This is a genomic window from Pseudomonas sp. B20, from assembly GCF_020515755.1.
GTDB classification, from domain to species: Bacteria; Pseudomonadota; Gammaproteobacteria; order Pseudomonadales; family Pseudomonadaceae; genus Aquipseudomonas; species Aquipseudomonas syringae.
In genome coordinates this window covers 171,655-224,837 of sequence record NZ_JAHPJG010000010.1, presented here as the reverse complement: position 1 = coordinate 224,837, position 53,183 = coordinate 171,655, and the positions used below count along the sequence as shown (strand labels likewise).

General features: G+C 60.4%; 55 protein-coding genes and 1 pseudogene (1 of these 56 running past the window's edge). 30 read left to right on the top strand and 26 right to left on the bottom strand.

Translation table 11 applies throughout. The annotated features are described in order from the left end of the window. Window positions 1–59: 59 nt before the first annotated feature. The 5 genes from LIX91_RS13640 to LIX91_RS13620 all read right to left on the bottom strand — a co-directional run bounded on the left by LIX91_RS13640 (window position 60) and on the right by LIX91_RS13620 (window position 5,323). A complete protein-coding gene (locus tag LIX91_RS13640; RefSeq protein WP_226488633.1) occupies window positions 60–1,520 on the bottom strand; it encodes an aldehyde dehydrogenase family protein in 1,461 nt (486 codons plus the stop codon). Window positions 1,521–1,704: 184 nt separating this feature from the next. Further along, a complete protein-coding gene (locus LIX91_RS13635; RefSeq protein WP_226488632.1) occupies window positions 1,705–2,562 on the bottom strand; it encodes a GNAT family N-acetyltransferase in 858 nt (285 codons plus the stop codon). 38 nt (window positions 2,563–2,600) lie between these two features. Beyond that, window positions 2,601–3,785, bottom strand: coding sequence for an NAD(P)/FAD-dependent oxidoreductase (locus tag LIX91_RS13630; RefSeq protein WP_046237331.1), 1,185 nt, complete (start codon window positions 3,783–3,785; stop codon window positions 2,601–2,603). 13 nt (window positions 3,786–3,798) lie between these two features. Next, a complete protein-coding gene (locus LIX91_RS13625) occupies window positions 3,799–4,197 on the bottom strand; it encodes a RidA family protein (protein WP_226488631.1) in 399 nt (132 codons plus the stop codon). Next, on the bottom strand, window positions 4,187–5,323 hold the full coding sequence (locus tag LIX91_RS13620) for a DSD1 family PLP-dependent enzyme (RefSeq protein WP_226488630.1): 1,137 nt from the start codon (window positions 5,321–5,323) through the stop codon (window positions 4,187–4,189). Before LIX91_RS13620 ends, LIX91_RS13625 begins: the two co-directional genes overlap by 11 nt. Before the next feature lie 96 nt (window positions 5,324–5,419). On the opposite strand from LIX91_RS13620, the gene LIX91_RS13615 reads away from it, so the two are divergent. Beyond that, entirely contained in the window at window positions 5,420–6,304 is an 885-nt protein-coding gene (locus LIX91_RS13615) for a LysR family transcriptional regulator (RefSeq protein ID WP_226488629.1), read from the top strand. Between the two features lie 110 nt (window positions 6,305–6,414). Beyond that, on the top strand, window positions 6,415–7,017 hold the full coding sequence (gene recR, locus LIX91_RS13610; protein ID WP_003316874.1) for a recombination mediator RecR: 603 nt from the start codon (window positions 6,415–6,417) through the stop codon (window positions 7,015–7,017). Window positions 7,018–7,038: 21 nt separating this feature from the next. Here recR and LIX91_RS13605 read toward each other — a convergent pair whose 3' ends face one another. Further along, window positions 7,039–7,362 carry an EscU/YscU/HrcU family type III secretion system export apparatus switch protein gene (locus LIX91_RS13605; protein ID WP_003412308.1) on the bottom strand — a complete coding sequence of 108 codons (324 nt, stop codon included), beginning with the start codon at window positions 7,360–7,362 and terminating at the stop codon, window positions 7,039–7,041. Beyond that, entirely contained in the window at window positions 7,362–8,990 is a 1,629-nt protein-coding gene (locus LIX91_RS13600; protein WP_226488628.1) for a flagellar hook-length control protein FliK, read from the bottom strand. Before LIX91_RS13600 ends, LIX91_RS13605 begins: the two co-directional genes overlap by 1 nt. 189 nt (window positions 8,991–9,179) lie before the next feature. Here LIX91_RS13600 and ccmA point away from each other — a divergent pair, with 189 nt between their 5' ends. From ccmA to LIX91_RS13550, 10 genes are read left to right on the top strand one after another with little or no spacing between them, the layout of a single operon-like run. Further along, on the top strand, window positions 9,180–9,821 hold the full coding sequence (ccmA, locus tag LIX91_RS13595; RefSeq protein WP_032703043.1) for a cytochrome c biogenesis heme-transporting ATPase CcmA: 642 nt from the start codon (window positions 9,180–9,182) through the stop codon (window positions 9,819–9,821). After that, window positions 9,818–10,489, top strand: a complete 672-nt coding sequence (gene ccmB, locus LIX91_RS13590; protein ID WP_226488627.1) for a heme exporter protein CcmB — start codon at window positions 9,818–9,820, stop codon at window positions 10,487–10,489. Before ccmA ends, ccmB begins: the two co-directional genes overlap by 4 nt. A gap of 54 nt (window positions 10,490–10,543) precedes the next feature. Further along, on the top strand, window positions 10,544–11,347 hold the full coding sequence (locus LIX91_RS13585; RefSeq protein ID WP_226488626.1) for a heme ABC transporter permease: 804 nt from the start codon (window positions 10,544–10,546) through the stop codon (window positions 11,345–11,347). Then, complete coding sequence (gene ccmD / locus LIX91_RS13580; protein WP_226488625.1) at window positions 11,344–11,520, top strand: heme exporter protein CcmD; 177 nt, start codon at window positions 11,344–11,346, stop codon at window positions 11,518–11,520. The genes LIX91_RS13585 and ccmD overlap by 4 nt, the downstream gene beginning before the upstream one ends. After that, complete coding sequence (gene ccmE / locus LIX91_RS13575; protein WP_003417784.1) at window positions 11,517–11,984, top strand: cytochrome c maturation protein CcmE; 468 nt, start codon at window positions 11,517–11,519, stop codon at window positions 11,982–11,984. The genes ccmD and ccmE overlap by 4 nt, the downstream gene beginning before the upstream one ends. Before the next feature lie 3 nt (window positions 11,985–11,987). Further along, complete coding sequence (locus LIX91_RS13570; protein WP_226488624.1) at window positions 11,988–13,961, top strand: heme lyase CcmF/NrfE family subunit; 1,974 nt, start codon at window positions 11,988–11,990, stop codon at window positions 13,959–13,961. Beyond that, on the top strand, window positions 13,958–14,494 hold the full coding sequence (locus LIX91_RS13565; RefSeq protein ID WP_226488623.1) for a DsbE family thiol:disulfide interchange protein: 537 nt from the start codon (window positions 13,958–13,960) through the stop codon (window positions 14,492–14,494). Before LIX91_RS13570 ends, LIX91_RS13565 begins: the two co-directional genes overlap by 4 nt. Beyond that, entirely contained in the window at window positions 14,491–14,961 is a 471-nt protein-coding gene (locus LIX91_RS13560) for a cytochrome c-type biogenesis protein (RefSeq protein ID WP_226488622.1), read from the top strand. Before LIX91_RS13565 ends, LIX91_RS13560 begins: the two co-directional genes overlap by 4 nt. Then, a complete protein-coding gene (gene ccmI / locus LIX91_RS13555; RefSeq protein WP_226488621.1) occupies window positions 14,958–16,151 on the top strand; it encodes a c-type cytochrome biogenesis protein CcmI in 1,194 nt (397 codons plus the stop codon). Before LIX91_RS13560 ends, ccmI begins: the two co-directional genes overlap by 4 nt. A gap of 11 nt (window positions 16,152–16,162) precedes the next feature. Then, entirely contained in the window at window positions 16,163–16,570 is a 408-nt protein-coding gene (locus LIX91_RS13550) for a lipoprotein (protein ID WP_003316888.1), read from the top strand. A 58-nt stretch (window positions 16,571–16,628) separates the two neighbouring features. Here LIX91_RS13550 and LIX91_RS13545 read toward each other — a convergent pair whose 3' ends face one another. The 7 genes from LIX91_RS13545 to LIX91_RS13515 all read right to left on the bottom strand — a co-directional run bounded on the left by LIX91_RS13545 (window position 16,629) and on the right by LIX91_RS13515 (window position 23,978). After that, the gene (locus tag LIX91_RS13545; protein ID WP_003412272.1) at window positions 16,629–17,627 is read right to left on the bottom strand and encodes a sulfate ABC transporter substrate-binding protein; all 999 of its coding nucleotides are present in this window, start codon (window positions 17,625–17,627) and stop codon (window positions 16,629–16,631) included. A gap of 103 nt (window positions 17,628–17,730) precedes the next feature. Then, window positions 17,731–18,564, bottom strand: coding sequence for an ion transporter (locus LIX91_RS13540; RefSeq protein ID WP_003417779.1), 834 nt, complete (start codon window positions 18,562–18,564; stop codon window positions 17,731–17,733). Window positions 18,565–18,924: 360 nt separating this feature from the next. Continuing rightward, window positions 18,925–20,358, bottom strand: coding sequence for an efflux transporter outer membrane subunit (locus LIX91_RS13535; protein WP_046237338.1), 1,434 nt, complete (start codon window positions 20,356–20,358; stop codon window positions 18,925–18,927). Further along, window positions 20,355–21,239, bottom strand: a complete 885-nt coding sequence (locus LIX91_RS13530) for an HlyD family secretion protein (protein ID WP_003417775.1) — start codon at window positions 21,237–21,239, stop codon at window positions 20,355–20,357. Before LIX91_RS13530 ends, LIX91_RS13535 begins: the two co-directional genes overlap by 4 nt. Then, window positions 21,236–21,445: a DUF1656 domain-containing protein gene (locus LIX91_RS13525; protein WP_226488620.1), complete on the bottom strand. Its 210-nt coding sequence runs from the start codon at window positions 21,443–21,445 to the stop codon at window positions 21,236–21,238. The genes LIX91_RS13530 and LIX91_RS13525 overlap by 4 nt, the downstream gene beginning before the upstream one ends. Continuing rightward, complete coding sequence (locus tag LIX91_RS13520) at window positions 21,442–23,529, bottom strand: FUSC family protein (protein ID WP_226488619.1); 2,088 nt, start codon at window positions 23,527–23,529, stop codon at window positions 21,442–21,444. The genes LIX91_RS13525 and LIX91_RS13520 overlap by 4 nt, the downstream gene beginning before the upstream one ends. Further along, entirely contained in the window at window positions 23,526–23,978 is a 453-nt protein-coding gene (locus tag LIX91_RS13515) for a MarR family winged helix-turn-helix transcriptional regulator (RefSeq protein ID WP_226488618.1), read from the bottom strand. Before LIX91_RS13515 ends, LIX91_RS13520 begins: the two co-directional genes overlap by 4 nt. A gap of 535 nt (window positions 23,979–24,513) precedes the next feature. On the opposite strand from LIX91_RS13515, the gene LIX91_RS13510 reads away from it, so the two are divergent. Next, window positions 24,514–25,182 (top strand): polysaccharide lyase family 7 protein, encoded by a 669-nt coding sequence (locus tag LIX91_RS13510; RefSeq protein ID WP_011268396.1) that lies wholly within the window; start codon window positions 24,514–24,516, stop codon window positions 25,180–25,182. Window positions 25,183–25,201: 19 nt separating this feature from the next. Here the strand turns inward: LIX91_RS13510 and LIX91_RS13505 are convergent, their stop codons facing one another. Both LIX91_RS13505 and LIX91_RS13500 read right to left on the bottom strand, forming a co-directional pair. Further along, entirely contained in the window at window positions 25,202–26,590 is a 1,389-nt protein-coding gene (locus tag LIX91_RS13505; protein WP_226488617.1) for a heavy metal sensor histidine kinase, read from the bottom strand. Further along, complete coding sequence (locus LIX91_RS13500; RefSeq protein WP_002554192.1) at window positions 26,569–27,258, bottom strand: heavy metal response regulator transcription factor; 690 nt, start codon at window positions 27,256–27,258, stop codon at window positions 26,569–26,571. Before LIX91_RS13500 ends, LIX91_RS13505 begins: the two co-directional genes overlap by 22 nt. 170 nt (window positions 27,259–27,428) lie before the next feature. Between LIX91_RS13500 and LIX91_RS13495 the strand changes: the two genes are divergently transcribed. The 3 genes from LIX91_RS13495 to LIX91_RS13485 all read left to right on the top strand — a co-directional run bounded on the left by LIX91_RS13495 (window position 27,429) and on the right by LIX91_RS13485 (window position 29,497). Further along, a complete protein-coding gene (locus LIX91_RS13495) occupies window positions 27,429–28,034 on the top strand; it encodes a hypothetical protein (RefSeq protein ID WP_226488616.1) in 606 nt (201 codons plus the stop codon). A 75-nt stretch (window positions 28,035–28,109) separates the two neighbouring features. Next, complete coding sequence (locus LIX91_RS13490; RefSeq protein ID WP_226488615.1) at window positions 28,110–28,730, top strand: cytochrome b/b6 domain-containing protein; 621 nt, start codon at window positions 28,110–28,112, stop codon at window positions 28,728–28,730. Beyond that, the gene (locus LIX91_RS13485; RefSeq protein WP_003417766.1) at window positions 28,727–29,497 is read left to right on the top strand and encodes a molybdopterin-dependent oxidoreductase; all 771 of its coding nucleotides are present in this window, start codon (window positions 28,727–28,729) and stop codon (window positions 29,495–29,497) included. Before LIX91_RS13490 ends, LIX91_RS13485 begins: the two co-directional genes overlap by 4 nt. 182 nt (window positions 29,498–29,679) lie before the next feature. Here the strand turns inward: LIX91_RS13485 and efeO (LIX91_RS13480) are convergent, their stop codons facing one another. From efeO (LIX91_RS13480) to efeU, 4 genes are read right to left on the bottom strand one after another with little or no spacing between them, the layout of a single operon-like run. Next, complete coding sequence (gene efeO, locus LIX91_RS13480) at window positions 29,680–30,504, bottom strand: iron uptake system protein EfeO (RefSeq protein ID WP_003417764.1); 825 nt, start codon at window positions 30,502–30,504, stop codon at window positions 29,680–29,682. 29 nt (window positions 30,505–30,533) lie between these two features. Next, window positions 30,534–31,856 (bottom strand): iron uptake transporter deferrochelatase/peroxidase subunit, encoded by a 1,323-nt coding sequence (gene efeB, locus LIX91_RS13475; RefSeq protein WP_226488614.1) that lies wholly within the window; start codon window positions 31,854–31,856, stop codon window positions 30,534–30,536. A 19-nt stretch (window positions 31,857–31,875) separates the two neighbouring features. Beyond that, window positions 31,876–33,087, bottom strand: coding sequence for an iron uptake system protein EfeO (gene efeO / locus LIX91_RS13470; RefSeq protein WP_226488613.1), 1,212 nt, complete (start codon window positions 33,085–33,087; stop codon window positions 31,876–31,878). Window positions 33,088–33,095: 8 nt separating this feature from the next. Next, window positions 33,096–33,950 carry an iron uptake transporter permease EfeU gene (efeU, locus tag LIX91_RS13465; protein ID WP_003417759.1) on the bottom strand — a complete coding sequence of 285 codons (855 nt, stop codon included), beginning with the start codon at window positions 33,948–33,950 and terminating at the stop codon, window positions 33,096–33,098. Window positions 33,951–34,182: 232 nt separating this feature from the next. Here efeU and LIX91_RS13460 point away from each other — a divergent pair. The 12 genes and pseudogenes from LIX91_RS13460 (at window position 34,183) to LIX91_RS13405 (ending at window position 45,359) form a co-directional block, all read left to right on the top strand. Then, window positions 34,183–34,900 (top strand): annotated as a pseudogene (locus LIX91_RS13460) (2OG-Fe(II) oxygenase). A gap of 140 nt (window positions 34,901–35,040) precedes the next feature. Next, on the top strand, window positions 35,041–35,706 hold the full coding sequence (locus LIX91_RS13455) for a DNA-3-methyladenine glycosylase family protein (RefSeq protein ID WP_004411004.1): 666 nt from the start codon (window positions 35,041–35,043) through the stop codon (window positions 35,704–35,706). Window positions 35,707–35,776: 70 nt separating this feature from the next. After that, the gene (gene ada, locus LIX91_RS13450) at window positions 35,777–36,928 is read left to right on the top strand and encodes a bifunctional DNA-binding transcriptional regulator/O6-methylguanine-DNA methyltransferase Ada (RefSeq protein WP_226488612.1); all 1,152 of its coding nucleotides are present in this window, start codon (window positions 35,777–35,779) and stop codon (window positions 36,926–36,928) included. Between the two features lie 11 nt (window positions 36,929–36,939). After that, on the top strand, window positions 36,940–37,224 hold the full coding sequence (locus LIX91_RS13445; protein WP_080115806.1) for an Ada metal-binding domain-containing protein: 285 nt from the start codon (window positions 36,940–36,942) through the stop codon (window positions 37,222–37,224). 181 nt (window positions 37,225–37,405) lie between these two features. Further along, window positions 37,406–38,803: an iron-containing redox enzyme family protein gene (locus tag LIX91_RS13440; protein ID WP_226488611.1), complete on the top strand. Its 1,398-nt coding sequence runs from the start codon at window positions 37,406–37,408 to the stop codon at window positions 38,801–38,803. Beyond that, on the top strand, window positions 38,784–39,080 hold the full coding sequence (locus LIX91_RS25845) for a Rieske 2Fe-2S domain-containing protein (protein ID WP_032703040.1): 297 nt from the start codon (window positions 38,784–38,786) through the stop codon (window positions 39,078–39,080). Before LIX91_RS13440 ends, LIX91_RS25845 begins: the two co-directional genes overlap by 20 nt. 48 nt (window positions 39,081–39,128) lie before the next feature. Beyond that, window positions 39,129–40,097, top strand: coding sequence for a 50S ribosomal protein L11 methyltransferase (locus tag LIX91_RS13430; protein ID WP_226488610.1), 969 nt, complete (start codon window positions 39,129–39,131; stop codon window positions 40,095–40,097). 57 nt (window positions 40,098–40,154) lie between these two features. Continuing rightward, entirely contained in the window at window positions 40,155–41,438 is a 1,284-nt protein-coding gene (locus LIX91_RS13425) for an MFS transporter (RefSeq protein WP_004410992.1), read from the top strand. Between the two features lie 18 nt (window positions 41,439–41,456). Continuing rightward, window positions 41,457–42,272, top strand: coding sequence for an alpha/beta hydrolase (locus tag LIX91_RS13420; RefSeq protein ID WP_226488609.1), 816 nt, complete (start codon window positions 41,457–41,459; stop codon window positions 42,270–42,272). Beyond that, the gene (locus tag LIX91_RS13415; protein WP_226488608.1) at window positions 42,265–43,659 is read left to right on the top strand and encodes an ATP-grasp domain-containing protein; all 1,395 of its coding nucleotides are present in this window, start codon (window positions 42,265–42,267) and stop codon (window positions 43,657–43,659) included. The genes LIX91_RS13420 and LIX91_RS13415 overlap by 8 nt, the downstream gene beginning before the upstream one ends. Next, window positions 43,656–44,570 (top strand): alpha/beta fold hydrolase, encoded by a 915-nt coding sequence (locus LIX91_RS13410; RefSeq protein WP_226488607.1) that lies wholly within the window; start codon window positions 43,656–43,658, stop codon window positions 44,568–44,570. The genes LIX91_RS13415 and LIX91_RS13410 overlap by 4 nt, the downstream gene beginning before the upstream one ends. Before the next feature lie 72 nt (window positions 44,571–44,642). Next, entirely contained in the window at window positions 44,643–45,359 is a 717-nt protein-coding gene (locus LIX91_RS13405; protein WP_226488606.1) for a M24 family metallopeptidase, read from the top strand. Here LIX91_RS13405 and ampC read toward each other — a convergent pair. Next, entirely contained in the window at window positions 45,336–46,505 is a 1,170-nt protein-coding gene (gene ampC / locus LIX91_RS13400; protein ID WP_226488605.1) for a class C beta-lactamase, read from the bottom strand. The two genes, LIX91_RS13405 and ampC, sit on opposite strands and share 24 nt — an antisense overlap. 143 nt (window positions 46,506–46,648) lie before the next feature. On the opposite strand from ampC, the gene LIX91_RS13395 reads away from it, so the two are divergent. Beyond that, window positions 46,649–48,094 carry a SulP family inorganic anion transporter gene (locus LIX91_RS13395; RefSeq protein WP_226488604.1) on the top strand — a complete coding sequence of 482 codons (1,446 nt, stop codon included), beginning with the start codon at window positions 46,649–46,651 and terminating at the stop codon, window positions 48,092–48,094. An 82-nt stretch (window positions 48,095–48,176) separates the two neighbouring features. Further along, window positions 48,177–49,292, top strand: a complete 1,116-nt coding sequence (gene zapE, locus LIX91_RS13390; protein WP_226488603.1) for a cell division protein ZapE — start codon at window positions 48,177–48,179, stop codon at window positions 49,290–49,292. Window positions 49,293–49,295: 3 nt separating this feature from the next. Here the strand turns inward: zapE and rarD are convergent, their stop codons facing one another. The 5 genes from rarD to nudK form a co-directional block, all read right to left on the bottom strand. Further along, window positions 49,296–50,180, bottom strand: coding sequence for an EamA family transporter RarD (rarD, locus tag LIX91_RS13385; protein WP_003417740.1), 885 nt, complete (start codon window positions 50,178–50,180; stop codon window positions 49,296–49,298). 163 nt (window positions 50,181–50,343) lie between these two features. Continuing rightward, window positions 50,344–51,000, bottom strand: coding sequence for an HAD family hydrolase (locus LIX91_RS13380; RefSeq protein ID WP_003417737.1), 657 nt, complete (start codon window positions 50,998–51,000; stop codon window positions 50,344–50,346). Between the two features lie 6 nt (window positions 51,001–51,006). Then, on the bottom strand, window positions 51,007–52,227 hold the full coding sequence (locus LIX91_RS13375; protein ID WP_226488602.1) for an MFS transporter: 1,221 nt from the start codon (window positions 52,225–52,227) through the stop codon (window positions 51,007–51,009). Continuing rightward, complete coding sequence (locus LIX91_RS13370; protein ID WP_226488601.1) at window positions 52,224–53,138, bottom strand: ABC transporter substrate-binding protein; 915 nt, start codon at window positions 53,136–53,138, stop codon at window positions 52,224–52,226. The genes LIX91_RS13375 and LIX91_RS13370 overlap by 4 nt, the downstream gene beginning before the upstream one ends. Window positions 53,139–53,146: 8 nt before the next feature. Beyond that, window positions 53,147–53,183: the 3' portion of a GDP-mannose pyrophosphatase NudK gene (gene nudK, locus LIX91_RS13365; RefSeq protein ID WP_100073240.1), read on the bottom strand. Its footprint extends 560 nt past the window's final position; only the last 37 of its 597 coding nucleotides appear in the window; the start codon falls outside the window, past its right edge — the gene reads right to left on this strand; the stop codon is at window positions 53,147–53,149.

Sequence of the window (53,183 nt, the reverse complement as noted above, 5' to 3'; positions counted from 1 at the left end):
GGAACGATAGTCAACGATCCTCACAATCAGCAAGAATTAGCGCGCAGCACAAACCCCACTCAGCCAAACCCCACAATAGCCTTGGTCTCCAGATACTCTTCAAACCCCTGCACACCGTACTCGCGACCGTTGCCCGAGCGCTTGTAGCCGCCAAACGGGGCCATCGGGTTCCAGGCGGGGTAGTTCAGGTGCACCTGCCCGGCACGAATGCGCGAAGCCACCGCGCGTGCCTGCTCGAGGTCCTGCCCCTGGACATGCGCACCCAGGCCATAGACCGTATCGTTGGCAATTGCGATAGCCTCCTCGACCGTATCGTAGGCAATCAGGCACAGCACCGGGCCAAAAATCTCTTCCCGGGCGATACGCATCGACGAGTCCACATCGGAAAACACCGTTGGCCGGGTATAAAAGCCTCGCTCATGGCCCTGCACGCGTCCCGGCCCGCCGCAGATAAGCTTCGCGCCTTCGCTCAGCCCGGCATCGATCATCGCCTGGACACGATGAAACTGTGCCTCATTGGCGATAGGGCCCAATACCGTCTGCTCCAACTGCGGGTCACCCACAACGATTGCCGCGGCCGTTTCGGCAGCCAGCGCTTCAACTTCTGCCAGTCGGTTCCTGGGCACGATCATTCGCGTCGGCGCGCTGCATGACTGACCCACATTGCGGAACGCGGCCATCACGCCGGGCGGCACGGCTTTGGCGAAGTCGGCGTCGGGCAGCAGGATATTCGGTGATTTGCCGCCCAGTTCCTGAGTCACTCGTTTGACCGTCGGGGCGGCGGCCTGCGCCACCAATGCGCCTGCCCGGTTGGAGCCGGTGATCGAGATCATGTCGATATCAGGGTGGGCCGCCATCGCGCCACCAACCTCGGGGCCGCTGCCATTGACCAGATTGAACACCCCCGGCGGCAGACCGGCGTCATGCACCAGTTGCGCGAACAGCAGGGCGCTCAGGGGAGACAGTTCGCTGGGCTTGAGCACCACCGTGCAGCCGGCCGCGATGGCCGGGGCGACTTTGGCGGTGATTTGATACAGCGGCCAGTTCCACGGCGTGATCAGCCCGCACACACCGATGGGCTCGCGGTCGATCGCCGTGCCGCCTTCGACGGTGTGGAAGCGGTAGGTCGCCAGCAGGTCACGTGCAACACGTACGTGTTCTGCGGCCAGCGGCACCTGCATGGCCCGCGCCGAACTGATGGATGCGCCCATCTCCAGTGAGATCGCCTGCGCCAGTTGTTCCTTGCGCTCGATAATCAGCTCATGGATCCGGCCGATGACCTGGGCCCGGGCGTGTGGCGAGGTGCTGGACCAGCCGGCAAAAGCTGCCCGCGCTGCCGCAACTGCACGGTCCACATCGGCGGCCGAGCCACTGGCGACATGCGCTACTGCTTCTTCGGTCGCAGGGTTGATCACCGCGATACTGACCGGGTCGAGCGGGGCGGACCAACGACCATCAATATAGAGTTTCAGCGCGGTGTCCGGATCAACGTGATGGCTGTTCAAGGACTGTGAGGTCATCCAGCGGGCTCCCTGGAGCAATAATGGTCAAGGCCAGGCCCTTTGCTGTCAGGCCGTTCGATACCCATAAGCTAACAAAGCAGCCTGGATAAAAAGCGCCGATCTGCCGGGTTGCAAAGAATAATCTGCTGTATGCAACCCGCTAACATGGCGGACCTGTTTCGGCCGTTTATCCGCGCTGTTATCAGCCGATCGCCTGAGTCACCAGCGTGAATTGCTGCACATCCGGGTTGGAGGCGGGCGGCGTCCCGAGCACCATGCGCGGTGCCCTGTCGACACACGGCAGCCCCAGGCTTTCGAGCCACGCCGCCAGCCCGCAGTCAGCCAGAATGTCGAAGCGCACGAACAGGCCGGGTATCTGTTGCAACAGGTGTTCAATCAATCGTTGTGCCTGATTTACATCACCGGCAACCACCGGACCGATGATATGACCGCGTCCGAAACGGCGCAGCAGGGCGATACCTTGCAACTGACCTGCGTATTCAATGCCGACCGCCTGTTCTGCATCGTGCAACAGATCAGTCAGCACGGCAGTGCGATCCAGGCCGCTGCCCGCGTTGGCCAGGCGGATCAGTTCTGCGTGGTCGGTCGTGCCCAGCGTACGTATCGGCAGGTCGTCTTTCGCTGGCGCCAGCCCTGACAGGTCGGCAACGCCCTGATGCTGCTGGATGCGTGCGAAGTCAACGAAACCCAGGCTCTGGTAAAGCGGCGCGCCCAGTTCCGTAGCGTTGAGGATCGGCGTGCGCGGTGCCGTCGCGTAGAGGCACAGCTTCATCAAGTGGCGACCGATGCCTTTGCCCTGATGATCATCGCGGACGATCACCAGCCCGATCGAGGACCAGTCACCCTGATGGCAGGTAAACGCCACGCCAACCAGCTGGCCATCATGCTCGGCGACAAAACCCTCGGAAGTACGTTGCACCATCGCCCAGTCCTGTTCGCGGTGTGGCCACTTGAGGCTCACTGAAAGGGCATGGGCTGCCGGGATATCCGCCGCAGTCACCGGGCGATACTGGTAGTGAGCGTCTGAGGTTGCAGGCATGGCGCCTCCGTTGCGATGAGGTGGGTGAGTGGTTTGGCTCATACCAGCTTTCCAGTGCTCATCAGGCTGGACATGAGCGGTATTTCGATGGCCGTCGGATCGGTGAAGCGGCGAATATCGAACGGGCTGATCAGCGTGCGCGTGCTGCCGGTGCTGATCAGCTCGGCCATGACGTCACCGACGCCGGGACCAAGCTGAAAACCATGGCCGCAAAAGCCAAACGCGTAGAACAGGCCGTCGACTTTGCCGCTGCGACCCATGATCGGCAGCGAGTCCGGCGTGTAACTCTCGATGCCGCTCCAGACACGGATGATGTTCAGCTTCTCTGCACCCGGTAGCAGGCGTTTCATCTGTTTCATCTGGTTGATCAGGCTCTCCGGCTTGAAGTAGGCGCGGCGGTTGAGCATGTCCGGTTTATTGCGATTGCCGCCTCCGATGATGATGTTGCCGCGCGGGATCTGCCGGAAATAGATCACTTCCTCCTTGATCCTGGTAAACACCCCGATCACCGTCGGCAGCGCGTAAGGTATCGGTTCTGTCACCGACATCTGCGGTCCGTTGGGCTCAAGAGGGACAGACTCGCCGAACTGCTCGGCGAGCCTGGCGCCCCAGGCACCGGCAGTGATGAGCAACTGTTCGGCGACGAATAGCTGTCCATCGGCGGTGGTGACCTGAAACTCGCCGCCCACCTTTTGCACCTCGATCACTTCAGTGCGTTCTTCGATTCTTGCCCCCGCACGAATCGCCGCGCGGGCGAACGCGGGGGCTGCCAGCCTTGGGTTGGCGTGCCCGTCATGGGGCGCATAGGAACCGCCTTTGACTTGCGCACCGAGAAACGGAAAACGGTCGTGCAGCGCCTTGCCGGAAAGGATCTGCAAGTCCAGCTCGCGGGCTTCTGGGGCAGCGGCATAGGCCTCCAGTTCGGCGATTTCGTCCTCGCGATAGCACACGCGCATATGCCCGCTGGGAATGAATTCCAGGTCTTCACCGATCAGCTCCGGCAGGCGCTTCCACAGGGCCCAGGAGCGATTGGACAGTTCCAGCTGGCCGAGAAACCGTCCCTGACGGCGCACGTTGCCGAAATTCACGCCGCTGGCGTATTGGCCGATCTGGTCGCGCTCCAGCAGGGTGACCGAACGGCCGTGCTGGCGCAGAAAAAACGCGGAGGACGCGCCCATGAAGCCGCCGCCGATAATCAGGACATCGCTTTTTTGTGGGGTCATGAGGGGCTCCCGCTCATGTGGATTGGCTACAACGCGCCAGCGCTTCGATCTCGATCAGGTAGCCGTGGTGCAATTCCGGAACCGGCACCACCGCGCGCGCAGGACGATGTTCGCCCAGATAGCCCGCGTAGAGGCGGTCGAAGGCAGGCCAGTGCTGGACGCCGGCGATATAAATGGTCACTTTCAGCAGGTCATCCGTATTGCATCCCGCCGCGCCAAGGATGGCCAGCAGATTGTCCAGCGCGACCGCAGCCTGGACCTCGAACGGCTCGCCGACGCTGTGACTGCCATCGGCGCGCACCGGCAGTTGTCCGGAAACATGCAGCGTGCCTTGATGTAGCATCGCCTGCGAATAATGCCCGCCGGGTGCTGCGGCCTGGGACGTACTGATCGGTTTCATCTCACCAGCCATGCAGGCGACTCCAGGTATGGATTGCGCCTTCGCTGTCGCAGGCGTGGTAGTCCGGGAATTGCGCGCCGGTGGCACAGGCGTGGTTGGGCAGAATGCGCAGTCGGCTGCCGATGGGAAAACGCTCGCTGATGTCGGCCTCGCTGCCCGCAGCAAGTGTGATGATGCCGTGCTCCTGATTGGCACCGGTGACCCGTGCACCGTCGATCCACTCGCCAGTGTCGCTGCACACCTGGCCGTAGCCGAAATCCTTGCGCTGACGCTGAGTGCCGCGATCGCGGCTCATGGCCATCCAGCCCGCATCAACGATGATCCAGCCCTTGTCCTGCTGATGGCCGATGACCGTGGTCAATACGCTCAGAGCCAGCTCATCTGCCTGGCATACACCAATGTTGTGCATCACCAGATCGAAGAACACATACACCCCGGCGCGAACTTCGGTCACGCCGTGCAGGCTCTGCGCCGACAGTGCCGTCGGCGTCGAACCGATGCTGACGTCCGCACAGGGCAGTCCTGCCCGGCGAATCCGCTCGGCGGCGCTGACGCAGAGCCTGCGTTCCTGTTCGGCGAGGGCTTGCAGCGCTTCAGGGGTGTCGAGGTCATAGCTGGACCCGGCGTGGGTCATTACCCCGCGCAGTTGCATGCCACCGTCGACCAGCGTGCTCGCGACCTCGACGAGCGAGGGGTCGTCAACGGTCAGGCCGGAGCGATGACCGTCGCAATCGATTTCTATCCAGACGTCGAAACGTTCGTCATGCGCCTGGCCGAAGGCGACAATTGCCCGGGCAGCTGTCACGCTGTCGGTCAGGATGCTCAGGCGGCAACCCTTGCGCCGCAGTCTGAGTGCCTGCTCCAGCTTGCCGGGTGCAATGGCGACGGCATAGAACACGTCGTCGATGCCCTCGGCAAAGCAATGCTCAGCCTCCTTCAGCGTCGACACCGTGACACCGCTGGCACCCGCTGCAATCTGCGCCTGTATGACCGGCAGGCATTTGCTGGTCTTGACGTGCGGGCGCAAACGCACGCCCAGCTCGTTCATGCGTTGTTGCATACGCTGGATATTGTGCTGCATGCGCGACACATCGAGCAGCGCGACAGGCGTATCGAGAGAGGACAGGGAGGCTGACATGGAAAGCGCTCGTGTGGCTGGGTACGGCAACCACTCTACGCAGCGATGATGAAGCTGTGGTTCAATGTACGATCATCAATCCTTAAGCTGAAGTGAATGATTGCTATCGAAGACCTGCGTCTGGCCGTGACCCTGTCGCGCTGCGAATCGCTCAGTGCTGCCGCCAGAATCCTCAATGTCTCGCCGCCGGCGTTGTCGATGCGTTTGCGCAAACTGGAGACGCAACTGGGCATCACCTTGGCCAGTCGCGACGCCAGACGCCTGAGTCTGACCGCTGATGGTGAGCGTTTCGCCCGCGAAAGCGCACAGCTGCTGGAGCAACTGGAGGCACTCCCGGAGTCTTTCAGGCAGCGTGATGAACGGCTGGTGGGCACGCTGCGCCTGGCAGCGCCGTTCGGTTATGGACGCCAGCGCATTGCGCCGCTGCTGGCGCGCTTCGCCAGGCTGCACCCGCAGTTGTGTCTGCAACTGGACCTGCGCGAAACACCCTGGCCGGACCGTCACGACAGCGATGCGGTGATACACATCGGCAGCCTCAATGACAGCCAGTGGATCGCCAGGCCGTTGGCACAGAATCATCGCTGGCTGTGCGCCAGCCCGGCGTATATCGAACAGCATGGTGTGCCCTCGACGCCCGATCAACTGGCTGGCCATCGCTGCATCTGCATTCGCGAAAACGATGAAGACGTCACCCTCTGGCACCTGAGCAAGGGCCAGACCAAAAAGACCCTGCGCATCGAGCCCGCGCTGCTCAGCAACGACGGCTCGGTCGCCCGGCGCTGGGCCGAGCAGGGGCTGGGCATCGTGTTGCGCTCGCAGTGGGACGTCAGCGACGCCATTGCCAGCGGCAGGCTGGTGCGGGTGCTTGCCGATTGGCAACTGGCCAGTGCGCCGATCAACCTGCTGGTGCCTGTACGAAAGCATCGCAGCGCACGGGTACAGGCGTTGACCGAGTTTCTCGAGATAGCCCTGAAAGCCTGATTCGGCAAAGCACTGGCACGCTGTTGGTCGCTGTGTTGAACACCTTAATTGACGCTCACGGCAACGCGCGGGTATAAACCGCGTCTTGTGTTTTTGTCGGATTTTTCTCCATGAGCTTCAGCCCCCTGATTCGCCAGTTGATCGATGCCTTCCGCGTGCTGCCGGGCGTCGGTCAGAAAACCGCTCAGCGCATGGCGTTGCAGTTGCTGGAGCGCGACCGCAGCGGCGGTTCGCGGCTGGCGCAGGCATTGGGGCAGGCGATGGATGGCGTGGGTCACTGTCGCTCATGCCGCACGCTGACCGAAGAGGAACTCTGCCCGCAATGCGCAGACCCGCGTCGTGATGACACGCTGCTGTGCGTGGTCGAAGGCCCGACGGATGTCTATGCGGTGGAGCAGACCGGCTATCGCGGTCGTTACTTCGTGCTCAAGGGCCACCTGTCGCCGCTCGACGGCCTGGGACCGGAGGCCATCGGCATTCCGCAGTTGATGGAACGCGTCAGCCAGCAGGGCACCTTCACCGAGGTGATCCTCGCGACCAATCCGACGGTGGAAGGCGAAGCGACCGCGCATTACATCGCCCAGTTGCTGCATGACAAGGGCTTGGTCGCATCGCGCATTGCCCACGGCGTTCCTCTGGGTGGCGAGCTGGACCTGGTCGACGGCGGCACGCTGGCGCATTCGTTTGCAGGGCGCAAGCCGATTGCAATGTGATACCGGCCAGCGCTTCTGCAGTCAGTAGCGCGGCGTAATATCGCGCTCGACAGGTGGCGCGTTCGGGTCCTGACCAGCCGGAAACTTGCCTTTCAGGTGCCAGGCGAACGCGATGATTTCGGCAATCGTGCGGTACAGCGGCTCGGGAATACTGTCGCCCAGTTCCATGCGTGCCAACAGCTTGACCAGTTCGGCGTTCTCGTAGATGGGCACTTCGTATTCGCGGGCAATGGCCAGAATCGCCTCGGCCAACTGGTCGTCGCCCTTGGCGCTGAGCGTCGGGGCGTGCTGGCCGTCATAGCTGAGGGCGATAGCCTGGCGCGGAGTGTGATCGGGTAGGCTCATCAGGCGTTCTCGTCGATCCAGCGTTGTTCGAGCGCGGTACGCGGACCGCTTGGTGGTGCGCCGTGGCTGCAGGCCAGTTCGCCCACTGCCAGGCCGCAGGCTATCAGCCGTTCGCGCAGATACCCCAGCTCATGTTCGATCAATGCCGCGCTGTCGGGGCGCTCGGCCCACAGCTGGCTGGACAGCGTGCCGCGCAGTAACTGCGCATGCACCTGCAAGGGCCCCAACGGCTCGAGATCGAACGCCAGGTCGACTTTCCAGAGTTTTTCCCGGGTGTCCTTGATCTCGATATCATCACGGTCTTCGGCCGCGTCCTGATCGGGCGTGTCTTCACGCTGCACCTTGACCTGCAAGGGCACGATGTCGTGGGCGTTGCGCATCGGCACTTCCAGCTGCCAGGTGGTCACCTGGGTGCCGTCGGCGTTGGTGCGCGTTTGTTCCAGCCCGCCCAGTTGATGGCTTTGCAGGCGTGAGACAGCAGCCGCAGCGAGCTTGAGGAGGATTTCCAGATCATCCTCCTTCTCGCCACCGCTGACCGTGCGCGATGGCAGCGGAAAAATGCTTGGCTGAGTGCGTGCCGCGACCAGGCCCAGGGTGCCCAGCGCATTGCGGATTGCATTGGGCATCGTGCGCGCCAGGGTGTTGGACGCCGCCGCTGCGCCGTAAGACATATTGTCTGGCAGGCCGGGAAGGATCTGGGCGATCAGACGCATCAGGTTGGCTTTCATGTCCGGTAGCTGCTGCGCCTGGTTCAATCCGGCCAGCAGTCTGGCTTCCAGAAACACGCCGCTGGCGTTCAGCGCCTGGGCCACGCCCTTGGGGGTGGTCATCTGCTCGACGTCGGGCAGGTCGGCGAGCAACTGGTTGATACTGGCCTGCAGCGGGGCGCTGATGGCCGGGCCAGGACTGGTCGGGCTGCCGGACTGCAGGTTTTGCAGGGCGTTGATCAGGGTGTCCAGCGAGCCTTGGCGATTTTGCTGTGCGGACAGTTGCTGCGCCAAGGCCAGTTGATCGAAGCGACCGGGCAGGGCCACGAAGTTGAGTGCCTGATTGCCTTGTACCTGAGCGCTCAGGAGGCTGCCGACCGTCAGCGGCTGCGGGCTCTCGATGGTCAGGCTGGAACCCGCCAGCGCCGTGTTGAGCAGCATCACGATGGAGCGGTAGGTGGGCGTCGCAGCGGCCGGGTTCTGGGTGGCCAGTTGATTGACTGCCTGAGCGATCACCTGGCTGGTCATGACTTTGCCCTGCAGCAGCGTGCCGACCGGTAATTGTTGGGTATCGATGCTGGTCATCGAGTTTTTCAGCGCGCCGTTTAGCTGCTGCAGTGTCAAGGTCAGCTCGTTGGCCGATGCCTGCGCCACTTGCAGCAGACTGCCGGGCGTGAACGGGACGCTGCTGGTGACCGGTAAGTTGGTCAGGCTGCCGTTGGCGAGCACCAGCCGCAACAGCAACTGGAAGTTCTGGTTGACCTGCTTGAGGGTCAGCACTTCGGCGTTAGCGGTTTCGCCTTCGGGGATCAGATTTTCCGCCGATTGCAGCATGGTCAGCACTTGCGCGGGGGAGATGCCGGCGCGCAACAGTGTCAGGGTGGCGTTTGTTGCCGGAACGCTGGTGATGTCGCCTGTCATTGCACTATCGACCCGAGGAAATTGCCCCTTTGATAACAGGACTCGCATGTATAATACCGGCCGAAACCGGACCAGCCGCCATTAACTTCTCTTCATGTAACGGCCGTATCAACCCCGACTTGAACCGCGTTTTACTCCGTATGTGTCTGTTTTGGCACATTTCGCGACGCAAAGCACTGGAAACGCCCGATGATCGCAGCCACCCCATTTTTGCAAGCGACGGCTCTGGCGTGTGAGCGGGACGGGCGGATGCTGTTCGAAAACCTCGATCTTCATCTGCACGCGGGCGACATGCTGCAGATCAGCGGTCCCAACGGCTGCGGCAAGACCAGCCTGCTGCGCCTGCTGTGCGGGTTGATGCAGCCAACGGCCGGACAGGTGGTGCTCGACGCGCAGCCAGTGGATCGTGGGCCCGCGGCACCGGGCAGCAAGCTGTTGTGGATCGGTCATGCGCCAGCGCTCAAGGATGTGCTGACGCCACTGGAAAACCTGTCCTGGCTCAGCGCACTGCACCAGCCAGCCGATGCCGACGCCATAGCCACCGCGCTAGATGCGGTCGGCCTGGCAGGTTTCGAAGACGTGCCCTGTCACACTTTGTCGGCCGGGCAGCAGCGTCGCGTCGCGCTGGCACGTCTGTATCTGCCGGGCCCGCCACTCTGGCTGCTCGACGAGCCGTTTACCGCGCTCGACCGGCAAGGCATCGAGCAACTGGAAAACCACCTCGCCGGGCACTGTGAACACGGTGGCATGATTGTCATGACCACCCACCACAGCCTGAGCCGTCTGCCCGCGGGCTATCGGGACCTCGACCTGGGGCAGTGGTCAGCATGAGCAATGTGTTTGTTCTGCTGATGCTCCGTGAGGTGCGGCTGCTGGCGAGGCGTCCCGCAGAGCTGGCCAACCCGCTGGTGTTCTTCGCGATCGTTGTCGCCCTGTTCCCGCTGGCGCTGGGGCCGCAGACGCAATTGTTGCAAACCTTGTCGCCGGGGCTGGTCTGGGTGGCGGCACTGCTGGCCGTGCTGCTGTCGCTGGACGGGCTGTTGCGCAGTGATTTCGAGGACGGCTCGCTGGAGCAGTGGGTCCTTTCGCCGCACCCGCTGGCCCTTCTGGTGCTGATCAAAGTGCTGGCACACTGGGTTTTTTCCGGGCTGGCACTGGTACTGTTGTCACCTTTGCTGGCCTTGATGCTCGGTCTGCCGGTGCAGTGCCTGTCGGTGTTGATGGTTTCGCTGCTGCTGGGCACCCCGGTGCTCAGCCTGCTGGGGGCGTTGGGCGCGGCGTTGACCGTGGGTTTGAAGCGTGGCGGCCTGCTGCTGGCATTGTTGATTCTGCCGCTGTACATCCCGGTGCTGATTCTGGGCAGTGGCGCGTTGCAGGCCGCGCTGCAGGGCATGCCGGCGACCGGCTATCTGCTGTGGCTGGGCAGCCTGGCGGCGCTGGCGATCACCCTGACACCCTTTGCGATAGCCGCTGGCCTGAAAATCAGCATCGGCGAATAATTGAGGTTCCGGGATCGAGACTTCGATGCCGGTCAACACCCTGGATGCACCCTGATGAAAAGCAACGCCATGAAAAGCAGCATCGGTTGGGCCTGGCTGCACACGCTCGGCTCGCCGAAAGGGTTTTACCGCGTCAGCGCACGCCTGCTGCCCTGGCTGAGTGTTGCCGCTGTGCTGTTGCTGGTCATCGGCATGGTCTGGGGGCTGGCGTTCGCGCCGCCGGATTACCAGCAGGGCAACAGCTTCCGGATCATTTATATCCACGTACCCGCCGCGATGCTTGCCCAGTCCTGTTACGTCATGCTGGCCGTGTGCGGGGTGGTCGGGCTGGTCTGGAGAATCAAGCTGGCCGATGTCGCACTGCACTGCGCTGCACCGATTGGCGCGTGGATGACCGCGCTGGCGCTGGCGACCGGCGCGATCTGGGGCAAGCCCACCTGGGGGGCGTGGTGGGTCTGGGACGCGCGACTGACCTCGATGCTGATTCTACTATTCCTGTATTTCGGCCTGATCGCGCTGGGCAATGCCATCAGTAACCGTGACAGCGCCGCCAAGGCCTGCGCGGTGCTGGCCATCGTCGGTGTGGTGAATATCCCGATCATCAAGTATTCGGTCGAGTGGTGGAACACCCTGCACCAGGGTTCGACATTCAGCCTCACGGAGAAACCCGCCATGCCGGCTGAAATGTGGCTGCCGCTGCTGTTTACCACCCTCGGTTTCTACTGCTTCTTCGGCGTGCTGTTGATGATGCGCATGCGTCTTGAAGTGCTGCGTCGCGAAGCGCGCACGCAGTGGGTCAAGACCGAGATTCTGCGCAGCCTGGGGCACACAGCAGCGCAGTCGGAGAACACGCTTTGAGTTTTGCATCGTTCAGCGATTTTCTTGCCATGGGCCGCCACGGGTTGTTTGTCTGGTCGGCCTACGGTTTGTGCCTTGTGGTGCTGCTGATCAACGTGGTGTTGCCGCTATGGGCGCGGCAGCGGTTTCTGAAACAGCAGGCACGTCGCCTGAAGCGGGAGAATCGCCCGTGAACCCGCTGCGCAAAAAACGCTTGTTGATCATTGTCGCGCTGCTGGCCGGTGTCGGTCTGGCCGTGACCCTGGCCCTCAGCGCCTTGCAGGAAAACATCAACCTGTTCTACACCCCCAGCCAGATCGCCAGTGGCGAGGCACCCCTGAATACGCGCATTCGGGCTGGCGGCATGGTCGAGAAGGGCTCATTGCAGCGTTCGGCCGATTCGCTGGACGTGCGTTTTGTGGTCACCGATTTCAACAAGTCGGTAACCATCACTTATCGGGGCATTCTTCCCGATCTGTTTCGTGAAGGGCAGGGCATCGTGGCGCTGGGCAAACTCAATGCACAGGGCGTAGTGGTGGCCGACGAAGTACTGGCCAAGCATGACGAGAAATACATGCCCCCCGAGGTCACCAAGGCTTTGCGTGACAGCGGTCAGGCGGCACCGACTGCGTCTCCCACACCTGTCAAACAGGGTTGATCGATGATTCCCGAACTCGGCCATCTGGCCATGATTCTGGCTCTCGGCTTTGCGCTGGTGCAGGCCATCATTCCGCTGATCGGCGCATGGCGCGGCGATCGCTTGTGGATGAGCCTTGCCCGTCCGGCAGCCTGGGGCCAGTTCAGCTTTCTGATCTTCGCCTTCGGTTGCCTGACCTACGCGTTCATGGTCGACGACTTCTCCGTCGCCTACGTTGCACAGAACTCCAACACCGCGCTGCCTTGGTACTACAAGTTCAGTGCCGTGTGGGGCGCGCATGAGGGTTCGTTGTTGCTCTGGGCCTTGATTCTCGGTGGCTGGACCTTCGCCGTGTCGGTGTTTTCCCGGCAACTGCCTCAGGTGATGCTGGCGCGGGTCCTCGCCGTGATGGGCATGATCAGCCTGGGTTTCCTGTCGTTTCTGATCCTGACCTCCAACCCGTTCGCGCGTCTGTTGCCGCAGATGCCCGCGAATGGACGTGATCTGAACCCGTTGTTGCAGGATATTGGCCTCATCGTGCATCCGCCGATGCTGTACATGGGCTATGTCGGCTTCTCCGTGGCCTTTGCGTTCGCCATCGCGGCCTTGCTAGGCGGTCGACTCGACGCTGCCTGGGCGCGCTGGTCTCGTCCATGGACTCTGGTGGCCTGGGCTTTTCTCGGCATCGGCATCAGCCTGGGTTCGTGGTGGGCGTATTACGAGCTGGGCTGGGGCGGCTGGTGGTTCTGGGACCCGGTGGAAAACGCCTCGTTCATGCCCTGGCTGGTGGGCACCGCGCTGATTCACTCGCTGGCGGTCACGGAAAAACGTGGCGTGTTCAAGAGCTGGACGGTATTGCTGGCCATTGCTGCGTTTTCTTTGAGCCTGCTGGGCACCTTCCTGGTCCGCTCCGGGGTGCTGACCTCCGTGCACGCCTTTGCCTCGGACCCGGCGCGCGGTGTGTTCATCCTGATGTTTTTGCTGGTCGTGGTCGGCGGTTCGCTGACCCTGTTCGCGATTCGCGCACCGGTGGTCAAAAGCCAGGTCGGATTCGGCTTGTGGTCGCGGGAAACCCTGCTGCTGGGCAATAACCTGTTGCTGGTGGTTGCCGCGTCGATGATTCTGCTGGGCACCCTTTATCCGCTGGTGATCGATGCCATGAGTGGCGCCAAGATGTCTGTCGGCCCGCCGTACTTCAATACGCTGTTCGTGCCATTGATGGGCTTGCTGCTGGTGGTGATGGCGGTCGGCGTACTGGTGCGCTGGAAGGACACGCCGCTGAAATGGCTGCTCGGCATGCTGGCCCCGGTACTGGTCGGCAGCGTCGTTCTGGCAGTGCTGGCCGGTCTGCTGCTGGGCGATTTCCAGTGGGCGGTGCTGGCGACCCTGATGCTCGCCGCCTGGGTGCTGCTGGCCGGGGTTCGCGACCTGCTCGACAAGACCCGCCACAAGGGTCTGCTCAGCGGCGCCCGCAGTCTGACCCGCAGCTACTGGGGCATGCAGCTGGCGCACCTTGGCATTGTCGTGTGCGCGCTGGGGGTGGTGCTGTCGAGCCAGAACAGCGCCGAGCGCGATTTGCGCATGGCCCCTGGCGAGTCCACCGAACTGGGTGGGTATACCTTTGTCTTCGAGGGCGCCCGGCATTATGAAGGGCCGAACTTCACCTCGGATCGCGGCACTGTTCGCGTGCTGCGCAACGGCGTTCAACTGACCGAACTGCACCCGGAGAAGCGCCTCTACACCGTGCAGCAGTCGGTGATGACCGAAGCGGGCATTGATGCCGGTTTCAGCCGGGACCTGTATGTTGCCCTGGGTGAACCGCTGGGCGACGGTGCGTGGGCCGTTCGGGTTCACGTCAAACCGTTTGTGCGCTGGATCTGGCTTGGCGGCCTGCTGACCGGTCTGGGCGGGGTTCTGGCGGCGCTGGACCGGCGCTATCGCACCCGGGTAAAGAACAAGGTGCGCGAGGCATTGGGTCTGTCGGGAGCTGCACAATGAAACGCTGGGTCATGGTGCTGCCACTGGTGCTGTTTCTGGGCGTGACGGCGTTTTTGTATCGCGGTTTGTATCTGGACCCCGCCGAGCTGCCCTCGGCACTGATCGGCAAGCCTTTTCCGGCATTCTCGCTGCCGGCGGTGCAGGGCGAGCGGATGTTGAGCCGTGCCGATCTGCTCGGCAAACCCGCGCTGGTCAACGTCTGGGGCACCTGGTGCGTGGCCTGCCGGGTGGAGCATCCGGTGCTGACCCGGCTGGCGCAGCAGGGCGTGCTGATCTACGGCGTGAATTACAAGGACGTCAACGCGGACGCGCTGAAGTGGCTCAAGGAATTCCATGATCCTTATCAACTGAATATTCGTGACCAGGACGGCTCTCTGGGCCTCAACCTGGGGGTGTACGGTGCGCCGGAAACCTTCCTGATCGATGCTCAGGGCGTCATTCGTTACAAACACGTCGGGGTCATCGACGACGCAGTGTGGCGCGAAAAGCTTGCCGCGCGTTATCAGCAACTGGTCGATGAGGCGCGGCTATGAAGCGCTACCTGGTGATCGTCCTGCTCAGCGTGCTGTGTTCCGGTATTGCCCACGCGGCCATCGACGCTTATGCCTTTCGCGACGATGCCGAGCGCGCCCGCTACAGCGAACTGACCCGAGAACTGCGCTGCCCGAAATGCCAGAACCAGGACATTGCCGACTCCAATGCGCCGATTGCCGCTGATTTGCGCAAGGAAATCTACCGCATGCTGGGCGAAGGGCAGAGCAATCAGCAGATCATCGATTTCATGGTCGATCGCTATGGCGATTTCGTTCGCTACAAGCCGAGCCTCAATGCACGCACCTGGTTGCTGTGGTTCGGGCCGGCCGGTCTGCTGGTCGGCGGACTCGTGGTGATCGGCCTTATCGTTGGCCGCCGCAGCAAGGCACAATCCGCTCACGCCGACGGGCTTTCCGAAGATGAAAGGCAGCGTCTCGCCACCTTGCTGGATGAGCACCGCCCATGATTGATTTCTGGATGGCAACCGGGCTGTTGTTGGTAGTCGCGCTGAGCTTTTTGCTGATTCCGCTGCTGCGCGGCCATCGCGCGCAACGGGAAGAAGACCGCACAGCTCTGAACGTGGCCTTGTATCAGGAGCGGTTGAGCGAGTTGCAGGTTCAGCACGAGCAGGGCGTGCTGTCGGTGGCGCAATTGCAGGCTGCACGTGCCGAAGCAGCGCGTGAGCTGCTTGCCGACACCGAAGGCGCCGAGCCCGCCCGCACATCGCGTCTGGGCAAGCCCTTGCTGGTGCTGGCTGCGCTGCTGGTGCCTGTGTTGGGGCTGGCGGGCTATCTCCAGCTGGGTGCCAGTGACCGGGTTGAACTGAGTCGCGAATTCGCTCGACCACCCACCTCGCTGGCAGACATGACCCAGCGTCTGGAGCGCAGCGTGCAGGCTCAACCGGATTCAGCCGAAAACCTGTATTTTCTGGCGCGCAGCTATATGGCGCAGAACCGTCCGGGTGATGCCGCGCAGATGTTCGAGCGCTCGGTGGCGCTGGCCGGAAGGCAGCCCGAGTTGCTCGGGCAGTGGGCTCAGGCGCTGTATTTCGCCAGCGACAAACACTTCACACCCCAGGTGCAGGCGCTGACCGACGAAGCGCTGCAGGCTGACCCCAAGGAAGTCACCAGCCTTGGTCTGCTTGGGATTGCCGCGTTCGAAACACAGCGCTATCAGGCGGCGGTGGATTACTGGACCCGGTTGCTCGCAGCACTGCCCGCAGATGACGCATCGCGGTCGGCGCTGGAGGGCGGCATTGCCCGCGCCAGAGAAAACCTCGCCAAACGCGCGGCAGACGCGGCGCCGGCAGTTAAGGCGAAGTCGATAAAAATTCATGTCGAGCTGGCTGCGGCACTTCAAGGCAAGGTAAGCCCGAACGACAGCGTGTTCGTCTTCGCCCGCGCCATCAATGGCCCGGCGGCACCTTTGGCGGTCAAACGCATTACCGTGGCGGACTTGCCTGCCGAGGTGGAACTGAGCGATGCCGACGCGATGATGCCGCAACTGAACCTGTCGAACTTCGCGCAAGTCCAACTGGTTGTGCGAGTGTCTCGCACAGGGCAGCCAACCACCGGTGAGTGGGTCGGCCGCAGTCAGCCACTGGCCAGTGATTCCGGGGTTCAGCAGGCGTTGATCATTGACAGTCCGGATAACTAGAGAATTCGCTTATGTACCGTACCGCACGCATCACCTTGTTGGGTCTGGTTGTTGGCCTGAGTGCCTGTGCTGTCCAGCATCCGGCACCGCCACATAGCCAGGATCCTATCCTCAACCTGCCGGGTGGCCAGCAGCCAGGCGCGCCGCGTCCGAGTAGCGCGCCTTCGGAGCCTGCCAAGGCGCCTGCCGCCGCGCCGAAGTCCTCGGCCAGCTTCGCGCCGCCACCGGGCGGCGGCAGCCACTGGGACCCGCGCCTTGGCGTGTACGTGATGGACGATCAGCCCAACACGTTCTATCGCCAGCGCACTTATTATCAGTGGAATGACGGCTGGAGTTGGGCAACCAGCCCCAACGGTCCGTGGCAGGCGACTGATGTCAGTGGCGTGCCGGCAGGGCTGGGCAAACAGTTCAGTAAATGATCCAGGCTCAATAAAAACGGCGACCTCGAAGGTCGCCGTTTTGCATTGCCTGAGCGGCTTATTTGCCGGGATAGATCTGGTCGAACACACCGCCGTCGATGAAGTGGGTCTTCTGCACCGTGCGCCAGTCACCGAAGGTTTTCTCCACCGAGAGGAAGTCCACTTTCGGGAAGCGATCGGTGTACTTGGCCAGCACCTGCGGATCACGCGGGCGCAGGTAGTTTTTGGCAGCGATCTCCTGGCCTTCCGGTGACCACAGGTATTTCAGGTATTCCTCAGCCAAGGGGCGGGAGCCTTTCCTGTCCACGACCTTGTCGACCACACTCACCGGTGGCTCGGCTTCTGCCGACACGGAGGGGTAAACCACTTCGAACTGATCGCGACCGAATTCGCGCGCGATCATTTCCGCTTCGTTCTCGAAGGTGACCAGCACGTCGCCGATCTGGTTGGTCATGAACGTTGTAGTTGCACCACGGCCGCCGGTATCAAGCACTGGCACATGTCTGAACAGATCACCGACGAATTTCTTCGCCGCCGCTTCATCGCCGCCTTTTTTCAGGGTGTAACCCCATGCCGAGAGGTAGGTGTAGCGGCCGTTGCCCGAGGTTTTCGGGTTGGGCACGATGACTTCCACGCCATCCTTGATCAGGTCCGGCCAGTCTTTGAGGGCCTTCGGGTTGCCCTTGCGCACGATGAATACCGTGGCCGAAGTGAATGGCGCGCTATTGTTCGGCAGGCGGCTGACCCAGTCTTCCGGCACCAGCTTGCCATTGTCGGCCAGGGCATTGATGTCAGTGGCCATGTTCATGGTGATCACGTCAGCCGGCAGCCCGTCGATGACCGAACGCGCCTGCTTGCTCGACCCGCCGAAAGACATCTGCACAGTCACCTCTTCATTCTTCTCGGCTTTCCAGTGTTTCTGGAAGGCGCTGTTGTAGTCCTTGTAGAAATCACGCATCACGTCATAGGAGACGTTGAGCAGCGTTGGAGCTGCCTGGGCAGCGCTGGCAAAAGCCAGGCCGGCGGCCAGTAGCGAGGCGGCGAAGAGTTTATTCACTGCAGGGTCCTTGAGATGAAGAGTCGTGTGACAAGCCTGATGGCGTAATGCCGCGACACTATCAGCATCGCGCCTGCGGTTTAAAGACCGAAAAGATCTTTGCTTATGCCTTGTGCTCTGTTTTTTTAAACAATTGATTGCCGCAGCGTGAGCAGAACGCCGCGCCATGCTCGTGAAGGTTTTTCGAGCACACCGGACAGTCGTGTTTCAACTGCTCGCCGCGCATGGCGTTGGCCAGCTCGGCGGTGAATATCCCGGTGGGCACGGCGATGATCGAGTAACCGGTAATCATCACCAGCGAGGAGAGCATCTGGCCGAGCGGGGTCTTGGGCACGATGTCGCCAAAGCCCACCGTCGTCAGGGTCACGATAGCCCAGTAAATGCCTTTGGGAATGCTGGTGAAACCATGCTCCGGACCTTCGATAACATACATTAGCGTGCCGAACACGGTGACCAGCGTAGACACCGTGACCAGAAACACGATGATCTTCTGCTTGCTGCCACGCAGCGCCGCCAGCAGGTAATTGGCTTGCCGCAGGTAGGTGCCGAGCTTGAGCACCCTGAAAATCCGCAGCATACGGATGATCCGCACGATCAGCAGGTATTGCGCATCGCTGTAATAGATCGACAGCACGCCCGGCACGATCGCCAGCAGGTCCACCAGCCCGTAGAAACTGAATGCGTACTTCAGCGGCCGCGGCGAGCAATACAGGCGCAGCATGTATTCGATAGCAAACATCAGCGTGAAGCCCCATTCGATCCACGCGAAGAGCATCGCGTAATCACGATGAATACTCTCGATGCTGTCGATGATAGTGACCAGCAGACTGAGCAGAATCGCGACCAGCACCGCCTTGTCAAACATCCGCCCGGCAGGCGTGTTGGCCTCGAAAATAACAATATGCAGCCGTTCGCGGCGGCTGAGAGAGCTGTCCATGGTGGTTCCCGAATCAAAGATCGGGTGAGCCTAGGAGCATTGGGTGGTTGAGTGCAAGCACACAAGACCTGCGGGAACGAGCCGGGCGACGCTTCGCTTGCTCGCGAAGAGGGCGTGATAGCCCGCGTAAAGGTGACCTGAGTTGAACCCCAATCCACCTGACACCACAGAGCCGCTGTGTGACGCAGAGCGTCACGAACTGCATTCCCACGCGGAGCTTGAGGAACGATAGTCATCAGGCTCCGGGCCGTGCCTCTAGCCCGACTCATCTAAAGTGCTTTTCGATCTCGGTGGCACTGACGACGCAAATTGCGACGTAATCCATCCGAACCATGCCTGATGGCGAGGCGAACGCCCATCCTACTGCTGCGCCACGTCATCCTTCTCCCAGCCGCCGCCGAGTGCCAGAAACAGATTGATCTGCCCCATCGCCACCTGCGTGTTGGCCTCTGCCATTTGCGCGCGCACGTCAGTGTAAGTGCGCGTAGCCTGCAGGTCGGCGAGGAACGAGGCGCGTCCGGCCTGATAGAAACGGTGCGTCTGGTCAGCCGCCTCCTTGGCAGATTGCTCGGCTTCTCTGAGGGCGTCGCGGCGGTCGAGCAGGGCGGTGTATTGCGCCAGACCGGTCTGGGTTTCACGGATGGCATTGAGCACCACACCGTCAAAGCGCGCCAGGGCCGCCTGCGCCGAGGCTTCGGCCTGATGGATGCGGGCGCGTGAGCCGTTGGACGGAATGGTCCAGTTCAGCAGCGGCCCGAAGCCCCAGCGATTGGCCGCCGGCTTGCCAAGGTTCTCGATCAGGCCGGTGGTGCCAATGCTCGCGCCGATGCTGATGTCCGGATACAGCTCGCCGGTGGCAACACCGATCTCGGCAGTCGACATCGCCAGATGGCGTTCAGCCTGACGCACATCCGGGCGGCGTTTGAGCAGCGCTGCGCCGTCGCCCACCGGCATGACCTGCGCAATCTGCGGCAGCTGGTTGCAGGTGCTTACCCCGGCGGGCAGTTGCTCGACAGGTTTGGCCAGCAGCATCGACAGGCGGAACATCGCAGCCTGACGGCGCGCCTCGTAACGGGGCATTTCGGCGCGCAATGACTTGAACTGCGTCTGCGAACGAGTGACCTGGGTTTCATCGCCACGCCCGGCATCACGCAGGCGCTGGTTTAGGGACACACTCTGTTTTTGCAGGTCCAGCGATTCGCGGGCGATGTCGAGCTCTTCGTTGGCCGCACAAATCTGCGTGTAGGCGCGCACCACATCGGCGACCACCGTGATACGTGCCGTATCCACCGCTGCCTGATTGGCATCGACATTGGCCTGCGCCGCTTCGATGCCACGCTGCAAGGTGCCGAACAGATCGAACTGGTACGAAGTGGTCAGACCCACGTCGCCGACATTGGCCACCGGCACCTTGTCGGTCAGCAGAAACGCCTCGCCCGACTCCTGCACGCGCTGCGCGCCGATCTTCGCGCCGTTGGTAAAGCCGCCGGCCGCCTCGGCTTCCGAGGTCTGATAGCGGGCACGCTGCAGGTTGGCGGCAGCGATGCGCAGGTCGGTATTGGAAGCGATGGCCTGGCGCACCAGCTCATCCAGACGCGCATCCTGGTACAGGCGCCACCAGTGTGCAGGCACCGGGGCCGAAACCGTATTGACCGAGCGACCCGCCAGTTCACCCTGCAGGTCCGGACGATTGATGGCGCCGTCTTTGGGCAACTGGTAATCCGGGCCGACCATCTGGCAGGCCGACAGCACGGCGGTAAAGCCGAGCGCGGCCACGCGTAAAGCACGTTTCATCGGCTGCGCTCCTGCGTGTCGTCGATAATCGACACCGTCGCGGTACGCCCGGCAATCATGCGGAAATCGGCAGGCACGTCATCGAAGGCAATCCGCACCGGAATCCGCTGCGCAAGACGCACCCAGCTGAAGGCCGGGTTTACGTTGGGCAGCAGGTTCGAGCCGCTGCTGCGGTCGCGGTCTTCGATACCGGCAACGATGCTCACCACATGGCCGGTCAGCCGCGCGTTGTCGCCGATGACACGGATGTCGACGCCTTGGCCGACATGGATGCCATCGAGCTTGGTTTCCTCGAAATAGCCGTCGATGTGGAACGACGTCGAATCGACCACCGAAAGCACCGGACGCCCGGCAGTGACGAACTCATGTTCGCGGGGGGCGCGGTCGTTGAGGTAGCCGTCCACCGGGCTGCGGATCACCGAGCGATCCAGGTTCAACTGCGCGGCATCCACCGCAACCTTTGATTCGCCCAATGCCGAAAGGGCTCGGGCTTCGCGTGACTGGCTTTCTTCCAGTTGCTCGCGGGCGACCAGATTGCCCAGGCCGCGGTTACGCTTGTTCTCGCGGCGCGCCTGTTCCCAGGTTTCCTGACGTTCGGCGACCGTCGCCTGCGCCTGACGCAGTGCCAGACGGAAGCGGTCCTGATCGATGGTGAACAGGACCTGGCCCTTGTGCACAGGCTGGTTGTCAGTGACGTCGACCTTCTGGATCAGCCCGGAGACGTCCGGTGCGATCTGCACGATGTCGGCGCGGATATGCCCGTCGCGCGTCCACGGTGCATACATGTAATACATCACCATGCGCCATACCACCACGGCGGCCAGGGTGACAACCAGCAGGGTCAGGACCACGCGGCCCAGTGTCAGTATCGGTTTTTTCATGTCATCAGGTATCGACTTAGAGTATCCACGGCGCTGAGCAACAAAGCGTATAGACCTACGTTGAACAAAGCCCGGTGCCAGACCAGACGGTAGAAGTGGGCACGCGACAGCACCGCGTGCACGACCAGAAACAGCAGATAGGCGATGCCCATCATCGCCAGGAACGTGGGGATGAAGATCCCGCTGATGTCCAGATCACCGATCACAGGGGCGCTCCATCGATGTTGTGCGGCAGTTGCTCGGTCAGTTCGCCGCCCACGGTGACGATCTCGACCCCCGGCAGCAGCGCCAGGCGCAGGCCGCTGAGGGCATGCAGCAGGTGCAGTCGGGCCGGGCTGTCGCCCATCTCCTGATCGGTCAGTGAACGGCGTGCGCGGTCCATGGCCATCAGCAGGCCTCTGGGCGCGGGTAGCCGTTCACCGGCCTTGCGGCACTGTTTGAAATAGCCACTGGCTTCGTCGATCACCTGACGCAGCAATACCTGAGCAGCAGGCGTGGCACGGCGGGTGTAGGCCAGCAGGTCGAGCATGTTCAGCGCGACGCGCAGTTCACGCAGGGCAATCCCGGTGTCCTGGGCGGTGAGCGTCAGGCGCGGCAGTTGCTGCATCAGGCGGTCGAGCATTTGCACGCCCATGCGCCGATGCTCGGCCAGCGAAGCGTTTTCACTGAGGCTGGCGATGTCACGCCAGCTGAAACGGGTCAGACGCTTGACGGCCAGTTCGACGCCGAACGGGCGGAACACCAGGGTCCAGATGAAGGCGAACAACAGCCCGGCAGGACCCGCCAGGTTGGAGTTGAGGAAGTTCATGAAGTCCGCGTCATAAGCGCTCTGGATACTGATGAACGACGAGGTGTTGACGATGGTCAGCAGCGTACCGAGAAAGAAGCGCGGCTGCACGGTCAGGGTCCCGACGCATATGAACGGCACGGCAAAGGCCAGCACCAGCATCGGGAAGTCATGCAGGTTGGGCAGCACCACAAACAGGTACAGGCTGGCGAACACCACCGAGAGCAGGGTCCAGAAGAAGAACCGGTAGATTTGCGGAGCAGGGTCGTCCATGGCGGCGAAGAAACTGCACGACACCGCTGCCAGTGCCACGGCACTTGCGCCGTCTTTCCAGCCGAGCAGAATCCACAATACCGACGCGGCGATGATCGCCAGTACCGTCGAAGTCACCGAATAGAGCATCAGACCGCGGTCGAGAAACGGCGTCAGGCGGCCCAGGCGCCAGTGGCGGTAGACCGCGCGCCACTGTGACTGGTCGTCGGTCTTGATCGCGTATTGCAGGGTACGGCAATCCAGCCACAGGTCGATCCATTCACCCAGCCTGAACAGTGTATTTGAAAGCAGCAGTTGATCGCGATCGTCCAGTTGCGCGGAGTCCGGCTGCAGGCTCTGCAGATCGCGGTGCAGCTGCTGCCATTGCCCCACCTGCGGCCCATCGGCAGTGCTTTCGAGCCAGTCGCAAGCCTTTTGCAACAAGGGCTTGATGCTGGCCAGCAGCTCGGGCGTGCGTCGCTCCAGCGCCCACAGCGCGTCGTCCAGCGCATCGATGACCGGCAAGAGGTGGATCATCCGGCCGCGCAGTTCATTGGCGTTGCGCACGGTTTGCTTGCGGGCGCCTTCGTGGCTCAACTGGCCGATCATCATTTCCAGTGAGTTGAAGCTGCCGACCATCGAGTTGCGCAGCGTACCGATTTCTTCGGGCTGGCAGGTGCGGCTGATAAAACGCTGGCTGTAGGTCGCGGCATCGCTGAACCACTTTTCCGTGGTGGCCTGAAACACCGGCGCCAGGCGTCTGGGCCAGAACATCGCACCCACGACAGCGGCGCAGATGATGCCGAGGAAAATCTCTTCGGTACGCGACACCGCGATGTCGAATACAGCTTGCGGGTTGTCGACCACTGGCAGCGAAATCAGCGGCATGGTGTAGCCGGCCAGCATCAATGCGTAGCTGTTGGCGGTGCGCAAGTGCAGGGACAGAAACAACAGGGTGCCGGTCCACAGCCCGACCACGATGGCCAGCAACAAGGGTGTCTGCACGAACATGGGCACCAGCACGACCGATGCCGCCGCACCGGCCAGGGTTCCGGCCGCTCTGTACAGCGCCTTGGAACTGGTCGGGCCGACGAAGGGGCTGGAGACGATGTACACCGTGGCCATTGCCCAGTAGGGGCGGGGCATTTCCATCAACAATGCGATGTACAGCGCCAGCATCGACGCCCCGAAGGTGCGTACACCGTAGAACCAGTCGCGTGCAGGTGGAACGCTGGAGAAAAATCCGTTCAAGCCTGGCCCTCGTGTTCGCGCTGCGCCGCATCGGCAAACGCCTGTAACACCCGCAAGGTGGCCTCCAGGTCGGCAGGTTGCAGGCCTTGCAGCACTTCGGCACGCAAGCGGGTCAGCTCGGCTTCGATGGCACACGCCAGTGCGCGACCTTTGCGCGTCAGGCTCAAGGCCTTGGCGCGGCGGTCATTCGGATCTTCGGTGCGACAAACGATATCGGCCTTGCACAACTGGTCGAGCAGACGCACCAGCGTCGGGCTCTCCATGCCGGCCGCCTGGGCCACTTTTACCTGATGTGCGCCATCGCCCAAGCGTGCAATGGCCAGCAACGGTACTGCGCAGGCTTCGGAAATGCCATAGGTCACCAGCGTGTTCTGGCAAATGCGTCGCCATTGGCGAGACGCGGCCACCAGGCCACTGCTGATTGTCCGATGCAGGGATTCGACAGACATGAAAACACCAGGAATTTAGTTAGGAGCGATATTGTTAGTAGGGATATAAATAGCTTGCTAACTAATATCCCGTAACAACTGCTTACAGTCAACCCGAAGCCGCCCGGCGGAGGCGCTTTTTTAACCCGGCGAAAGCGTATTTCGAGGCGGCGTAGCGTTGATGAAGGGGCGCCTTTGTCAGTTTCAAGTGCCATAAGTTCATTTTTCATGAAGATAATTACTACCGTCTGTCGGTAATTTGCGGCTTTTTGCGCTGTATCGGCCTCGATACATTCAAAAAAATGACGCGCTTCGCAAAACACTTCTTCACGTTAATCAACGCTTACAGCTTGGTGGTGGCACATAACCTCATCGCAACAATTGATATCGCAATGGTGGCATCGGCTATATTTAGACGTTTTGTTGACGCCAAAGCATTGTCGATGCTGTTTAAAAAATAAACGATTCAGCCGATAGTCTGGATGACCAAACGGGCCAGCACACCCGTTCCAGAGCCATTCAGTTGGTGCGCGATGCGCACCTTGCGAGCTACGCCATGATCGACCTTGCTACCTGGAATCTCTCCGTCCCTGTCGGAAGCCCTGCGACCATCATCGAAACCCCCAAATTGGTAAAGGGCTATCGGGATGGCTATTTCCAGTCCGGGGATACGCTGTTCTTCTGGGCACCGGTGACGGGTTCAACCACCGAAAACGCCAAGTACCCGCGTTCCGAATTGCGCGAGACGACGTCGGACGGAAGAGTCTTCAACTGGGCCTACTCCAGTGCCGACAACTTTCTGCGCGCGACCCTGGAAGTCGATCAGGTGCCTTCCAGCGGCAAGATCGTGATCGGTCAGATTCACTGCTACCAGAGCACCGAACCGCTGCTGAAGGTGGAGTATCAGTACAAGGAGAAGCTGCAGACCGGCAATATCGTCGCCAAGTTTCGTCGTACGCCGGACTCGGAAATCGAGGTCATCAACATCGCCCAGGGTGTGCCGCTCAATAAGCAGTTCAACTACACCATCAACCTGTCGCCGTCTGGCGATCTGACGGTGAATGCCTTCGACGCAGTCTGGTACGCCAAGCTGGATTCAGCCTGGGCCAGCAAACTGTTCTATTTCAAGGCAGGGGTCTACACGCAGGACAACACCGGCTACACCACGGAAGGCGGCTCGGCCACGTTCTACAAGCTGGCCATTGCCCACGAGAAAAAGAATTGATCCTTTCGCGCCGCAGGCTTCAGGCCGCCGGGAATATCAGACTGAAGCAGATTCTGCCGACGGCGGGTTGAGCGACTTCGACCCGACCGCCGTGCAGTTGCATGATTGCCGTGACGATCGCCAGCCCCAGGCCGTTGGAATCCGAACGCTCATGGCGTGAGGCATCACCGCGATAGAAACGATCGAACAAGCGTGCGAGGGTGGCTTCCGGCAGCACCGGTCCACGGTTCTCCACATCGATCTTCCAGTGCCTGTCCACAGCCGTCACCTGCATCAGAATCTCGCTGTCTTCATCAGCGTAGCGAATCGCATTGGCGACCAGATTGCTCAATGCACGCCGCAGCAAAATCGGATCGGCCAGCAGCGTGCCCTGTCCGTGGGTGCTCAGGGTCAGGTTGCGTTCTTCGGCCAGCCCCTCGAAATAGCCGGCGACCCGTTGCAGTTCGTCATGCAGATCCAGCGACTGACGTTCCAGCGCGGCCTGGGCTTCGTCCGCCCGTGCCAGAAACAGAATGCTTTCCACCAGCCGCGAGATGCGCTCCAGCTCTTCCAGATTGGAGGCCAGCAGCGCCTGATATTCATCGGCGCTGCGGTTCTGGCGCAAGGCGACCTGACAGTGGCCCATCAGCGAGCCGACCGGTGTGCGGATTTCGTGGGCCAGGTCGGCAGAAAACTGCATCAGGCGCCGGTAGCCATCGTCCAGACGGTCAAGCATGGCGTTGAAGGCGTCGCTCAGTTGTTGCAGCTCGACGGGCGTATCGCGGCTGTCGAGGCGTTTGTGCAGGCTGGCCGGGGTGATTGCGGCGGCATGGGCGGCCATTCTGCGCAGTGGACGCAAGCCGCGACGCAGCAGCACATAACCCAGGGCTGCGGTGATCAGAAACGCCAGGGCCACGGCTATATAGATGCGCTGACGGAAGCTGGCGAGCATGGCCATTTCCTTGACCATCAGGTGCGCGGCCTGCAAACGTACTTCGACACCGTTGGACATCACCTGAACGGCAGCAGCGCGTAACGGCACGCCTTGCAGGCTCATGCCGCTGCGCAGGTCGTCGACCCGCAGCGGTTGGTCCTGCGCCACGGTCGGCAGCTCCGGCAGGGGCGCGTGCTGCGGGTTGACCGAGATCACTGGTGATTTGCCTGGCTCGCCGATGATGAAGATATCTTCTTCGCTGTCGAGCATGTTCTCGAACAGTTGCGGGCTGCCTTTGAGGTTGTCCATGGTCAAGTCATAGCGCAGCAGCTTGCGAAAGTGGTCCAGCCGGGCGAGCACGGCATGGTCGCTGCGTTGCATGACCGTTTCTTCGATTGACTGATACAGGTACAGGCCGGCGCCGCTGACAGTGAGCATCGCCACCAGGGCAAAGGCCAGGGTCGAACGCAGGGTCAGGGAAGGCTGGCGTCGCATGGCCGCACCTCGCACACATAACCGATGCCACGCACGGTGTGGATGAGTTTGACCGGGTAGGGCAGGTCCACCTTGCTGCGCAGGCGCTTGATGGCGACGTCCACGACATTGGTGTCGCTGTCGAAATTCATGTCCCAGACTTCCGAGGCAATCTGTGCCCTGGACAGTACGTCGCCTTCGCGGCGCAATAACAGGTGCAGCAGGGCGAACTCCTTGTTGGTCAGCACGATGACCTGTTGCTGGCGCGTCACCCGGCGGCGCAGCAGGTCCAGCTCAAGGTCGGCCAGATGAAAGTGGTCCGCCTCGCGTACCACGCCCCGGCGCAGGATGGTGCGGATGCGCAGCAGCAGTTCGGTGAAGGAAAACGGCTTGACCAGATAATCGTCGGCGCCCAGCTCCAGGCCGCGAATCCGGTCCTGCAACTGGTCGCGCGCGGTCAGAAACAGCACTGGCACGTCCTGCCGGGCGCGCAGTACTTCGATGATTTGCCAGCCGTCGATGCCCGGCAGCATCACGTCCAGCACAATCAGGTCATAGCGGTTTTCCAGCGCCAGGTGCAGGCCGTCGGCCCCGTGCTGGGTCCAGTCCACCTTGTAGCCGGACTCACCCAGACCTTTCTTCAGGTACTCGCCGGTTTTGGTGTCATCTTCAATCAGCAGGATATGCATCGTTTTGTCCGCTACGCTTTTGCCTGCACCCATGGTGCGCCGATGCCGGAGTCTAACGAGTTGCCGACAAGGTGTCCGACGAATGACAAAAATGTCATTGCCCGGTCATTCTGCGGTGCCGGTAGCGGTGCAAAGATGGGTTTCAGATCTCACCTGCCAAGGAAGTACCGATGAAGACTGCACTCTCAACTACGTTCGGCCTGCTGTTGCTCAGTGCCGCTGTCATGACCCAGGCTGCCGACATGAAGGTGGTCAAACCGATGCGTGGGACCGTCGACAGCGTCAGCGCCGACACCCTCGATTTCACCACTCGCTCGGGTCAGCACGAAAGTATCAAGCTGACTGACAAGACCGGTATTCGTCTTGTGTCCGAAGCTGACTTCAAGCAAATCAAAGACGACAGCTTTGTCGGTTCGGCTGCCATCCCGCAGGCGGACGGCACCCTGAAAGCGCTGGAAGTGACCGTTTTTGAGGCGAGCCTCAAAGGCAGCGGCGAAGGTCACTATGGCTGGGAAAATGCTGATGGCAGCACCGGCACCATGACCAATGGCACCGTTGGCACGCTGGCCGGCACCGATGGCCGCACGCTGACCGTCAATTACAAGGGCGGCGAGAAGAAACTGGTGGTGCCGCAGGATGTGCCTATCGCCTACGTCGAGCCAGGCAAGGTCGACCAGTTGACCAAGGGCGCCAAGGTCGTGGTGTTCCCGGCTGACGACGGCAAGTCCGCTCGTGGTGTGGCCGTCGGCAAGGGCGGTTTCACACCGCCGATGTAATCACCGCCAGGGCTATCAGGGGCGCAAGGCTGCCCCTGACAGCCTTTTTCCATGCCTGATCAGAGGGATCTCGACATGAAAACCCGCCCCATCCATCCGTGGCCGGTGCGCCTGACCCACTGGGTCAATGCCGTGGGCATGGTCTGTATGTTCATGAGCGGTTGGGCGATCTACAACGCATCGCCACTGATGCCGTTCACCTTTCCCAAATTTCTGACACTCGGCGGCTGGCTGGGCGGTTCCATTGCCTGGCACTTCGCGGTGATGTGGCTGTTGGTCATCAACGGTCTGATTTATGTGCTGTATGGCGTGTTCAGCCGCCACTTCAAACTCGACCTGCTGCCGGTTCGGCCGTCCGAAGTGACGCGTGACATGAATGACGCGTTGCGTTTTCGACTGGTCCACGTCAAAGGCCGTTACAACGCCGTGCAACGGTTGATGTACTGGCTGGTGCTGGCCATGGGCGTATTGGTGGTGCTGTCCGGCCTGGCTATCTGGAAACCGGTGCAGTTTCAGGGGCTGGTCAGTCTACTGGGCGGATTCGATTTCGCCCGTTGGGTACATTTCGGGGCGATGACCGCCATCGGCGCGTTTGTCATCGTCCATCTGTTGCTGGTCGTGCTGGTGCCCAGTACTTTGCTGCCGATGATTACCGGCGGCCGCCAGCCGAACGAAGACGGAACTGCGCAATCATGAACGAACCTCGTAAACGTACGACTCAGCGCATCATTCTGGAGCCTGCGCAGCAGCGTCAGCTGGTCGATATCCAGCGCCGCTCGTTTCTGCGCGCGGGGCTGACCGTGGGCGCGATGTCGATGCTCACGGGCTGCAACCTGCAGGATGGCGATCAGGTCGATAAAGTGCTGTGGGCCATGTCGCGCTGGAATGACCGGGTTCAGGCCTGGCTATTCAACGGCCAGAAGCTGGCGCCGACCTACAGCAAGGCGCAGTTGACCAACCCGTTCCCGTTCAATGCGTTCTACCCTGAGTACAACGTGCCGGAGCTGGATCTTTCCGATTACCAGCTGGCGGTGTCGGGGCTGGTGCGGGACAAGCAGCCGTGGACGCTGGAGGCGCTGCGCAAATTGCCGCAACGCACGGACATCACTCGGTTGATCTGCATCGAGGGCTGGAGTGCGATAGGGCAGTGGGGCGGCGTGCCGTTGAAGACTTTTCTGGAGTACATCGGCGCTGACACTACGGCGCGTTTTGTCGGTTTCAAGTGCGCTGACCGCTATTACTCAAGTCTGGATATGCCTACTGCGCTGCATCCGCAGACCTTGTTGGCGCTGGATTTCGGTGAAGTGGCCCTGCCACCTGATTACGGTTACCCGTTGCGGGTGCGTGTGCCGACCAAGCTGGGCTTCAAGAATCCCAAGCACATCGTGGAGATTTTCGTCAGTAACGAGAATCCTGGGGGGTATTGGGAGGATCAGGGCTATAACTGGTTCAGCGGGATCTAGGCGCGGACGCAGAGCGTCCCGAACGGCATGCGACGCAGAGCGTCGCACGATGGCGGTAGTGAGATTATCGTTCCTCACGCTCCGCGTGGGAATGCAGTTCGTGACGCTCCGCGTCACACTCAGGTGCAGTAACCACCGGGCAGGGCAAAGAGCCGCACCTTTGGCGGGCGCGGCGCTTCAGATCAGTTCAGGCCCAGTTTGCCGCGCAGGGTCGAGAGGTCTTCCGCCAGGGTGTTGACCGGGCCGATCAGGGCTTTGCGGTCGTTCTCTTTGACTTTGTCGTAGGTTTCAAAGCCACCGTCCTTGGTTTTGTATTTGGCGAGGATTTTGTCCACGGTGGCGAAGTTCTTGTCGACTTTGCTGGAGAAGGCCTTGTCCTGCTGTTCGATCTGCGGGCGGAACAGGTCGACGATTTTCTTCGCGCCGTCGATGTTGCCCTGGAAGTCATACAGGTCGGTGTGGCTGTAACGGTCTTCTTCGCCGGAGATCTTGGTCGCTGCCACTTCTTCCAGCAGGGCTGCGGCGCCGCCGACGACTTTTTCCGGCGGGAAGGTCAGGTCGGCCACGCGCTTTTCCAGGTCCTTGACGTCGCTCAACAGCTTGTCGGCGATAGGGCCCTGATCCTTGGTGGTGTTCTGCGAGAACAGCGCATATTCCAGGCGATGGAAGCCGGTGAAGTCTTCCGCCGTCACGCCTTGTTCATGGTCGTCGACGCGTGAGTCGATGGACGCGTCCAGGTCACTGAACAGTTCGGCAATCGGCTCGACCGACTCGTAGTACACGCGGGTCGGGGCGTAGAGCTTCTTGGCTGTGGCGATGTCGCCTTTCTTCACGGCATCGGTGAATTTCTGGGTGTGGCTGACCAGTTCTTCGATGTTCTCGGTCACGTAGATCTTGTAGTCCGACACCGGGCCTACCAGATCCAGCGGCGCGGTGGCGGCGAAGGCCGCCAGTGGAGTCTGGAGCAGGCCAAGGGTCAGGAGCAAAGCCAGGGGCGTCTTTTTCATGAGTGTCTTCCGGGTCAGGAGTGGATAGGTCATGCGTTTTGAGTGGACGATACGGCCGCCAGCAGCGAGCGACCGATGAAATCCTGGTCGCCGGTTACCCCCGGCAGGGTGAAGAAATAGCCGCCACCGACCGGTTTGAGGTATTCCTCCAGCGGCTCGCCGTTAAGCCGGCTCTGTACCGTAATGAAGCCTTTTTCCAGGTCGGCCTGGTAGCAGATGAACAGCAGACCCATGTCCAGCTGACCGTTCTTGTTCACCCCGTTGGAGTAATTGAACGGGCGGCGCAGGATCAGATTGCGCTGGCTTTCGGCGGTACGCGGGTTAGCCAGGCGGATGTGCGAATCCAGTCGGGTTTTCTTGCCTTCCGGGTCGGCTGCGTAGTTGGGCACATCGCTCTCGACTTTGCCGTCCATGGGCGCGCCGGTGCTTTTGCTGCGGCCGAAAATCGACTCCTGCTCCTGCAAGGGCGTGCGGTCCCAGCGCTCGACGAAGTTGCGGATGATGCGCACCGCCTGATAGCTGCCGTTGGCGGCCCAGGCCGGTTCGTCGCTGCCCGGCTGCACCCAGACCAGTTCGTTCATGGTCTTCTGGTTGTTGGAATCCGGGTTCGCCGAGCCATCCCGGAAACCCAGAAAGTTGCGCGCGCTTTCCGGCGGCTGACCGGGTTTCTTCGGTGCCTGGGGCGGCACGGTGCCTTCCTGTTTCCAGCGCACCAGCAGCAGGTCGGGCAGGTTCTTGACGATGTCGCGTAGCGCATGGATGTTGCTGTCGGCGGTGTTGGCGCAGAACTGGATGCTCAGGTCGCCATGGCAACTGGCCGGGTCCAGCGCATCGTTGGGGAAACCGGTCATGCGGCTCAAGCGTTTCGGCTTGATCGGGGCCAGACCGAAACGCTCGTCGAACAGCGACTCGCCCACCGACACGGTGATGGTCAGGTTGTCCGGGGTCACCACCGGACCGAGAATCCCCGAGTCCGGCGGTGGCAGTTTCGGATCGATCTCCGGCACCGGGCCACCGGTCATCAGGAACGCGATACGCTCGTTCAGCGTGCGAAACAGACGTTCCAGGTCCTCACGGTCTGCGGCCAGAACATCGAATGCCACCAGCATGCCCGCAGCAGGGCGCGGGTTGACGATGCCGCTCTGATGCAGGCCGTGAAACTCGTTGTGGTCCTGCGTTTTCTCACTGTTCGGCGCTTCGGCGACTTGTGCAGGTGCTGCGGCAAGTACGTTGCCACTCAGGCTGCTGCCAGCCAGCGCGGCCGCAGCAGCGCCAAGCCCCATCAGCACGCGGCGGCGTTGCAGGGAGGCCGGAGCGTTGCTTGTGTCTGGATTGCTGTCCGGATTTTTCATCGTGCTGTGCTCCAGTAAATCAAAGGCCGGAGAGGCCGAGTGCCGGGTCGATGCCATTGAGTGCGTCAGCCAGAGCGCCAGCCTTGGCGGCGATCTGCTGACGTTGCGTCTCATTCACCTGATCGTAGGGGCGCACGCCACCATCGGCGCTGCTCAACGCATCAAGCGTGGTGTCCAGATCAGCCATGGCTGCGTCGATCTTTTGCAACAGATCGCCCGCACTGCGGGCCAGCAACGGCCGCAGCAGGTCGACGATCTTGCGGGTGCCGTCGAGGTTGGCGGCAAAGCCGTTGAGGTCGCTGTGGCTGTAGCGTTCCTCTTCGCCGTTGCTGCGCACATCAGCCAGGCTGCGCAGTGTGCGCGTGGCAATGGCCGCCAGTTGTTCGGGCGCCAGCGATTGCGCCATCAACTGTTGCTTGAGCTGGGTGACGTCGGTTTGCAGACGCTGTGCGACCGGCGCCAGGCCCTCGACACTGTGTTGCTCGTAAAGGCCGTACTCGATGCGATGAAAGCCGCCGAAGCCGGGGTCCTGTTCACGTTTCTCGTAATAGTCGGCGCGGGCATTGATCGCATTGTCTAGCTCGGCCAGGCGCTGTGCAGCCGGTGCAATGCGCTGATAGGCGGCGCGGGCGGGCAGGTAGGCCGCCTGGGCGGCGCTCAGGTCGCCGGCATCAATGGCCTGTTGCAGGGCGGTGACGGCCTTGATCAGCGCCGAGCTCTGCAGGCTCAGGTACACGCGGTACTCGGAGAGCGGCCCGATGAAGGCGGTCATGGACGGACGCGCCTTGGCCTTGGCGTCGGACTCTGCCGTCGGCGTGACGTGCAAGGTGCCGCGCGGATTACTCAGCAGACCGCAGGTAATCGCGTAATCGCCGGGTGCCAGGTTGGCATTGATCACCTGACTCAGACCTGGCGCGATGTTTTCCCGTTCTTCAATCACCAGCACGCCATCGAGGATTTCCCATTCTACGGCGCGCTCCGAGCGGTTGACGATGCGGAAGGCGTTCTTGCCCGCGGCGACCGTCAAGGCGTTCGGTTCGCAGTTGTGGGCGTGGATATTGACCACGGTTTCAGTACCGGCATTGGCCGCGCGCTTTTTCGCCGCAACCTGCGAGGCGTAGTAGAACAGCCCGCCTGCGGCGATCATCAGGATCACTGAGCCGGCGACTGCCAATTGCAGGACACGGGGCGGCCGGGCTTTCCCGGAAGGCCCTGAGGGACGGTTAGACATGGAGGCCCTTATTCGTTCGTAACAGAAGATGTGTTTGGCTGCATGACCTTGCCAGCGGTCGGGGTGTGCGGCTTGAAGAACAGCAGCAGCGCCCCGATCAGGTAAATCAGGTAGGCACTCAGGGTGCTGACCGTCGGCGCGTCCTGGTAACCGAACATGCCCGCCAGTACCGAACCGGCAGGGCCGTCCATCGGCAGCAGCGCACTGATGTCGAAAACCACTTCCTGCAGGTGATTCCAGACCCCGGCTTCATGCAGTGCCTGAACGGAGTTGGCGAGAATGCCCGCTGCCACTACCAGAATGAACAACCCGGTCCAGCGGAAAAACAGACTCAGGTTCAGACGCATGCTGCCGCTGTAGATGGCCACACCGAAACCGACCGCCAGCAACAGGCCGAGCAGGGCGCCCAATGGTGCGCCGGAGCCTTCGCTCTGCTGGAACACGGCGAGCAGAAAGAAGACGGTCTCCAGCCCTTCGCGGGCCACGGCGAAAAACACCATGGCGATCAGCGCGTAGGTCTGGTTTTTCGAGCCGGTGAGGGCAGCGTCGAGTGATTCGTGCAGCGCATGTTTGATCGACCGCGCGACCTTGCGCATCCAGAACACCATGGAACTGAGAATGCCGACCGCGATCAGGCCGACGATGCCTTCGAACAGTTCCTGCTGCTTCTGCGGAAACTCGGCGCTCATCAACTCAAGCCCGCCACCGACGAACAGCGACAGCGCGGCAGCCAGAAATACGCCGATCCACACCGCAGGCATCCACTCGCCGCGGCCGGTCTGCTTCAGGTAACTGGCGATAATGCCAACGATAAGCGCGGCTTCGATGCCTTCGCGCAGCATGATCAAAAAGGGAACGAGCATATCTCACCGGGTCAAAGCTGTAGGGTGAACGTGTCTCAGCGAGTCGTAGGCCGGAAACACTGCGTAACATAATGATACTCATTCTTGAATGCGGGTAGTTGTTTTTTATCGGCTTTGTGTTTTCGGCAGGTCGTTCAGGTGAGGTTCAGCGAAGAATTCAGGAGCAATAAACGGGAGGCGCTGCGCCCAGGGTGTGCGTAGGGTAAAGCATGTCATTTAAGGAAGGACGCCAATGCTCGACCCTACGCTGCAATCAAGGCTCGATTCGGAAAACTGGACCCAGCATCTGCGACGTATCAACGACCATGGGTTTACGGTCTTTTCAGGCTTGTTACGAGCGGACACCTGCGCGGGCATCGCTGAGTCGTACCCTCAGGAACATTTGTTCAGGTCGTGCATCGATATGAAGCGACACGGTTTCGGCGCCGGACAATACAAGTATTTCGCGTACCCGCTGCCCGAGCCTGTTGCGGCACTCAGGTCTGATATTTATCGTCGCCTTGTGCCTCTGGCCAACTGCTGGAACGAGAATCTCGGATTCGAACACCGATACCCCGAGCAGCACTCATCATTCCTCGACCAATGCCACGCCGCTGGTCAGACCCGACCCACTCCCTTGCTACTGCGTTATGGCGCGGGGGACTATAACTGCCTGCATCGGGATGTGTATGGCGACACTTTATTCCCTTTGCAGATGGCTGTTTTATTGTCGCCACCGCACGAGGCGTTCTCGGGTGGCGAGTTTGTCATCACCGAACAGCGGCCCAGAATGCAGTCGAGAGTCAGCGTCGTGCCTCTGGAGGCCGGTGACGCGGTGATATTTGCCGTTAACCGGCGCCCGGTGAAGGGGGGGGCGGGGTTTCTACTCGGTTTTCGCCCGGCATGGCGTCAGTGAGGTTCTCACGGGGAGTCGCTTCACTTTGGGCGTTATCTTTCACGATGCGCAATGATGCAGGTCGCCGCGCGAACCTGATCAGGAGGGCTGCGTGGTTGCTGGGGCTGGAGCATAACGCGATCATTTGCAGAAACTGCGACGGCTCACTCACATTGAGCTTTCCCTCGGCTCATATCTTTCGCTTTGGAAAACACCATGTCACCAGAATCGGATAGGGCTGATGCGCCACACGCCCATGCAGTCGAACGGCTCAAGGCCATCGACAGGCGCTGGGAGTTGCTTATCAATCACGTCGGTCCCTGCCTGCACCCGGTCACTTCCGCTCAGGATCCATTTCAGGCACTGATCAAGGCTGTCGCCTATCAGCAGTTACATGCCAAGGCGGGCGACGCGATAGTCATGAGGCTGCGGGCCCTGTTTCCAGACACCGCCTTCCCGGCTGCGCAGGCGTTGATCGATCTGGATGAACAGACACTGCGGTCCTGCGGTTTCTCGGCGTCCAAGTGCCGCGCAATCAAGGCTATTGCTGTTGCAAGGAGCAATGGGCTGGTCCCTGATATCAGTGATGCACTGGCCATGAGCAATGAGGAACTGGTCGCTCGTCTTGTCCAGTTGCCGGGTGTCGGCCGCTGGACCGTGGAAATGATGCTTATCTACGGTCTGGGGCAGATGGATGTGATGCCAGCCAGCGACTATGGCGTGTGCGAAGGCTACCGACGGCTGTATGCTCTCGAGCTCAAGCCCGGTCATAAAGAGATGGCCGCTATGGCTGAACGGTTCGCACCGTTCAGAACGGTTGCGGCCTGGTATCTTTGGCGTGTGCCTATCGATTTGGTCGAAAGCGCCCCATTTCGAATTTGAAAGCAAGAGTCGGAGTGCCAATGGGTTCGGTTGACGATATGTTCATGGAAACTCAAGGCGGGGTACTACCATGGAAAGCACAGAGAATCGAGTCGCAGAGCACGCTCCACGGACCGAAGACGATCCGCGCTGGAATGTTCTGATCAACCGCCGTTCAGGAATCGGCGCTGATTTTGTCTATGGCGTGGTGACGACGGGTATCTATTGCAAGCCGTGCAGCCCGACCAAGCTTCCCAAGCCGGAAAACGTCGTATTCTTTGATACAGAGGGCGAGGCTGAAGCCGCTGGTTTTCGCCCGTCCATGCGCGGCAACAGTGATCAGGAAAGCGTGGCAATCAAGCATGCGGCTTCTGTGTCCGAAGCCTGCAGGCTGATCGACACGTTCGACTCGGTGCCAAACCTCAGCGACCTTGCGGAAAAGGTCGGAATGAGCAGTTTTCATTTTCACCGCACCTTCAAGAAACTTACGGGGTTGACGCCGAAAGCCTATAGCGTCGCTTCCTTACGCTCGCGAGTGAAAGTCCAGCTCTCTCACGATGTGACCATCACCAGTGCGCTGTATGAAGCAGGTTTCAACTCCAATAGCCGATTCTATGAGGCTTCGCAGAAAATGCTGGGTATGAAACCTTCCGAATATCGGGCAGGCGGGGCCAATGTCGATATCAGGTTTGCATTGGGTGAAAGTTCACTGGGCTCTATTCTGGTGGCCAGAAGCACCAAGGGTATCTGTGCCATTTCACTGGGGGATGACCCGAATGTTCTGGTCGAAAGGTTTCAGGATCAGTACCCCAATGCCAATCTGATCGGCGGGGATGAAGAGTTTGAACAACTGGTCGCCGAGGTGGTGGGGTTTGTCGAATCACCCGCGACCGGCCTGGCGCTACCGCTCGATATTCGTGGCACGGTTTTTCAGGAGCGGGTATGGCAGGCGCTCAGGGATATACCTGCCGGATCGACTGCAACCTACACCGATATCGCAGCCAGAATAGGTATGCCGAGTGCGGTACGGGCGGTCGCCAACGCGTGCGGTGCCAACAAGCTGGCAGTTGCCATTCCCTGCCATCGTGTCGTGCGCAGCGACGGGTCTTTATCCGGTTATCGTTGGGGTGTCGAGCGCAAGCGCAAATTGCTTGAGCTTGAATTCCAGGATAAGGCTGAAGATTTTCGACTGGACAACGGCCAGGAGCACGATGACACCACTTTTGCCAAGTGCAAGGTCTGAGGCGCACATCAATGTGGAAGCTCGTGGATGCACAGGGTGAACCCTTTCTGAGCCGCGAGCCGGGTCGGTTGGGAGGGCATCGACGAAGCAAGATATACGGTCGTCTGAATTGTCCCGCCGCGCTTCTGGCGTTGAGCAAGGGAGGTTACAGGCAGCACCGGGTCTTTTTTATTGACGAGCCGACAGCTATTTCTGCCGGTTTTCGCCCCTGTGGCAGGTGCATGGCTGCCGAGTATCGACACTGGAAATCGGAAAGCAGGTCGAACGTGAAACTTTCGATTGCCAAGATAATGTGAAAGCAAGAAACGGGGTGTTCCTCGTATCATCCTGAAATAAAGTGATTGTCCCGCCTGCTACTCTTCTGTTAGCGCCGTCGAGCGGAACGTATTAGAGCGCCTTGGCGCTGTCGTACGTGTGAAAGCAAGTAATGGATTGCCTGATCTAATCGACCGCACCTAATGGCTTGGGAGTATTGCAATGGAATCTGCATTGTCTGTATACGACTTCGACGATCATATGGCTCGCTTAAAGGACATACACCTCTACAAAGATGGTGTTTCCTGGGTTGAAAAAAACAGCGTATGGAAAAGACCACTTCGGCCCCAGGCATTCGCGTATTTGAGTTTTGAACCTGTTTCCCGAACGACCTTATTTGACGCTTCATCCTTTACGATGAACCGGGCATTGACTGCATTGTATGAACAAGATTTTCTCTACTTGCCAGACACGTCAGAAAATATTGTTGCTGCCCTCAAGACGTCTTACAGCGACCCGCTCAGAGCACTGGCCGCCACCTTGATTCCTGAACTGGAGCACCGGGTATTGGGCGCGTTGCAGGACGAAGTGACTGTCGGTGGAGAGTGGGACAGTGTGTTGTTCAAGCGCTACCTGGCGAACAGGCTGGAACCTTCATCCTCCGCCGGTAACGATTCGATCAGCCTCATAGAAAACGCCACCGATCAGCCCGTACTGGTGCGTCTTCTGCTGATGCAGCACGCCGTGGACTTCCTGCCCGAGTCATCGCACATGGCCCGATTTGTGAAAGGTGATTTCGGCGAAGCGCAATCGGCTTTGTTCCGTGTGCTGCTGGATGAGTTTGGCTACGGCAGACATGCTGCCAAACACAGCACGCTGTTCAAGGAAACATTGAAATCTGTCGGCCTCCAGGATCATTCACATGCGTACTGGAATTTTTATCTGAATGCTTCTCTGCTCAATAACAACTACTTTCATATGCTGACGCGCAGCCCCGAACGGTTTTTTGAATACGTCGGCGCAATCACCTATGCGGAAAACTCATTCGGTCCTTACTGCGGACGTGTCAAGGCACTGCTGCAACGCTGTTTTTCAGACGCCGACACGCGCTATTACACCGAGCATGTTCATATCGACGGCTACCACGGGTCCATGACGTTGAATGAGCTGTTGTTGCCGCTGGCAGAGAAGTACGGTGCTTGTGTATATCCCGAGTTTGTCAAGGGCATCGAAATGGCCTGCGCCCTGCAACAGATCATGGAAGATGATCTGTGTGCGCAAATAACATGGATGGACAAGCGTGCGCAGTATCGACAACTGGGCATGGATATCAAAGCCGCAGTACTGGCCAGTATCCACACGATACCCGTGACTCACCTTGACGAGCCAAAAGGCGAACTTTCCGTTCCTCATGTGCATGACGGCGATGAGTTCTGCATCGTGGATGAAGGCCTGCTGAGGTTTTGCCATGGCCCTGACTGCTTCAGCGATCTGGGACCTGGCGAGTGTGTGGTTATTGCCAAAAACAGACTGCACGGTGCACGGGTGCTTTCCGAGTCTTGCAAGTACCGAATTCTTTCTATTGGGGATTATCGCCACTATGCAACTTATAGCCTTTGAAAGCTCAGGTCACGGCACGGTTATAAAAACGGCGCTCAAATACATTCAGATGCGACGTGGAGAGCACGGAGAGATTACGTTCAAGGATATGACGTGCCAGCACCGGGGCGGGCCTTTGACGCATGGCAGTGAGGATGAGGAGTCGGTGACCTGCCCCTGGCATGGCAGGAAAACCAGAAAATGCCGGATTCCTTATCTGGATATTCCCTACGTGCAAAACAGGGGCGCTGTGTGGGTCGGCCTTCAGGATTTTCAACGCCTCATACAGAACGTTTGATCAAGTGCGGCATGGAAAGACGATCATTATTATCTTCGGAGAGATGAAATGTTGAGTGTAAACAGTACACCCGTTTTTGCTTCCCCCGCCGTGGGCGAGCCCCCTCATAGGGTCACCAGTATTCCTCGCTGGCACTTCGCGATGTTGAATGACCACCAGCGTAACCAAGCGTTTTACGAGGCCATTGAAGCAACAGACTTTTCCGGTAAAACCGTTCTGGATATAGGCACCGGGTCGGGATTGCTCGCCATGCTGATCGCTCGCAAAGGGGCCAGGCATGTTTACACCTGCGAGTTCAATACACGCGTGGCCGACAAGGCACGGGAAATCATTCGCGCCAACGGGCTGGAACAGCAGGTGACGGTCATTAATAAAATGTCTACGGACCTTTTGTCAGGTGTCGACGTGCCTCGGCACATCGACGTCATGATTTCCGAAACGGTTGACTGCGGTTTTTTTGGCGAAGGTTTCGGTATGGCCCTGTTGCATGCCAAACGCGAGTTGTTGAAACCGGACGCTGAGGTGATTCCTCGCGCCGTCACGTTGAATGCCTGTCTGCTATCGAGCCAGGACGTAGCCAATCTGAACGGTGTGCACGACGATATTTATGGGCTGGATGTCAGCGCTTTCAATCAATTCAAAACTGCTGGCTATTTTCCGGTTCGTCTACAGACCTGGCCTCACCAACTGATCAGCGATCCGGTCGAGTTTTACAGCGCCAGGTTTGAGGGCCGTGTCTCTTTTGATATGGCGTCAGAAATGACTTTTACCGCAGACGCCAACGCGGTGGCGCATGGTGTTGTTTTCTGGTTCGACCTGTACCTGAAGGACGATAACTGTCTGTCCAACGATCCTCATAACAGTCGCTCTCACTGGATGCAGGCCGTTCAATGGTTCGACAGTCCGGTCTATGTCCGGCAGGGGCAGGATTATCAAGTGCCTTTCTCCATCGATTGCAGTGGTGTGCAGTTCGGCGACAGCCTTTCAACGGGTGCGCTGCGCACGATTGCCGGTTGAGGCAGCCGGCTGCCCCAATCAAGGCGCGGCCCGTTCCCATGAGTCAGGAGATGTGGTATGGACGCTGAAACAACAGATCCGGTGCAGCACGCTGCGCACAGGAATTTCAATTTATTATGGTCGGGTCAATCGTTAAGTCTGTTGGGTAATCAGTTTCTGGTTATAGGACTTCCGCTGCTGGCCGTGCAAGTGGTCGGTGCATCGGCGGCGCAGGCGGTGTTGTTGCCGTTTCTGATGTTTGTACCCTTTCTTTTCTTCGGGCTGCCGGTCGGTGCGTGGGTTGACCGCCTGCCGAAGCGCAAGACAATGATACTGGCTGATCTGGTTCAGATGGTCGTGTATGCAAGCATCGCATTGCTCTCGATGCAAGGCTGGATGACCTTTCCCTTGCTGATGGTTTTGGTGTTCTGTGCGGGGGTGGCCACTGTGTTCTTTCAGGTGGCCTATAACTCGTTTCTCCCTGAACTCTATTCCAGGGCCAGTGAGCTTCAGAAAGGTAACGCCAAGCTGTTTTTTTCCGAGTCGATCGCTCGAACGCTCGGACCCATGGCCGCAGGGCCCGTCATTGCCGTGTTTGCGCCGCCGTTAGCCATTTTGCTCAATGGAGGTTCTTTTCTGGTCTCGGCGCTCACGCTGGGCGCGATTCGCCATCAGAGAACTGACCTGGATCGAGCCGAGGTCGCACCGGTAAGAATGTCGATCATGTCCGATATAAAGGCCGGACTGAGATTTGTCTTTTCGCACCCGAAACTTGAGCCGGTGTTTTTATGCGGTGCCGTGTATGTGCTGTTTCTGACCATCATAGAAACCAGCCTTGTGCTGTATTGCAAAGATGTTCTGATGCTGTCTCCCGGCACTATCGGCCTGGTAATCGGTGCCGCAGCGGCAGGTTTTCCGGTGGCTAATCTAATCTCGTCGCGGTTGATGAACCACTTCGGTATTTCGCGCACGCTGGTTATCGCTGCGGCGACTTCGGTCTGCGGTCTGTTCCTGATTGCCGTCTTCGGTGCCGCGGGTTCTATTGCAGGGCTGATTGCTGCCAGCGTTCTGCATGGTCTGGGCGAAGGCGTATTTGGCCCCACTTCATTGACACTGAGGCAGACCGAAACGCCTCTGACGCTGCTGGGCAGAGTGAATTCGGTACAGCGCTTCATGATCTGGGGAGCGATTCCCATGGGCAGCGTCTTGACCTCTCTGATCATCACGTATGCAGGGCTCGAATGGACGCTCTGGTTCGGTGGGATAGGAACTGCTCTGTGTCTGTTGCCGCTCGTAAGGCGAGGGATTCTGGCCGATCTACGCGCACCGAATCAGGCAGTGAACGCGGATGTCACCCACTAACCTGCTGGAGAATCGTCGATGAGTTACGCACCTGGTATTGAAGAGTTTGTGGGGCGCTGCAACGCAGTCATGCCGCCTGATTTCTATACGTATCCGCTGGATGAACAACGCCGCTTGTATCAGAGCCTTGTGGTCGAGTTTCCTTACGACGTTCCGGCTGACGTGAGCTGGAGCGAGCAGGATGTGATCCATCGCCAGTTGCCCACGCGATTCCGGTTTTATGAGCCGGCGCAGACACTCCATGCAGGTCTGGTCATCTACATCAGGGGTGGCGGTTTCGTGGTCGGCTCCCTCGACACGCACCACAGTGCTGCTGCCGAGATCGCTTCCAAGGCTTCGGTAAAGGTTATGGCGGTCGATTTCAGACTCGCCCCGGAGCATCCCTTTCCCGGGGCGCTGGAAGATTGTTATGCGGCGTTGGTCTACGCCTGCGAAAACGCCGCGTTTCTGGGAATCGACCCCAGACGCATTGTCATCGCAGGAGACAGCTCGGGGGCGAATATGGCCGTGGTCATCGCCATGATGTGCCGTGATCGCAACGGTCCAGAACTTGCTGGTCAGGCTTTGATCAGTCCGGTGCTGGACTTCACACGGTGGCAAGAGGGAGGCGATGACGCGCCATTGCTGACAGGTGGAGAAATGGAGTTCTATACCGCGTGTTATTCGCCGGACGCCCAGACCGTTTCGCACCCTTATATCTCGCCCCTGATAGCAGGCAATTTCGAGGGTTTGCCCAAAGCCTACATCATGGGGGCGGAAAAAGACTCGCTGGCCATTGATGCCGAGCAGTATGCGCACAAGTTGCAGGAGCAGGGGTCGACGTCGAGTGGGTGATCGAGCCCGGAATGGTTCATGCCGCCATTCGGGCGCGCTCCTTGAGCCCCTCGGTACAGGATGCATGGGACCGCTACTGCGCGAAAATCGGCGAGATGCTGGGAGCGGCATCATGAGCCCGGTCGCGCAACGCTATGTGGTCATCGTGGACCCGTATTCGTCCGGCAGCCTGTTTGCCAGGGAGTTTGAGTCGTCTGGCTGCAAGGTCATTGCGGTTCTCTCGTCAGTAGAACCGCCGGATGTCTACGCCGCTTCTTATCGACCCTCAGACTTTGAGCGGGTCTGCGTCGCCGATAGCGAAGACCTTGGCCCGTTGCTTGACACGTTGCGTAACTACCTGCCGCTCTGTGTACTTGCCGGCTGCGAATCCGGCGTGGAGCTTGCCGAACAACTGGCTCCGTTACTGGTCCCCGAGTGCGCAAACACGGTTGATCTGGCAGCCGCCAGGCGGGATAAGGGTGTGATGGCGCAGGCTGCGGTCGAGTCTGGCGTGGCGATGATGAAACAGATATGTACGGATGATTTTTCCCTCGTGCAGGACTGGCTGCTGCGCAGCGGACTTGCAGGCCGCAGTCTGGTAGTCAAACCTCCTAAAAGTGCCAGTACCGACGGCGTTGTCAGAGTGGATGACGAGTCTGGCCTCAAGCAGGCATTCGATGCTTTGCTCGGTCAGCCCAATCGGCTGGGAATCATCAACGACCGGGTACTGATTCAGGAGTACCTGTCAGGTACAGAGTACGTTGTCGATACATTCAGCCACGGCGGCACACACACGCTCTGCAGTGTCTGCAAATACACCAAGCTGGAGCATGCAACCGGCATGGCTATCTACGACCGAATGGATTGGGTCAGCCCGGAGGATGCCGTGGTAGAACCGCTGATGGACTATGCGCAGGAGGTTTTGAATGCGCTGGGCATTCACTGGGGCAATGCTCATATTGAAATCATGCAGACCCGCGACGGTTTGCGCTTGGTCGAAGTGGGGGCCAGACCCCACGGCGGAGGGCACCCGCGGCTTTGTTTTCAGGCAACGGGAGACAGTCAGATTCACCGTTCAGTCAATTACTTTGCACACAGCATCGTGCCTGGTCGGCGCTATACCCTGCTCAAAAACATGACTGTAGTGTTTTTCAGGGCATTGGCACCCTCAGTGGTCAGAGGGGTGGCCAGGCTGCATGCACTTGCGCAGCTTTCCTCCTGTCTGGATACCAGTATTCAGGTTCAGGATCAGCAGGCAGTCCCTGCGACTCGGGATCTGTTTGCCACGCTGGCACTCGGATTTGTCGTGCTGGCCCACAGCGATCCCAGGCAGTTGGAAAAAGATGTCATTGCCGTTCGACAGGCTGAAAAAGCAGTATTTCAGAGCCTTGAGCAGGGGGCTGCATGACCGGACAAGTCTGTATCCAGCATGCACCGGGCACTCTCTGCGAGGTCAGGGGTAAAAGGCTTTGGGTCGAGCAGTGCGGGGAGGGTGAGCCTCTGGTGTTGCTGGCTGGTCTGGGACCGGCCGGTTCACATGCGATCTTTCATCCGCACTTTGACGACCTGCACAGAGATTTTCGGGTGATCTACGTCGACCTTCATGGCCGGGGTCGCTCCGATCGGCCAGGTAGCCTCACGGACATCACCTTTGCTGAAGATGTGCTTGATGTAAAAGCGCTGATAAAACAGCTATGCCCGGACGGCGCCCATCTGTTCGGGTTTTCCTATGGTGGGTTGATCAGCCTGCAGGTCACGCTGGACGAGCCTTTCAGCGTGCGCTCCCTACTCCTGTGCAACTCCCTGCACAGCCCGCAGATGTGGCAGAAGAATCACGACAACATCAACCACGTGATCAGGTGTCAGTTGCCTGAAGTGTGGGCGGCCATACAACGAATACGCGCGCAGGGGGAGGTGTCTACGTCGCCAGAGATGCAAGCGCTGTTCGGCAGGGCGACTGCGCTTGTAAGGTTTTACAACCCGGAAAACGCCAGCAGGCTGCTGACCGAACCGGGAGCGCGCAATACAGAACTCTATCCGGTGTTTTGTGGCAAGGATGTCGATTTCGACATCGGCGGCCAGTTGTTGAGCATTCCTGATTTCAGGCCGCGTCTCAAAGAAATTTCGGTGCCTGTAAAAGTATTGGCCGGCCGTCATGACCGCGCACTTTATCCCGATTTGCAACGCGAGTTCGAGCAGGGCTGTGTCGAACTTGAATTTCTTGAACGCAGCGGTTCGTTTTCTTTTATCGAGGAGAACGAACGGGTTCTGGGCCTTTTGAGAGCGCATTGCCGCCGCACGTCAGGTTGCAACGGATAACCGCCGCTCCACTGGGCTGTAGTGGTCAACACCCCCTTTGAAACCCATTCGCTCTCAATTGAGGTAACTCCCATGCTCAATCTGCATGATCGTGATGCTCTGGAAGCCGTCGGCGCGCATTACAACGCAAGCAACATGATGAGGGTCCGCAACATGACGCGTGACGCGGTGATGGAAATAGCAGGGTTGATCAAGCCGGGTATGATTGAAGAACAAGCGCTTGAGCTGGCCAAACATGTGCTTGCGGAACGGGAAATGCTTCGCGGATGGCATGGGGTATTTGTCCGCTTCGCAAGCAACACCGTCAAGACGTTCGGTGCCCCCTCCAACGTCGGAGTCGTACTTGGCGAAGACGACATTTTCTTTATTGATATCGGCCCGACCTGGCAGGGCTTCGAGGGCGATGGCGGGCAAACGTTCGTGACCGGCACTGATACCGGGAAGGCTCGTTGCGCGCAGGATTCACAAGCGATATTCCACGAAGTACGCCGGCATTGGCTGGCCACCGGAGCAACGGGCAAGGCCCTTTACCTTTTTGCTGCCCAAGCCAGTGAGCGGCGTGGCTGGGAGTTGAATATGGACCTTGATGGCCACAGGTTGTCGGACTTTCCGCATACCGCGATCTACAAAGGTGCGATGGCCGATATCGAATTCACACCCAGCAGCCAGTTATGGGTATTGGAAATCCATATCAGGCACCCTGATCACACCTACGGTGCCTTTTTTGAAGACATGCTGCTGGAAGACGAGTATTTCGCCGAATCGTCAGAGCGTACCCGGCTTCTCTGAACAGCACTGCAGTTGGCCAAGAATCCGGTAAGCCAGCTTTGCGCGCTCTTCATTCGGATAGTTTTTGTTGGCCAGAATCACGATACCGAGCTGTTTTTCCGGAATGAACGCCACGTAGCCGCCGAAACCGTTGGTTGATCCGGTCTTGTTGACCCAGACCGAAGATTGCGCTGCCTGCGGCGGCTCGATCATTTCGGTTTTGACTGTGTTCAGCATGGCGCTGGCATTGCCCTCAAGCAGCGTCTCCAGACGGACCGGCAGCGGATACTGCTCCCAGATCAGGTCCTGAGTCATGCCGCCGACCTTGAAATAGCCGGTCCGAGTGTCGCGCAGGGCTTTTTGCAGCGCGGCGTCGTTTTGACCGAGGCCGATGTTCGCTTCTATAAAACGCAGTACGTCCCTGGTACTCGATTTCACCCCGTAGGCTTCCGCCGCCAGCGGACCTGGATTGACCCTGACCGGCTCGTCGAGTTTGTTGTAGCCCTGCGCATACAGCGCCTGTTTTTCATCGGGTACATCGATATAGGTGCTGCTCAGACCCAGCGCCGGAAGCAGCCGCTGCTGCAGGGCTGTTTCATACGGCAGCTTCATGCTGCGCGCCGCAACCATGCCGAGCAGGCCCACACTGGGGTTGGCGTAGGTACGATGGGTGCCGGATAGATATTCGGGCTGCCAGGCCTTGAAATATTCCATTAACTGACGGGTGTTGTGCACTTTATCAGGCACCTGAAGCGGGAAGCCGCCAGCCGTGTGAGTGCCCAGATGGAAAACCGGCACCTTGCCGAGCCGCGTGGCCTGCAACTGCGGAATATAGCTGTCGATGCTTTGCGTCAGCGACAGCTGCCCATTGGCCTGTGCCCAGGTAGCGAGGGTGGCGGTGAAGGTCTTGCTGATCGAGCCGAGTTCAAACAGCGTATCGCGGGTCACTGGCTGGCCGGTGGCTTTTGATGCTACACCGTAGGCGTAGAACTGCTGTTTGCCTTGGCGAGTGACGGCGATCGACAGGCCCGCAATGTGATTTTCCTGCATCACTTTGCTGGCTTCTGCCTGTACGAATGCGTCGACAGACGCTGTGTCGTCGTCGGCAACAGCCACCGCACTGGCCAGCAGAAGTCCTGTGCAAAGCAGCGTTCCATTCCATTGCATCGGTTTACTCCTTGTTGTTTCAGGTCCGTGCCGATCATCAGAGCGCCTCCATGGAAGCCCTGCCGTGGTGGTCGGTCGTCAAAGGTTTGCGTAATATGCCCCCTTTTTTGCGCTTCTTCCACGGAGCGCCGCTCAGGTAACCCATGAAAACGATCCGTATACGTGCCGAAGTCCTGGCAGGCCTCACCACATCTTTTGCATTGGTGCCCGAGTGCATCGCCTTTGCGCTGGTGGCCCATCTCAATCCGCTGATGGGGCTCTACGGTGCGTTCATCATCTGTACCCTGACCGCGCTGTTCGGCGGACGCCCGGGCATGGTGTCCGGTGCGGCCGGTTCCATGGCGGTGGTGATCGTCGCGCTGGTGGTTCAGCAGGGCGTGCAGTATTTGCTGGCGACCGTATTGCTGGGCGGTCTGATCATGATCCTGTTCGGCTTGCTGCGGCTCGGCAAACTGGTGCGTCTGGTGCCGTATCCGGTGATGCTGGGCTTCGTCAACGGCCTGGCGATCGTCATCGCGATGGCGCAACTGGAGCACTTCAAGGTCGGTGAATCATGGCTCAGCGGTACGCCGCTGTACGTGATGCTCGGGCTGGTGGCGCTGACCATGGCGATTGTCTACCTGTTGCCACGCCTGACCCGCGTTGCGCCGCCAGCGCTGGTGGCCATCCTCAGCGTCGGGCTGGCGGTCTACCTGCTTGGCCTGCCGACCCGCACCCTGGGCGACATGGCGCACATTGCCGGTGGCTTGCCGGTATTCGCCATGCCGGACATTCCGTGGAATCTGGAGACGCTGCGCATCATCGCGCCTTACGCGATCCTGATGGCGCTGGTCGGTCTGCTGGAAACCCTGCTGACCCTGAACCTGACCGACGAGATCACCGAAACCCGTGGTTATCCGGATCGCGAGTGCGTGGCGCTGGGCGCTGCCAACGTGGTCTCCGGTGCCTTCGGCGGCATGGGCGGCTGCGCGATGATCGGCCAGACCGTGATCAACCTGAGTTCTGGCGGCCGTGGTCGTCTGTCGGGTGTGGTCGCGGGCTTGATGATCCTGATGTTCGTGCTGTTCCTCTCGCCGCTGATCGAGCGCATTCCACTGGCGGCACTGGTCGGAGTGATGTTCGTGGTCGCCCAGCAGACCTTCGCCTGGGCCTCGCTGCGCGTATTGCGTAAGGTGCCGGTCAACGACGTGCTGGCGATCATTGCCGTGACCGTGGTCACGGTGCTGACCGATCTGGCCACCGCAGTGGTGTTCGGGATTATCATCGCGGCAATCAATTTCGCCTGGCAGCAGGCTCGCGAGCTGTACGCCGACAGTCACATCGAAGCCGATGGCAGCAAGATCTACCACCTGCATGGCACGCTGTTCTTCGCCTCGAGCACACCGTTTCTCGACCAGTTCAACCCGGCCGAAGACCCGACTCAGGTGACACTGGACTGCCGCCATCTGAGCTTTGTCGATTACTCGGCCATCGCTGCGCTCAAGACCCTGCGCGAGCGCTATGCCAAAGCGGGCAAGCATCTGCGTGTGGTCCACCTGTCCGAGCGCTGCAAGCGACTGCTCAAACGTGCCGGCGTGCAGCATGCCTGAGTTGAGTTGATGAGTTGCGTTGCGCGGCGCAGCCTCGTATACGCTGGATGTCTTTTCTCCGATAGCGAAGGGTGTGTGCCTGATGGATGCCGTCTCTCCTCTGCAAGCCTACGAACGTGCCGTCCAGCGTGGATTTCAACCCGATCAGGCGCAGTTGCAGGCCGCCCGGCAATTGCAGGCGTGTTACGAGGGGCTGGCCGACGCTCGCGGTAGGGCCCGCGGCGTTTATCTGTGGGGGCCGGTCGGGCGTGGCAAGACCTGGCTGATGGACCGCTTTTTCGAGAGCCTGCGCGTACCTGCCCGGCGTCAGCATTTTCATCACTTCATGCGTTGGGTGCACAAACGCATGTTCGAGTTGATGGGCACTTCCCAGCCGCTGACCGTGGTCGCTAGGGAGCTGGCGCGTGACGTGCGGGTGATGTGTTTCGATGAGCTGTTCGTCACCGATATCGGCGACGCGGTGATTCTCGGCGGGCTGCTGCAGGTCATGTTCGAGGAGGGCGTGGTGCTGGTCTGCACGTCCAACCAGCCACCGGAGCAGTTATACAGCCATGGCCACAATCGCGAGCGCTTTCTGCCAGCGGTTGCGGCCATTCTGAAGTACATGGATGTGGTGGCCGTCGACGGCGGCGAGGATCACCGGCTGCACCCCGGGCAACTGCATCAGCGCTACTGGATTGCCGAAGCCGGTCGACCCAGTGCCTTGCAGGGCATCTTCGACGCGTTGAGCGCGGATCAGCCGGTTCACGATTCTCAGGTCATGCTCGGCTATCGCAGCATCAACGTGGTTCAGCATTCCGACACGGCCGTGTGGTGCCGCTATCGCGACCTTTGCGAACAGCCACTGGCGGCCATGGATTTCATCGCCTTGTGCGATCGCTTTTCGGTGATTCTGCTCAGCGAGGTGCCGCTGCTGGGGGCCGCGCAGCGCGAAGCGAAAATTGCCCGCGGCACCGAGGATGGCGTCGAGCAGGTGACCGCAGGCGATCGCGAGCTGCCGCAGTTGTCGCCCAACGATGACGGCGTGCGCCGTTTCATCGCGCTGGTCGACGAGTGCTATGACCGGCGCATTCCGCTGTATGTCGAAGCGCCGGTGCCGATGGACGGGCTGTACACCGAGGGCTACCTGTCGTTTGCCTTTCGGCGCACCCTCAGTCGGCTTCAGGAAATGCAGCTGGAGCGTTTCACCGAGTCCTGACGCTCAGCTCGCATCGCGGCGGCGCTGGGCCAGCATATGCTTGGCGCCTTCGATCATCAGGACCACCACGGCCAGCCAGATCGGCAGGTACGTCAGCCATTCATCGCGACTGATACTTTCGCCCAGCAGCAGGGCGACGCCGACCAGCAGGATCGGCTCGACATAACTGAGCAGCCCGAACAGGCTGAACGGCAGCAGGCGGCTGGCAAGAATGTAACTGACCAGCGCCGAGGCACTGATCACCCCGAGCAGCGGAATCAGCAGGTACAACAGCGGTGCCTGCTGAATGGCCTGCGGATGGCCGTGGGCGATGAACCACAGGCCGATGGGCAGCATCAGCAACATGTCGAACCAGAGCCCGCCGAGGTGATCGGTCTTGAGCTTGCGACGCAGCACGAAGTACAGCGGATAGCCGCCCGCGACCAGCAGAGTTTCCCAGGAGAAACTGCCCAGCCGCCACAGCTCGTGCGCCACGCCGATCAGGGCAAACACCGCAGCGACTTTCTGCAGGTAGGAGAGGTGCTCGCCATACACCACGCGGCCGGTGAGAATCATGCTCAGCGGCAGCAGGAAATAGCCCAGCGATACCTCCAGACTGCGCCCGTGCAGCGGCGCCCACATGAAGATCAGCAACTGCGCACCGAGCAGCACCGAAGACAGCAGCAGCGCGAAGATCAGCAGCGGTTGCTGCCTGAGCCGGACAGCCACTTCGCGGACTCGCCGCCAGTCACCGCTGACCAGCATGAAGAGCGTCGCGCAGGGCACGGTGAGCAGCATGCGCCAGCCGAAGATTTCTTCGCCGTCGAGCGGGGCCATCAGTGACGTATAGAAATACATGACCCCGAACAGCGTAGACGCCAGGACTGACAGCACCACACCTTTGTACACAACGGCCTCCGCAACAGCTGAATCGACAGATTACGCACCTGTCTGGTGCGCGCGGAGGCTAGTTTAGTGTGCAGGGTCGCAAAAAGCTCGGATTTGCAGGCGCAACGTTCGTCAGGCGCAGGGCGCACGGATGTCACCCTGCACCTGACCGAAAACGGGCGCGTCAGGCGGGCGATTCAAGGTGTCGCCAGAGCGCATCACCGTTGAAGTCGCGAATGATGTCCCGGGCACCGGCCGCTCGCAGCTGACCCTCATCCAGCCCCGACAGCATGCCGAAGGTATGGATCCCGGCGGCGCTCGCCGATTGTACGCCTGCCAGCGAGTCCTCGAAGGCAAGCGCCTGATCGGCCGTCACACCGAGCAGTTCCAAGGCCGTGAGATAAGGCATCGGATGCGGTTTGCCACGTGCCAGCTCACCGCCGATCACGATGGTGTCGAACCGGTCGACAATGCCCAGGCCAGTCAGCATGGCCATGGCATTGTCACGGGGCGCATTGGTCACCACTGCGGTGCGCAGGCCGGTTTCGCGCGCGTGATCCAGGATACGCAACACGCCTGCCACCGGGATCGTCTCGCCCAGTTGAGCGCGAAACATGGCCTCTTTCTCCGCCGCCAGACTGGCGTATTGCGCCGCCGGAATATCGGGAAACAGGCCGCCAAAAATCATGTCATCCGGAAAGCCCATGACATGGGCCTTGTAATAACCGATGTCCATCGAACGTTCCCAGCGTGCGAGCAGCTGGTTATAGGCGTTTAAATGCAGTTCATCGGTGTCGATAAGCGTTCCGTCCAGATCGAACAACAGCGCGCGAAGGGCCATCGATTCCTACTCCTTTGAGGGGGCGGTAGTGTTGCCGGCAGACCAGGCACCACGCAGGGCGGGGACCAGCGGCAACATGAGAAGGGGATAGACGATCAGCAGGCTGAAAGCCGCCTCGACCCCGATTCGTTCGGACAGCAGCCCGAGCAGAAACGGCGCCAGCAGCAGCGCCACACCGACCGCCTGTGATGCCTGGGTACTGAGCGTCGAGCTGGCCTGTGGCGCAATACGCATGGCCGAGCCAAGAATCAGCGGAAAGAAATTGCCCAGGCAGGCACCGAGCACGAACGTGAGGATCGCTGTGCCGATGACGCCTTGTACGAACGACAGCACCAGCAGCGTGGCAATGGCGCTGAATATCACCAGGGTCAGCAATGTAAACGGTGAGACCCGGCGCAGCGCATAGCTGCTGACCAGTCGCCCGCAGACGGTGCCGGCAAAGTACAGGCTCATCAGCGTCGCTGCGACCGACGCGCTGGTCTGTACATGGGTCTTGATGTACTCCGCGCCCCAGAACCCCACGCCCCATTCCGCCGAGATCCCCAGTATCACCAGGGCCCACAGACTGAGCCGGGTCAGGCGTTGCAGGCGCGGGGTATCGACCCTTTGCGATGAGGCGTTGTGGCCGGCCCCGGACTTATGAATAGTCAGCGGCAGGCAGAACATGACCAGCGCCCAGCTACTGACCACCAGCGGGGCCATGCGCCACGACAGCCCGATGGCTGTCGCGGCGCCCACCAACAGCGCGCCGCCCAGTACACAGAGGCCCGCCACGATGTGAGCTTCCACCAGTTTGGCGGCAGCCTGCCGACCATACAGTCTGCCGAGCATGGCCTGTCCGACAGCCATGACCAGACCTCCCGAGAAGCCCATCAGTACGCTGCCCGGCAGTGTCATGGTCAAACCGCCGGCGATCGAAAACAGTCCGCTGGCCAGCACGATGGAACCTATGGCGATACGACCGATGCTGATTGCCAGTGCCCGGCCCTCCAGCCAGCGATAGGGAACCCCGATCAGCACCAGCCCCAAGGCGTATGCGGCGAAGTGCAGGCCAGTCCAGCGCAGATCAAGATTGAACTCGGCACGCAGAAACGGCATCAGCGGTCCGAGCATGCCTTGCTGGGCCCCGAACAGGCCGAACATCAGGTAAATCCCCCACGGCCGTGGCTCCGTTCTTGCCGGGGCAGAGGGCGATTGCATCGATTGGTTGTGGGCCATGTCGGTCATAGGCCAGCCTTTGTGTCGAACAGTGAATGCCAGCGTGCGCAACGGGCGACCTTGGTGTGGCTGGCCTCGATGGCATTCAGCGCCTTGAGATCGGCGGCTGCCAGGGTATCGCTCGACACGCCACCGACCACGACCTTGCCGTAGCGTCGGCTGATGGCAGCAGCGCCCGGCGAAAGCATCCAGCCAAGTGCCTGCAGCGCCTGTGTCGCACGCGGCGAACCAGCGCGACAGCCGAACACTTCGAACTCGTAGCGACGTGCATCACCGGGCACGCACCAGTGCAGGGAACCGCGCTGCGCCGCTGCGCGAGTGGCAGCCGTGGACACCGTCACGCCGACCAGCGCATTTCCCTTGATCACCGCCTCTATCGGGGCGGTGGACGACCCGCTGATCGATGGCCGCAGTTGTGCAATGTGAGCGAGCCTGTCCCAGGCTTGCTCGCCGTACTCTTCGAGCAGCGCGCTCAGGTGCAGATAGCCTGCGCCCGAGCGTCCCGGATCTGGCAAGGCAATCCGATTCGCCCACGCCGGTGCGCACAGCGCTTCCCAAGACAGTGGCGGCGTGAGGTCGTGAGTGGCGAGTACTTGCGGGTCGTAGCAAAAGGCCGGGACAAAGCCTGACGGGCTGAACCAGCGTCGGTCGACGGCAATCGCCTGCGCGGGCAGGGTCGAGCAATCAAGCGCGTCCAGCGTCAGCAACTGTGAGTTCATTGCGGGATCGAGCAGGGCGGTGGCCGCCGTCCCCAACAGCAGGTCCCAGTCGCCTGCCGTGCCGTCGATCACGCGCTCGATAAATTCTGATGTGGACCAGCGCGAGAGGCGCACCGGTACACCGGTATGCTCGCTGATGCCTGCCACGAACTCGGCCAGTTCGGCATTTTCCATCGAGCTGATAGCGATAAGTTCATCCATGCCCGGCCTCAATCCAGCAATCCATGCAGCTTGGCGTACTGTAGC

Excerpts from the sequence above, each read along its gene's own strand:
- LIX91_RS13425 (WP_004410992.1), top strand. The coding sequence starts at position 40,155 with ATGGACGCTGAAACAACAGATCCGGTGCAGCACGCTGCGCACAGGAAT.
- efeO (WP_226488613.1), bottom strand. The coding sequence starts at position 33,087 with ATGTCTAACCGTCCCTCAGGGCCTTCCGGGAAAGCCCGGCCGCCCCGT.
- LIX91_RS13510 (WP_011268396.1), top strand. The coding sequence starts at position 24,514 with ATGATCGACCTTGCTACCTGGAATCTCTCCGTCCCTGTCGGAAGCCCT.
- LIX91_RS13445 (WP_080115806.1), top strand. The coding sequence starts at position 36,940 with ATGTGGAAGCTCGTGGATGCACAGGGTGAACCCTTTCTGAGCCGCGAG.
- LIX91_RS13560 (WP_226488622.1), top strand. The coding sequence starts at position 14,491 with ATGAAGCGCTACCTGGTGATCGTCCTGCTCAGCGTGCTGTGTTCCGGT.
- LIX91_RS13485 (WP_003417766.1), top strand. The coding sequence starts at position 28,727 with ATGAACGAACCTCGTAAACGTACGACTCAGCGCATCATTCTGGAGCCT.
- LIX91_RS13615 (WP_226488629.1), top strand. The coding sequence starts at position 5,420 with ATGATTGCTATCGAAGACCTGCGTCTGGCCGTGACCCTGTCGCGCTGC.
- LIX91_RS13570 (WP_226488624.1), top strand. The coding sequence starts at position 11,988 with ATGATTCCCGAACTCGGCCATCTGGCCATGATTCTGGCTCTCGGCTTT.
- LIX91_RS13540 (WP_003417779.1), bottom strand. The coding sequence starts at position 18,564 with ATGGACAGCTCTCTCAGCCGCCGCGAACGGCTGCATATTGTTATTTTC.
- LIX91_RS13490 (WP_226488615.1), top strand. The coding sequence starts at position 28,110 with ATGAAAACCCGCCCCATCCATCCGTGGCCGGTGCGCCTGACCCACTGG.
- LIX91_RS13375 (WP_226488602.1), bottom strand. The coding sequence starts at position 52,227 with ATGACCGACATGGCCCACAACCAATCGATGCAATCGCCCTCTGCCCCG.
- LIX91_RS13630 (WP_046237331.1), bottom strand. The coding sequence starts at position 3,785 with ATGACCCCACAAAAAAGCGATGTCCTGATTATCGGCGGCGGCTTCATG.
- LIX91_RS13410 (WP_226488607.1), top strand. The coding sequence starts at position 43,656 with ATGACCGGACAAGTCTGTATCCAGCATGCACCGGGCACTCTCTGCGAG.
- LIX91_RS13420 (WP_226488609.1), top strand. The coding sequence starts at position 41,457 with ATGAGTTACGCACCTGGTATTGAAGAGTTTGTGGGGCGCTGCAACGCA.
- recR (WP_003316874.1), top strand. The coding sequence starts at position 6,415 with ATGAGCTTCAGCCCCCTGATTCGCCAGTTGATCGATGCCTTCCGCGTG.
- LIX91_RS13625 (WP_226488631.1), bottom strand. The coding sequence starts at position 4,197 with ATGGCTGGTGAGATGAAACCGATCAGTACGTCCCAGGCCGCAGCACCC.
- LIX91_RS13605 (WP_003412308.1), bottom strand. The coding sequence starts at position 7,362 with ATGAGCCTACCCGATCACACTCCGCGCCAGGCTATCGCCCTCAGCTAT.
- LIX91_RS13440 (WP_226488611.1), top strand. The coding sequence starts at position 37,406 with ATGGAATCTGCATTGTCTGTATACGACTTCGACGATCATATGGCTCGC.
- efeU (WP_003417759.1), bottom strand. The coding sequence starts at position 33,950 with ATGCTCGTTCCCTTTTTGATCATGCTGCGCGAAGGCATCGAAGCCGCG.
- LIX91_RS13500 (WP_002554192.1), bottom strand. The coding sequence starts at position 27,258 with ATGCATATCCTGCTGATTGAAGATGACACCAAAACCGGCGAGTACCTG.
- LIX91_RS13550 (WP_003316888.1), top strand. The coding sequence starts at position 16,163 with ATGTACCGTACCGCACGCATCACCTTGTTGGGTCTGGTTGTTGGCCTG.
- LIX91_RS25845 (WP_032703040.1), top strand. The coding sequence starts at position 38,784 with ATGCAACTTATAGCCTTTGAAAGCTCAGGTCACGGCACGGTTATAAAA.
- zapE (WP_226488603.1), top strand. The coding sequence starts at position 48,177 with ATGGATGCCGTCTCTCCTCTGCAAGCCTACGAACGTGCCGTCCAGCGT.
- LIX91_RS13565 (WP_226488623.1), top strand. The coding sequence starts at position 13,958 with ATGAAACGCTGGGTCATGGTGCTGCCACTGGTGCTGTTTCTGGGCGTG.
- LIX91_RS13635 (WP_226488632.1), bottom strand. The coding sequence starts at position 2,562 with ATGCCTGCAACCTCAGACGCTCACTACCAGTATCGCCCGGTGACTGCG.
- ccmI (WP_226488621.1), top strand. The coding sequence starts at position 14,958 with ATGATTGATTTCTGGATGGCAACCGGGCTGTTGTTGGTAGTCGCGCTG.
- LIX91_RS13430 (WP_226488610.1), top strand. The coding sequence starts at position 39,129 with ATGTTGAGTGTAAACAGTACACCCGTTTTTGCTTCCCCCGCCGTGGGC.
- ccmA (WP_032703043.1), top strand. The coding sequence starts at position 9,180 with ATGATCGCAGCCACCCCATTTTTGCAAGCGACGGCTCTGGCGTGTGAG.
- ccmB (WP_226488627.1), top strand. The coding sequence starts at position 9,818 with ATGAGCAATGTGTTTGTTCTGCTGATGCTCCGTGAGGTGCGGCTGCTG.
- LIX91_RS13505 (WP_226488617.1), bottom strand. The coding sequence starts at position 26,590 with ATGCGACGCCAGCCTTCCCTGACCCTGCGTTCGACCCTGGCCTTTGCC.
- LIX91_RS13600 (WP_226488628.1), bottom strand. The coding sequence starts at position 8,990 with ATGACAGGCGACATCACCAGCGTTCCGGCAACAAACGCCACCCTGACA.
- efeB (WP_226488614.1), bottom strand. The coding sequence starts at position 31,856 with ATGAAAAATCCGGACAGCAATCCAGACACAAGCAACGCTCCGGCCTCC.
- LIX91_RS13380 (WP_003417737.1), bottom strand. The coding sequence starts at position 51,000 with ATGGCCCTTCGCGCGCTGTTGTTCGATCTGGACGGAACGCTTATCGAC.
- ampC (WP_226488605.1), bottom strand. The coding sequence starts at position 46,505 with ATGCAATGGAATGGAACGCTGCTTTGCACAGGACTTCTGCTGGCCAGT.
- LIX91_RS13535 (WP_046237338.1), bottom strand. The coding sequence starts at position 20,358 with ATGAAACGTGCTTTACGCGTGGCCGCGCTCGGCTTTACCGCCGTGCTG.
- LIX91_RS13640 (WP_226488633.1), bottom strand. The coding sequence starts at position 1,520 with ATGACCTCACAGTCCTTGAACAGCCATCACGTTGATCCGGACACCGCG.
- ada (WP_226488612.1), top strand. The coding sequence starts at position 35,777 with ATGGAAAGCACAGAGAATCGAGTCGCAGAGCACGCTCCACGGACCGAA.
- LIX91_RS13515 (WP_226488618.1), bottom strand. The coding sequence starts at position 23,978 with ATGTCTGTCGAATCCCTGCATCGGACAATCAGCAGTGGCCTGGTGGCC.
- LIX91_RS13530 (WP_003417775.1), bottom strand. The coding sequence starts at position 21,239 with ATGAAAAAACCGATACTGACACTGGGCCGCGTGGTCCTGACCCTGCTG.
- efeO (WP_003417764.1), bottom strand. The coding sequence starts at position 30,504 with ATGAAAAAGACGCCCCTGGCTTTGCTCCTGACCCTTGGCCTGCTCCAG.
- LIX91_RS13370 (WP_226488601.1), bottom strand. The coding sequence starts at position 53,138 with ATGGATGAACTTATCGCTATCAGCTCGATGGAAAATGCCGAACTGGCC.
- LIX91_RS13395 (WP_226488604.1), top strand. The coding sequence starts at position 46,649 with ATGAAAACGATCCGTATACGTGCCGAAGTCCTGGCAGGCCTCACCACA.
- LIX91_RS13455 (WP_004411004.1), top strand. The coding sequence starts at position 35,041 with ATGTCACCAGAATCGGATAGGGCTGATGCGCCACACGCCCATGCAGTC.
- LIX91_RS13405 (WP_226488606.1), top strand. The coding sequence starts at position 44,643 with ATGCTCAATCTGCATGATCGTGATGCTCTGGAAGCCGTCGGCGCGCAT.
- LIX91_RS13495 (WP_226488616.1), top strand. The coding sequence starts at position 27,429 with ATGAAGACTGCACTCTCAACTACGTTCGGCCTGCTGTTGCTCAGTGCC.
- LIX91_RS13585 (WP_226488626.1), top strand. The coding sequence starts at position 10,544 with ATGAAAAGCAACGCCATGAAAAGCAGCATCGGTTGGGCCTGGCTGCAC.
- LIX91_RS13620 (WP_226488630.1), bottom strand. The coding sequence starts at position 5,323 with ATGTCAGCCTCCCTGTCCTCTCTCGATACGCCTGTCGCGCTGCTCGAT.